Genomic DNA, 56,439 nt, shown 5'->3' with positions numbered 1-56,439 from the left:
CGTGGACTGGCGCGGTTGCGATGTCAGTCATTGCTCTCTCTTCTCTGGTTTAGTTCTTGGCGGATGAGAGCGCATCGGCCCCACCCACGATCTCGGAAATCTGCGAGGTGATCTCGGTCTGCCTGGCGTTGTTGGACAGCCGGGTGAAGGTCGTGATCAGCTTGTCGGCGTTGTCGGCGGCCGACTGCATCGCCTTCTGGCGTGCGGCGTGCTCTGCGGCGGCCGACTGGAGCATCGCGTTGAACACACGACTCTCGATGTACACCGGCAGCAGGGCGTCGAGAACGGTCTCGACGTCCGGCTCGAACTCGTACAGCGGCAGGACCTGACCGTCGTCGGGCTCTTCCACTCCCTCGACGACCTCGAGCGGGAGCAGTCGAACGACCTGGGGAACCTGGGTGACCATGCTCACGAAGCGGTTGTACACGACGTGGATCTCGTCGACGCCACCGTCTTCGGCGTCGCGCAGGAAGGTCTCCAGCAATGACTCGCTGATGTCCTGGGCGATTTCCAGCTGAGGCTGATCGGTTCCGCCGGTCCAGACCCGCTCGGAGGCGCGCCTGCGGAAGCCAAAGTAGGCCACTGCCTTGCGTCCGACGAGGAAGTAGACGACGTCCTTGCCCTGGCTGCGCAGCAGTTCGCTGAGCGACTCCGCTTCTCTCAGTACCTGAGAGCTGAACGCCCCGGCGAGGCCTCGGTCCGACGTGAAGATGACGACCGCGGCGCGTTCGACCTTCTCCGGTTCGGTCGTCAGGACGTGCGCGACGTTGGAATACGTCGCGACGGCCGAGACCGCCCGGGTGATCGACTGCGAGTACGGAGTCGAGGCCGAAACCCTCGCCCTCGCCTTCTGAATGCGCGAGGCCGAAATCAACTCCATGGCCCGAGTGATCTTCTTCATCGTCTGGGCAGACTTGATCTTCTGCCGGTAGACCCGAAGTTGCGCTCCCATGTGGCTCCTGTGCTTCCTTCTCAGTGAATCGTGGTTGTCGAGGCCCGCTGGTCAGCGGCGGTGCTTGACAATCTTTTCCTGGTTCACGTCGTCGGCGGTGATCGCTTCGAACTGTTCCTTGCCGACGGAGGCAAGCGGCTTGCCCTCACCGGTGTGAAATTCGCGTTTGAAGACGTCGACCTCACGCTCGAGGATTTCGACGGTCTCGTCGCTCAGCACGTTCGTGTCGCGCAGCGTCTTGAGGACCTCGGTGTTGCGGCCGAGGTGATCGAGAAGGCCACGCTCGAAGCGCAGCACGTCCTCGACGGGGACCTCGTCGAACTTGCCGTTGGTGCCGGCCCAGATCGAGACGACCTGGTCCTCGACCGGGTACGGCGAGTACTGCGGCTGCTTGAGCAGCTCGGTCAGGCGGGCGCCTCTGGCGAGCTGGCGACGGCTGGCGGCATCCAGGTCGGAGGCGAACATCGCGAAGGCCTCGAGCGAGCGGTACTGCGCCAGTTCGAGCTTCAGCGTTCCGGAGACCTTCTTGATGGATTTCACCTGGGCGTCACCACCGACACGCGAGACCGAGATTCCCACGTCGACCGCGGGACGCTGGTTGGCGTTGAAGAGGTCGGACTGCAGGAAGATCTGGCCGTCGGTGATCGAGATCACGTTGGTCGGGATGTACGCAGAGACGTCGTTCGCCTTGGTCTCGATGATCGGAAGGCCGGTCATCGATCCCGCGCCGAGGGCGTCGGACAGCTTGGCGCAACGCTCGAGCAGACGGGAGTGCAGGTAGAACACGTCTCCGGGGTACGCTTCGCGTCCCGGCGGGCGACGCAGCAGCAGGGAGACGGCGCGGTAGGCCTCCGCCTGCTTGGACAGGTCGTCGAAGATGATCAGGACGTGCTTGCCCGCGTACATCCAGTGCTGGCCGATGGCCGAACCGGTGTACGGGGCGAGGTACTTGAAGCCGGCCGGGTCGGAGGCCGGGGAGGCGACGATGGTGGTGTACTCCATCACGCCGGCGTCCTCGAGCGCGCCCTTGACGGCGGCGATCGTGGAGCCCTTCTGGCCGATGGCGACGTAGATGCAGCGAACCTGCTTGTTCACGTCTCCGGAGGCCCAGTTGGCCTTCTGGTTGATGATGGTGTCGATCGCGATCGCGGTCTTGCCGGTCTGGCGGTCACCGATGATGAGCTGGCGCTGGCCGCGACCGATCGGGATCATCGCGTCGATGGCCTTGATACCGGTCTGCATGGGCTCGTGCACGGACTTGCGATCCATGACGCCGGGCGCCTGCAGTTCGAGGGCACGACGCCCTTCGCTCTCGATCGGGCCGAGGCCGTCGATCGGGGCGCCGAGCGGGTCGACGACGCGACCCAGGTAGCCGTCGCCGACGGGGACGGAGAGCACCTCTCCGGTGCGGTGCACCTCCATGCCCTCGACGATGCCGGCGAACTCGCCGAGCACGACAACACCGATCTCGTCTTCGTCGAGGTTCTGGGCGAGGCCCAGGGTGCCGTCGGCGAATTTGATGAGCTCGTTGGCCATCACGCTGGGCAGGCCCTCGACGTGTGCGATACCGTCGCCGGCCGTCGTGACGTAGCCCACCTCAGCGGTCGCGGTCTTGCTCGGCTCGTAGGACTTGACGAAGTCCTGGAGAGCATCGCGGATCTCATCGGGGCTGATCGTTAGTTCTGCCATCATCTTCCCTTTCCCGTACGGGTGTACAGGTTCTGTCTCGAACGAAGCGTTGCCGCTCGTGGTTTTTCTGTTCCGGCTGACCTGTGGTCAGCCGGCAAGCTGGAGTCGCAAATCCTTGAGGCGGGTGGCGATGGTGCCGTCGATGACGTCGTCACCGATCTGCACGCGGACACCGCCGACGATCGCGCGGTCCGCGACCTGGTTGATCGTGAGCGTGCGTCCATATCGGGCCGTGAGGCTGGCGCGCAAGCGCTCCAGCTGTGCGGCACTCAGCAACTCGGCCGTCGAGACGGTCGCAATCGCCGTGCCGGCCTCGTCTGCGACGATTGTCGCAGCGAAACGGAGGAGCGCACCGATGCGACGGCCGCGGGGCTGCTGCACGAGGTGACGCACGATCACGAGGGTCTGTTCCGAGACCTTGCCGGTGAGCAGCGAATCGACCAGCCCGACCTTGGCGCTGAGCGCGCCGAGCTTCGAGGCCAGTGCCAGTTCGAGTTCACCGTTGGATGCGACGGCCGTTCCGAATTCGAACAGTTCCGCTTCCACTGCACCCGCTACCGGGGCAGAGGCCGCAACGGCCCGCAGCCCCAGTTCTTCGATGCCGGCGAGCAGGTCGGAATGACTCGACCAGCGCGCGGCCGCGACCGACTGGAGCAGGTCCAGTGCCGTGGGGGTCAGTTTCGCCGAGAAGATCGCGGCGACCAGTGCCGCCTTCGCCGCGGCATCCGCTGCGGGGTCGACCAGGGCAGACAGGAGCTGCGCCGAATCACCGATGACACGGCCGGAGTCGAGCAGGCCATCGCCCGTTGCGAGATCGGTCGTGCGGCCGTGGGCGGCAAGTACCGCCCTCGATGAGGCCAAAGCTTCCCTGGTGGCGCTTCCCATTACTTAGCTGCTTTCTCCGAGGCCTCAAGGTCGGCCAGGAACCGGTCGACGATGGCACTCGCCTTCGCGTCGTCCGTCAGGCTTTCGCCGATGACTCCGGACGCGAGGTCGATGGCGAGGGTGCCGACTTCGGCGCGAAGCGACAGGACTGCCGCCTGGCGTTCCGCTTCGATCTGGGCCTTGGCGCTCGCGGTGATGCGGGCCGCCTCAGCGCCGGCCTGCTCCTTGAGCTCCGCGATGATCTTCTGGCCGTCCGCGCGGGCGACCTCGCGGATCTTGCCGGCTTCCGCACGGGCGTCGGCGAGCTGGGCCGTGTACTGCTCGAGTGCGGCTTCCGCCTTGCGCTGGGCGTCGTCCGCCTTGGCGATGTTGCCCTCGATAGCCTCAGCACGGTCGTCGAGCATCTTCTGCATCCTCGGAAGGATGAGCTTCCAGAAGAAGAACAGAATCACGACAAAGCACACCGCGGACCAAATGATGTCCGGCCATGCGGGAAGGAGCGGGTTGTGCGCCTGTTCCGCGGCGGCTGCAATTACTGCGTGAAGCATCATGCCTCCATATCTAGGTGAAAAAGAGGACGATTAGGACGTGAAGATGAAGTACGTTGCGATACCGATGAAGGCGAGCGCCTCGGTGAAGGCGATGCCGATGTACATCAGGACCTGGAGCTGGCCGGCCAGTTCGGGCTGACGAGCAACACCCTCGATGGTCTTGCCGACGACGATACCCACGCCGATTGCCGGGCCGATTGCGGCGAGGCCGTAACCGACAGTGGCGATGTTTCCTGAGATTGCCGCGAGAACGGTAGTTGCGTCCACGTTTGTTTCCTTCCGTTGTGACGAATACGGCGAGTGCCGGGTTCGAGGTTAGTGTTCTTCAGCCACCGCGAGCTGGATGTAAACAGCGGTGAGCAGGGCGAAAATGTAGGCCTGGAGCACGGCGATCAACACCTCGAAGAGGGTGAACGCGAGTCCGAAGACCAGGGTGCCTGCACCGAAGAGCTTGAAGGCTCCGTCGGCCGTGAAGAAGAAGAACTGGGTCGCCGTGAAGAACAGCACCAGCAGCAGGTGGCCGACGATCATGTTCATCAGCAGTCGCAGGGTCAATGTGACCGGGCGGACGAGGAAGGTCGAGATGAACTCGATCGGCGTCACGATGATGTAGAGCGCCTTCGGCACGCCGGGCGGGAAGAGGGAGTTGCGGACGAAGTTGCCCGGGTTCTTCTTGAGGCCGGCGTAGATGAAGGTGCAGTAGGAGATGACCGCGAGGAGCAGCGGCACGCCGATCACCGAGGTGCCCGCGATGTTGAGGAACGGGATCGGTCCGGTGAGGTTCATGAAAAGCACGAGGAAGAAGATCGTCGTGAGGAGGGGCAGGAAACGCTTGCCCTCCTTCTTGCCGAGGATGCTTTCCGCGATGTTGACCCTGGCGAAGTCGAGGCCCATCTCCACGAGGCTCTGCAGCCGGGTCGGTACGACCTTCATGCGGCGCGTTCCGATCCAGAAGAGCAGGATCAGGGCGGCCATCGCAATGAAGCGGATGAGCATGATCCGGTTGATCTCGAACGGCGTCCCTACGAAGAAGACGGCCTCGGGGAAGAACTCATTGATGGATGGACCTTGGAAGGTACCGTCGCCGGTAGCCATCGGGAGCATCAGGTTTACGGCGGTTTCTAGCAGCGCTTTCTCCTGGTTCGGGGCGGGGAGCTCTGCTCTCGCGAAGACGAAAAGTGGGTCGGAACGTCGAGCACGACAAAAGCAGCGCTGCGGGGCGAACCGGTCATTACCTTACCAAGAAACCCACCTCGGGCCGAATCCTGCGGGTGAATATTCATCGCTTTTCCGGGTCTCAGGAGCGGGGCAGATCGCTCACATACGGAACACGGCTCTTGCGGATGACCACAACGTCGACGATCAGGGAGCCGATCACGCCGGCGATGATGCTCAGGAACAGCACGACCGGCTGCACCCAGGGCTGCCCCTTGAGCAGCACGACGAGCACGAGGAACACCACGAACTTCAGCAGCCAGCCGCCCAGCACGATCCCGAAGAAGGCGCCGACGGCCGCGGCCGTTCCGGCGAAGCGGTTGGCGATCAGGATGCTGCCTGCCGTGATCCCCATGAACACGAGCGCCATCCCGGTGCCGATCAGGGCGCTCAGCACCCCGATGCCGCCCGCTGTGAGCCCGCCGGCGATCATCCCGACCACGGCGATGCCCCCGGCGAGATAGCCGCCGTAGACGAGGATGCTGCGGAACACCCGGTTCGACGTCGGCTGCAGTGATCCGGCTGGCTGGGTGGCGCTCATACGTGCTCCTCGGCTTGCGTCGATGCCTCGTCGAGGCGATCGAGCTTCACGATGTCGTGGGGAAGGGTGGCTGGTTGGGCGAGCTGGGTGGCCGCTTCGGCCCTCTTGGAGCGGCTCAGCGGTGCGAGGGTCACGATCGTGCAGACGAGCAGGGCGAAGACCAGGAAGAGCGTCGCCCACCAGGTCTGCACGCCGAAGTAGACGGGCAACACGAAGTAGAGCAGGCAGCCGATGGCCACGGCAGCCGTCCACCCGTAGAAGATCAGCACGGCGTGGAGGTGCGAGTGTCCCATGTCGAGCAGCCGGTGGTGCAGGTGCTTCCGGTCGGCGCTGAACGGGGACTTGCCGGCCCGCACCCGCCGGAACACGGCGAGTGCGAAGTCGAGCAGCGGGATGATCAGGATCGCGAAGGGCAGCAGGATCGGGATGAAGGCGGGAAAGAGCTGGGACCGGTTCACCGCGGTCGGGTCGACCTGGCCGGTGATCGCGATCGCCGAGGTCGCCATCAGGAGGCCGACGAGCATGGAGCCGGAGTCGCCCATGAAGATCTTGGCGGGGCGCCAGTTGAGCGGCAGGAACCCGATGCAGGCCCCCACGAGGATCGCGGCGATCACCGAGGCGAGGTTGAAGTAGTTGCTCGGGGAGGTGTCCCGCACAAGCAGGTAGCTGTAGATGAAGAAGACGCCGTTGGCGATGAGGGCGACCCCGGCGACCAGGCCGTCGAGGCCGTCGATGAAGTTGATCATGTTCATCACGAGCACGATCACGAAGACGGTGATCAGGATCGACATCCACGAGGATCCGACGGTGAGTCCGCCGATCGGGAGCGAGAGCACCTGGACGCCCTGCCAGGCGACGAGGCCGGCGGCGATGAACTGGCCGGCGAGCTTGGTCATCCAGTCGAGGTCCCAGAGGTCGTCTGCGACGCCGAGGAGCACGATCATCAGGGCGGCACCGAGGATGGCGAGGATCTGCTCCGGGTCGGAGAAGACCAGCCGGAGCGGCGCGAACTGGGCCGAGATGAGGTACGCGACCCCGAAGGCGGCGATCACGCCGAAGAAGATGGCGACCCCGCCGAGGCGGGGGGTGGGTCGGGTGTGCACGTCCCGCAGGCGGATCTTCGGATAGATCTTGTAGCGGTGGCTGACCTTGAGCACGACCCAGGAGAGGATCGCCGTGACAACGGCCGAGACGATGGCCAGCAGGATGAATACGGTCATGTCTAGCCCGCGACATCCGCTTCGGGAGTCGCGGCGACCGGGGCGACGGGGGCGACGAAGCCCTCCGGCGCGAGTGCGTCGCCGATGACGGCCGCGAGGGCCTCTCGGGATATCACGCCGTTGCGCACGATCACGAGCTTGCCGCCGTTGCTGTCGAAGCCGGTCGCGTCGATGATCGTCGAGGAGGTGTCGCCCGCCCGGTCGCCGATCGGTTCGTAGCCGGTGCCGGCAGCTCCCCCGTCGAGGTAGACCTCGACGCTCTCGCCGAGCATCTCTTCTGCGGTCGCCGCGTCGACCGCTGACGGCAGGCCGCTCGTGTTCGCGCTCGAGACGGCGAGGGGGCCGGTGTCGGCGAGCAGGTCGAGGGCGATCGGGTTGCTCGGCATCCGCAGGGCGACGGTGCCGCGGGTGTCGCCGAGGTCCCAGACCAGGGAGGGCTGGGCGTTGAGCACAACGGTGAGCCCGCCTGGCCAGAACTCCGCGACGAGCGCGCGCACGGGCTCTGGGATATCGACCGCGAGCGCGTCGAGGGTGCCGATGCCTGGGATGAGCACGGGAGGCGGGGACTGCCGGCCGCGGCCCTTCGCGTCGAGCAGGCGTTGGACCGCCTCCGGGCTGAACGCGTCGGCGGCGAGGCCGTAGACGGTGTCGGTGGGGATGACGACGAGCGCGCCGCGAGCGATCGCCGAGCGTGCCAGTCTCATGCCGGTTGCGTAGTCCGAGACAACCGTGCAGTCGTAGATGCGTGTCATTGCGCCCAATTCTAGTGCAGGGGTGTTTCCCGAGGCTGGGAGCGAGTCCCGCCCTGGCTGAGGTGTCGCAGATCGAGGTTCGCACGGCGCGGGAACCTCGATATGCGACCCCTCAGCGCAGGGGTCAGGGGGTGGGGCGGATGGCTGTGGTCGCCCGGTCGCGGGTGGTGTAGTCGCGGTGGGTCGCTGTCGCGCGCCAGCCGTCGCCGTCGAGCAGGGCACGGATGTCTCCGCCCTGCAGTTCGCCGTGCTCGATCACGAGCACTCCGCCCGGACGCAGTAGGCGCAGGGCCGTCTGCGAGACGTGCCGGACGACGTCGAGGCCGTCGACCCCGCCGAAGAGGGCGTGTGCCGGATCGAAGAGACGGACCTCGGGGTCGCGCGGCACGGCATCCATTGGTATATAGGGAGGGTTCGAGATCAGGACGGCGACCGTGCCGTCGAGTTCGGCGAGGATGCCGCTCTCCGCGAGGTCGCCGAAGACGAGCGTCGCGTTGGCTGCGTTGACCGCTTCGAAGTTGCGGGTCGTCCAGGCGAAGGCCTCCGGCGAGTTCTCGACGGCCCAGATCCGCGCGTTCGGCACCTCGACGGCGAGGGAGAGCGCGATCGCGCCGCTGCCGGTGCCGAGGTCGACGCCGATCGGCTCCGGGTCCGGCATGGAACGGAGGGCGTCGATCGCGAACTGGGCGACCTGCTCGGTCTCGGGGCGGGGCACGAAAACGCCGGGGCCGACGAGGAGTTCGATCGACCGGAACGGCGCGTGCCCGGTGATGTGCTGCAGGGGTTCGCGCAGTGCCCGGCGGGAGACGAGGACGTCGATCGCGGCGGCATCCGCATCCGTGACGACGGTGCGGAGGATCGCCGCCGCCTGGACCTCGCCGCGGCTCCGGCCGAGCACGTGCCCGATCAGGAGGTCGGCGTCGACGGCGGAGTCCTGGATGCCGGCTGCAGCGAGGATATCGATCGCGCGGGCACGGATGCTGTCGACGGTGCCGGCGAGGGTGCCTCCGGGGACCACAGGGCCGGGGACGGGGGCGCCGGGAACGGAACCCGGAAAAGTGCCGGGAATGGAATGGTCGTCGTCTTCAGTTGTCACACTTTGGAATGTAACGCAATGAAAGGCTCACGCCCAATGCCGGAGTCGTATGCTGGGCGAGGTTCCTGATCCCAATACACGGGGTGCCGGCCCGAATGACCCGATGACCCGACCGAAAGGCACTGCGATGACCGCACGCATCTACTCCGACATCACCAAGGCAGTTGGAGGGACGCCGCTGGTCAAGCTCAACCGCCTGACGGCCGGCCTCGACGCGACCGTTCTCGTCAAGCTCGAGTTCTATAACCCGTCCGCGAGCGTCAAGGACCGCATCGGCATCGCGATCGTCGACGCCGCCGAGGCGTCCGGTGAACTCCTGCCCGGCGGCACCATCGTCGAGGGCACGAGCGGCAACACCGGAATTGCGCTCGCGCTCGTCGGAGCCGCCCGCGGTTACAAGGTCATCCTGGCGATGCCGGAGACCATGAGCAAGGAACGCCGCGTCCTCCTTCGTGCATACGGTGCCGAGATTGTGCTGACCCCGGGGGCCGCCGGCATGCGCGGCGCCGTCGAGACGGCCGAAGAGATCGTCGCGAAGACCCCCGGTGCGATTCTCGCCCGCCAGTTCGACAACCCTGCCAACCCGGCGATCCACTTCGCCACGACCGGCGTCGAGATCTGGGACGACACCGAAGGCGCCGTCGACATCTTCGTCGCGGGCATCGGCACCGGTGGCACCATCACGGGCGCGGGCAAGCTGCTCAAGGAGCGCAAGCCCTCCGTGCACATCGTCGGCGTCGAGCCGATCGACTCCCCGATCCTCACCGGCGGCAAGCCGGGTCCGCACAAGATCCAGGGCATCGGCGCGAACTTCATCCCGTCCGTTCTCGACACCGACCTCTACGATGAGGTGACCGATGTCACCCTCGCCGATTCCCTCACCACCGCTCGCGCACTTGCGACCGACGAGGGAATCCTGTCCGGCATCTCGGGCGGCTCCGCCGTCTGGGCGGCCATCGAACAGGCGAAGAAGCCGGAGAACGCCGGCAAGACCATCGTCGCCATCCTCCCGAGCTTCGGAGAGCGTTACATCTCCACCGTGCTGTACGAGGACCTGCTCGACTAAGACCTGCTGCATCAACGAGAACGGGAACAACTGAAAACCGACATGGGAGTCATTTCACGCATCCGTGAGGACATGGCGATGGCGCGCGCCCACGACCCCGCAGCCCGCAGCAACGTCGAGGTCTTCCTCGCGTACAGCGGGTTGCACGCCGTGTGGTCGTACCGCATCGCCCACCGGATGTGGGTGGCCGGGTTGTACCTGCCCGCCCGGCTGGTCTCCCAGTTCACCCGGTTCCTCACCGGGATCGAGATCCACCCCGGCGCCCGGATCGGGCGCCGGTTGTTCATCGACCACGGCATGGGCGTCGTGATCGGGGAGACCGCCGATGTGGGCGACGATGTGATGCTGTATCACGGCGTCACCCTCGGCGGGAAGACCCGGCACGGCGTCGTCCGCGGTGAGAAGCGGCATCCCACCCTCGGCGACGGCGTCACGATCGGCGCGGGCGCGAAGGTGCTCGGCCCGATCACGATCGGCGCCTGGAGCACGATCGGCGCGAACGCCGTCGTCACGAGGGACGCCCCGCCGAAGTCGCTGCTGCTCGGCATCCCGGCGACGATCCAGCCGGTGCGCGCGCAGACCATCGAGGGCGCGCGCGGCCTGCCGGTCTCGGACGAGGACTAGCCGGCCCGCGGCATGCGCTGCCGCAGCCGCAGCCGCAGCCGCAGCCCAGAGTCACCAAAAAATGCCCAGAATCGCCGTTCGACCGGCGGTTCTGGGCATTCTTTGCGATGCTCGGGCGTGAAACGCGTTAGTCGTGGTCTCCGATTTCGGCGAGGCGGGTGGCCTCGTCGGCGAGGATGCACGACTCGATGACGGCGTCGAGCGCTCCGTTCATCACGCTGTCGAGGTTGTACGCCTTGTAGCCGGTGCGGTGGTCGGCGATGCGGTTCTCCGGGAAGTTGTACGTGCGGATGCGCTCCGACCGGTCCATCGTGCGGATCTGGCCCTTGCGGACCAGGGACGCGGCCGCGTCGATCTCTTCCTGCTGCCGGGCGAGGACGCGGGCGCGCAACACGCGCATTCCCGCTTCCTTGTTCTGCAGCTGGCTCTTCTCGTTCTGCATCGCGACCACGATTCCGGTCGGAAGGTGGGTGATGCGCACCGCGGAGTCGGTCGTGTTGACGGACTGGCCGCCGGGGCCGCTCGAGCGGTAGACGTCGATCTTGAGGTCGTTGTGGTTGATCTCGACCTCTTCCGGCTCATCGACCTCGGGGAAGACGAGCACGCCCGCCGCTGAGGTGTGGATGCGTCCCTGCGACTCGGTCGCGGGCACGCGCTGGACGCGGTGCACGCCGCCCTCGTACTTGAGGTGCGCCCAGACGCCCTCGGCGGGGTCGTTCGTGTTGCTCTTGATCGCGAGCTGGATGTCCTTGATGCCGCCGAGGTCGCTTGTGGTCTGCTCGATGATCTCGGTTTTCCACTTTTTCGACTCGGCGTAGTGCAGGTACATCCGGAGCAGGTCGGCGGCGAACAGTGCGGATTCCGCACCGCCCTCCCCCATCTTGATCTCCATGATCACGTCGCGCGCGTCGAGCTCATCGCGTGGGATGAGCAAGCGGCGCAGCTTCGCGGAGGTGTCCTCGAGCTGAACCTCGAGCCCGGGGATCTCCTCGGCGAAGGATGAGTCCTCCTCCGCGAGCTCCCGGGCGGCGTCGAGGTTCTCGCCGATCTCTTTCCACTCGTTCCAGGCCGCGATGATGCGACTCAGCTCGGCGTAGCGCCGGTTGACCTTCTTCGAACGGGCCGGGTTGGAGTGCAGCTCCGGGTCGGCCAGTTCAGACTGCAGCTCGTCGAATTCGGCTTGCAGAGTCAGAACAGACTCGAACATTACTTGTCCTTGTCTGACCCGTTCAGGGACGGCATCGACTTCTGAACCTGCATGAGGAACTCCACGTTGGAGGACGTCTCCTTGAGACGGCCGAGGACGACCTCGAGTGCCTGCTGCTGGTCGAGTCCGGCAAGAGCACGACGCAGCTTCCAGGTGACCTTGACCTCGTCCGAGCTCATCAGCATTTCTTCGCGACGGGTGCCCGATGCGTTGACATCGACCGCGGGGAAGATCCGCTTGTCGGCGAGCTGGCGCGAGAGGCGCAGTTCCATGTTGCCGGTGCCCTTGAACTCCTCGAAGATGACCTCGTCCATCTTGGAGCCGGTCTCGACGAGCGCGGACGCGAGGATAGTGAGCGAGCCACCGTTCTCGATGTTGCGCGCGGCGCCGAAGAAGCGCTTGGGCGGGTACAGGGCGGATGCGTCGACTCCGCCGGAGAGGATCCGGCCGGACGGCGGCGCGGTCAGGTTGTACGCCCGGCCGAGTCGCGTGATGGAGTCGAGGAGCACGACGACGTCGTGTCCGAGTTCCACGAGACGCTTGGCGCGCTCGATGGCGAGCTCGGCGACCGTGGTGTGGTCCTCTGCGGGGCGGTCGAAGGTGGAGGCGATGACCTCACCCTTGACCGTGCGCTGCATGTCGGTGACCTCTTCCGGCCGCTCGTCGACCAGCACGACCATGAGGTGGACCTCGGGGTTGTTGGTGGCGATGGCGTTCGCGATCTGCTGCATGACGATGGTCTTGCCGGCCTTGGGGGGCGCGACGATGAGGCCGCGCTGGCCCTTCCCGATCGGGGCGACGAGGTCGATGATGCGCTGGGTGAGCTTGCCTGGCTCGGTCTCGAGGCGGAGGCGCTCCTGCGGGTAGAGCGGCGTGAGCTTCTGGAACTCGACGCGGTTGGCGGCTTCTTCGACGGACAGGCCGTTGATCGAGTCGACCTTGACGATCGCGTTGTACTTCTGGCGGCCGTTCTGGTCGCCCTCGTGCGGCTGGCGGATGGAGCCGACGACGGCGTCACCCTTTCGCAGGTTGTACTTCTTGACCTGGCCGAGGGAGACGTACACGTCGCTCGCACCGGGCAGGTAGCCGGAGGTGCGTACGAACGCGTAGTTGTCGAGGACGTCGAGGATGCCGGCGACGGGGATCAGCACATCGTCGTCGTTCAGTTCCGGCTCGAAGTCGTCGCCGGCGGTGACGCCGCGACGCTTGCGGTCACGGAACCGGTTGCGGTTGCTGCGGCTGTTCAGGTCGTCGTCCTGGCCACGGTCCTGCTGGTTGCGGTCCTGCTGGCCGCGCTCCTGCTGCTGGGCCTGACGGTCCTGGTTGCGCTCCTGGTTGCGTTCCTGCTGGGACTGTCGGTCCTGCTGGTTGCGGTCCTGCTGGGACTGTCGGTCCTGCTGGTTGCGGTCCTGCTGGGACTGGTTGTTCCGGTCCTGCTGGTTCCGGTCCTGCTGGTTCCGGTCCTGCTGTGCCTGACGGTCCTGGTTGTCCTGGCCGCGCTCGGCGTTCTGGTTCTGCTGGTTCTGGTTCTGCTGGTTCTGGTTGCGGTTCGACTGGCGGCCGTTCTGCTGGCGAGAGTTGTCGTCCTGCTCGCCGCTCGTCTGGTTCTGGTTGCCGCCCCGGTTACGGTTGCGGTTGCGGCCCTGGCGCGGCTGTTCGGCCTGTTCGGTCGAGTCGTCGGAGTCCGTGTCGGCGTCCGTGTCCGAGTCCGAGTCGGCGGCGACCGTCGCCGCCGTGCGGTTGCCCGCGAAGTGGTCGACGGGCGCTTCGTCGGTCGCGACGTCTTCGTCGGTCGCGACGGGGATGCCCGCCGTGCCCTGTGCGAGTTCGTCGTTCAAGGCGTCGATGCGGCTTCGCGCGTCGATGCTGTTGCGTGCCGAACCGTTGCGTCCGTTGCCGCGGGCGCTGCTGCGGCGCGAGCGGCCGGTAGTGACGGGGGCCTCGGCGACCTCGGCGGTCTCCGTGGCGGTCTCGGTGCCGGTTGCCGCGGCATCCGTCGTGGTGTCGGCGACGGGCGCCTCGACGACGGGAACCTCGACGACGGGAACCTCGACGGGAGTCTCAACGGGAGTCTCAACGACAGCAGCGTCGGCCGTGGGGGCCTCGGTCGCTGCGGCTTCCGCGGCGGCCTTGACCGACACGGAGGTTGCGCGCTTGCGGGCCTGACGGACCGGCTTCTCGGCGGCCACGGGGGCCTCCGTGGTTCCGGTGCCTCCGGCGTAGGTGGTGGGGGCCGTGGTGCGACGCGTCGTCGCGGCGGCGTCCGGGAGGATGAGGCCGATGCCGAGGTCGCCGTCAGCGTTGACGTGCGCGGCGGCGGGGGCCGCGGTCGCGGTGGTGGCGCGGCGCGGCGCGCGCTTGCGCGGCGGGGCTTCGACGAGGGTCGCGGTCACGGCCGCTGCTGCGGCAGGGGCGGCGTCGATTGCGACGGGCTCGGAAACGACGGGCTCGGAGACGACCGGCTCGGTCGCGGCGAACGCGGGGATTTCGAGCTCGGGGCTCACGGTGTCGCCACCGGCCTGGACGGCGGTGATGGCGGCGACGAGTTCGCCCTTGCGGAGCTTGGAGGAGCCGGGGATGCCCAGTTCGAGCGCGAGAGCCTGGAGCTCGGCGACACGGAGGGTTCCAAGGCGGGATGAATCCGCAGCATTTGTGCGGAGGTTGACGTCAGTCACGAAAATTTGTCCTTTCCCCCGGCACGAACGTTTACGAAAACCGGGGAAGCTGTGGCAACGTCGGAGGCGCTGCGGGTGGTTCAATCCCACAGAAAGTGGATTGAAGTGAACACACACAGCCACGCACAGATGTCGCGATAGCAGTGAGTTACGGGAAATGCACCATCGAAAGGAACCGGTCGTTAGGCGGTTCCTTCGGGTACGCATTCGACTCTAGCAGAGCATTCCGAGAACGGATGCCGCGCTCTCCCAGCCGCGGCACCCCCGTTCGCGGTCCTTAAGTCAGGCGGTCGTTGCCGTGTCCGTGCGGGTGACGGTCGCGCCCTGGAAGTCAACGGCGAGCATGAGCGCCTGCCAGGGGGTCGCCGAGTTCGCGGCGACGAGGTCCGCGGCGACGAGGCGCTGGCCCGGGTCACTCGCGAGGACGAGGATCGACGGGCCGGCTCCTGAGACGACGGCCGCGAAGCCGTGCTCCCTGAGCAGGGTGATCAGCCGGTTGGTCTCGGGCATCGCGGCGGCACGGTAGCTCTGGTGCAGCTTGTCCTCCGTCGCTGCGAGCAGCAGTTCCGGGCTCTGGATGAGCGCGGCGATGAGCAGCGCCGAACGGGACAGGTTGAAGACGGCGTCCTCGTGCGGCACGGTCTCGGGCTGCAGGCTGCGGGCGAGCGCCGTGGACATGGCCTGCTCCGGCACGAACACGAGCGGCTTGACGCCGCGGTGCACCATCAGCTTCTTGTGGCGGGGGCCCTCCGGAGTGGTCCACGCGATCGTGAGGCCGCCGAAAAGGGCGGGCGCGACGTTGTCCGGGTGCCCTTCCATCTCCGTGGCGAGGGTGAGCAGTGCTTCGGAGTCGATGTCGACGATGCCCTCGAGCAGGCCCTTGGCGGCCATGATCCCGGAGACGATCGCTGCCCCGGAGGATCCCATGCCGCGGCCGTGCGGGATCTTGTTGTGAGCGACGAGCGCGAGGCCCGGCATCCGCTGCCCATAGGCGGCAAAGGTGTGCGCGATGGCCTGCACGACGAGGTTGGTTTCGTCGGTCGGCACCACGCCGGCGCCGACGCCCTGCACGTCGACGAACACGCCGGGTTCATCGCGCGCGGTCACGTCGAGGCGGTCGTAATACGCGAGGGCGAGGCCGAGGGTGTCGAAGCCGGGGCCGAGGTTCGCGGTCGTCGCGGGAACCTGAACGGTCACCGAGCGACCGGAGAGAAGGGTGGGTTCCGACACGGCTTCGGCCAGGGTCACTTCTTGACCAGACCGAGGACGCTCGCGATTTCGGCGGTGTCCACGGGCACGACCGTCGGCGTGATCTCGGCGCCGTCCGCGGTGCGGAGGGCCCACTGCGGGTCCTTCAGGCCGTGGCCGGTGACCGTGAGCACGACCGTCGCGCCGGCCGGGATGAGGCCGGCCTCTGCGCGCTCGAGCAGGCCGGCGACGCTGATCGCGGAGGCGGGTTCGACGAAGATGCCCACCTCTGCGGACAGGATGCGGTAGGCCTCGAGGATCTTGGCGTCGCTGATCGCGCCGAAGTAACCGTTCGTGAGCTTCTGCGCCGCGAGGGCGAGGTCCCAGGATGCCGGGTTGCCGATGCGGATGGCGCTCGCGATGGTCTCGGGGTGGTCGACGCGGTGGCCGAGCACGATCGGGGCGCTGCCTGCGGCCTGGAAGCCGAACATGCGCGGCAGCTTCGTGATCGCACCGCGCTCGAGTTCCTCGGTGTAGCCGCGGGTGTACGCGGTGTAGTTTCCGGCGTTGCCGACGGGGACGATGTGGATGTCCGGCGCGTCTTCGAGCACCTCGACGACCTCGAAGGCCGCCGTCTTCTGGCCCTCGATGCGGTCGGGGTTGACCGAGTTGACGAGGTGCACCGGGTAGTTCGCCGAGAGGTCGCGGGCGATGTCGAGGCAGTCGTCGAAGTTGCCCTGCACCTGCAGGAGCTGCGCGTTGTGCGCGATGGCCTGGCTGAGCTTGCCGAGCGCGATCTTGCCCTCCGGCACCAGCACGACCGCGAGGATACCGGCGTGGGTCGCGTATGCGGCGGCGGAGGCCGAGGTGTTGCCGGTCGAGGCGCAGATGACGGCCTTGGCGCCGTCTTCGACGGCCTTCGAGATCGCCATGGTCATGCCGCGGTCCTTGAAGGAGCCGGTCGGGTTCATGCCCTCGTACTTGATCCAGACCTTCGCACCGGTGCGCTTCGACAGCGCGGGGGCGGGAATCAGCGGCGTGCCGCCCTCGCCGAGCGTGATGATCGGCGTGGCGTCGGTGATGTTCAGGCGGTCGGCGTATTCACGCAGCACACCCCGCCACTGACGGGACTGGGTCTTCACGGCCTGCGTGGACTCTCGTTCGCTGGACATCAGGCTCCTTCAACTCTCAAAACGGATGCGACGGTGGTGACAAATCTGTTGGCGGCGAGGTCCGTCACGGTGGCGGCGAGGGCCGCCTCCGTTGCCTCGTGGGTTCCGATCACAAGGGTAGCCGTGGACGGGACGGCCGCGTGACTGGAGGTGAGCGGCCGCGCGGGGGTCATCGACTGCTCGACGAGGGCCAGCGAGACGCCGTGGTCGCTGAATACCCCGGCGAGGGTCGCGAGCACGCCCGGCTCGTCGGTGACCTCGAGGGTGACCGCGTAGCGGGTCGTGATGCTGCCGATGTCGAAGACGGGCAGGTCTGCGTGGATCGAGGCCGCGACTCCCGGGCCGCCGGCGATGTGGCGGCGGGCGAGCGAGACCAGGTCGCCGAGCACGGCCGACGCCGTCTCGACTCCCCCGGCGCCTGCGCCGTAGAACATCAGGCTGCCGGCGGATTCCGCCTCGACGAAGACGGCGTTGTTCGCGCCGTGCACGGCCGCGAGCGGGTGGCTGCGCGGCACCATCGCGGGGTAGACCCTGGCGGAGACGCCCGCCTGGCCGGTCGCGGCATCCGTGATGCGTTCGCAGATCGCGAGGAGCTTGACGACGTAGCCGGCCTTGCGGGCGGACTCGATCTGTGCGGGCGTGACCTCGGTGATGCCTTCGCGGTAGACGGATGAGAGCGGCACGTGGGTGTGGAAGGCGAGGCTCGCGAGAATGGCCGCCTTCTGCGCCGCGTCGTAGCCGCCGATGTCCGCGGTCGGGTCTGCTTCGGCGTAGCCGAGGTCTGTCGCGGTGGCGAGGGCTTCCTCAAGGGTGTCGCCCGCGGTGTCCATCTGGTCGAGGATGAAGTTCGTGGTGCCGTTGACGATGCCGAGGATGCGGTTGATCTGGTCGCCGCCGAGGCTGTCGCGCAGCGGACGGAGGATCGGGATCGCGCCGGCGACGGCGGCCTCATAGTTGAGCTGGGCGCCGACCTGGTCTGCGACGGCGAAGAGTTCGGGCCCGTGGGTCGCGAGGAGCGCCTTGTTCGCGGTGACGATATCCGCCCCGGAGTTCATCGCCATCAGGATGTAGCTGCGTGCCGGTTCGATGCCGCCGAGCAGTTCGATGACGACGTCCGCGCCGAGGATGAGGGATTCGGCGTCGGTCGTGAAGAGCTCGTGCGGCAGGTCGACGGTGCGTTCGGCGTCGACGTCGCGCACGAGGATGCCGACGAGTTCGAGGCCGGCGCCGACCCGGTTGGCGAATTCCTCGCTCTGCTCGAGCAACAGCCGGGCGACCTGGGCGCCGACGTTGCCGCCGCCCAGCAGGGCGACGCGCAGGTTGCGGTATTCGATCATCGGATGGCTTCCTTCGGTTGATCGGTGCCGGCGGGGGTAGCGACGACTGCGGTGATCCCGGCGTCGCGGGAGAGCAGGTCGGCGATGGTCTCGCCGCGGACGAGCAGCCGGGCGGCGCCGTCGAGTACGGCGACGACGGGCGGGCGGCCGAGGTAGTTGTAGTTGCTCGCGAGGGAGAAGCAGTACGCACCGGTCGCGGCGACCGCGACGAGGTCGCCGGGGGCGACGTCTCCGGGCAGGTAGTCCGCGTCGACGACGATGTCGCCGCTCTCGCAGTGCTTGCCTGCTACGCGCACGAGCACGGGGTCCGCGGTGCTCGAGCGGCCCGCGAGCCGCACAGAGTAGTCAGCTCCGTAGAGTGCGGGCCGGGCGTTGTCGCTCATGCCGCCGTCGACACTCACGTAGAGCCGGGTCGCGCCCGACACGTCGACGGCCTTGGTGGTGCCGACCTCGTACAGGGTCGTGCCCGCCGGGCCGATGATGGAGCGGCCGGGCTCGAAGGCGACAATGGGCACCGGGATGCCGCGCGCGGCGCACTCGGCCGCGACGATGTCGGCGAGGCGGACGGCCAGCTCGTGGATCGGGGTGGGGGTGTCCGCGTCCGTGTACGCGATACCGAAGCCGCCCCCGAGGTTGAGTTCGGGGACCGGGCCGCCGCCGAGCAGCGCTGCGTGCACGGCGAGCAGCCGGGAGGCGGATTCGGCGAAGCCGTCCGCCCCGAAGATCTGCGAACCGATGTGGCAGTGCAGGCCAATGAAACGCAGGGCAGGCTCCGCCCGGATCAGGGCGACGAGGCGCGGGGCGTCCTCGAGAGTGATGCCGAACTTCTGGTCCTCGTGCGCGGTGGCCAGGAACTCGTGGGTGTGCGCGTGCACGCCGCTGTTCACCCGGAGCCGCACGTTCTGCACGATGCCGTGCCGGGCAGCTGCCGCGGCGACGCGGGAGATCTCGATGGTCGAGTCGATCACGATCGTGCCGACGCCGACGGCGCAGGCCTCGTCGATCTCGGCGAGGGACTTGTTGTTGCCGTGGAAGCCGAGTCGGGCGCCGGGCGCGCCGGCCGCGAGGGCGACGGCGAGTTCCCCGCCGCTGCAGACGTCGATGTTGAGGCCCTCGGCGAGCATCCAGCGGGCGACCTCGCTCGACAGGAAGGCCTTGCCGGCGTAGTACACCTTGACCGTGGTGCCGATGCGGGAGAATTCCGCCTCGAAAGCGGACCGGAGGGCGAAAGCGCGGGCGCGGGCATCCGCTTCGTCGATGACGTAGAGCGGGGTGCCGAACCGGGCGGCCAGGTCAGGCGCGGAGACGCCGCCGATGACGAGGTCGCCGGCCGGCGCACGGTGCATGGTCGCGGGCCAGAGGCCGGCCGAGAGCGCGTTGGCGTCTCCGGGCAGGACGAGCCAGTCGGGGGCGAGCGGGTTGGTGGCCACGGGTGAAAACCTCACGGGAAAGTCGAGTGGGTGTCTCACTGAGTGGCGAGCGAACCCGGATTGGTCCCTGAAGCCAGTGAAGATTTCGCCGGCATGACAGCGAACCTGCACCGATTCTAGCGAGCAAGGGGTGCGCGCGCCGAATCAGCCGGCGGAGCAGGTGCCAAGGGTGGTCAGCGACTGCGCGGTGAGCATCAGGGTGCTCGACTCCAGCGTAATGCGCGCCCGCCCCGGCGTGACGTCGACGCCGGCGAGGTTGACGCCCTCTGGGAGGTACTCGGCAACGCACACCCGGATCGGCTGCTGGCCGAGCACGAGCGGGAGGATCGCCGTGGCGTCGATGCTGCCAGCCCCTGTGGTGATCTGTGCGCCGCTCGGGGTGAAAAGCAGCGAATCGGCCGCAGCGGTTGGGGTCGCGGTGGCCTGGTAGCCGATGTTCAGGCCGAAGACGCTCACGTTGCCCTCGTACTGCACGGTGCCGTCGCCCAGCACGAGGTTGGCGGCGGGCGTCCCCTGCGGCAGGGCCGCTGCGAGGAGGGTGTTGAGCGCAGCCTGGTCGAGGTCGACCGTTCCGCGCACGTCGCCGACCTTCTTGGCCTGGTCGACGGGCACGTCGGTTGCGACGAGGTGCACGGATGCCGGCACACCGTTCACGGTGAGGGCGGGGGCCACCAGGGTGACCCGGTCGAAGCTTCCCATCAGGTACTGCGCGATCACGGACAAGCCGCCGATCGAGACGGACACGTCTCCCGTGACCGAATCGGGCAGGTGCGCCGCAATCTCGGACTTCGCCCGGTTCTCGGCGTAGTTGCGCACGCCGGCATCGGCGATGAAAAACGCGGCGACGAGGCCGAGCACCACGATCGTCGCGAGGATGAACCCGCTCAGGCCGCGGCGCCTGCGCGTTGCGGCTCCCCTGCCCGTTCTGGTGTCCCGATCCAGTGCCCCGTCCCGGTCCACGGTCACATCCGTTCGGGAGCAGCCACGCCGAGGAGGCCGAGGCCGTTGCGGATGACCTGGCCGGTGGCGTCGTTGAGCCAGAGTCGCGTGCGATGCAGCTCCGTGACGGGTTCGTCGCCGAGCGGGATCACCCGGCAGTTGTCGTACCAGCGGTGGTAGTAGCCGGCGACCTCTTCGATGTACCGGGCGATGCGGTGCGGCTCGCGCAGCTCGGCGGCGAGGGCGACCATGCGCGGGTACTCCTGCAGCACGCCGAGCAGGGCGGACTCGCTGTCGTGCACGAGCAGCTCCGGGTTGAAGTCGGTGCGCTCGACTCCGGCAGCAGCAGCGTTGCGGGCGACGGAGCAGGTGCGGGCGTGCGCGTACTGCACGTAGAAGACGGGGTTCTCGTTGCTGTGCTTGCCGAGCAGGTCGAGGTCGATGTCGAGCTGGGTGTCACTCGAGGAGCGCACGAGGGCATAGCGGCCGGCGTCGACACCGACGGCGTCGACGAGGTCGTCGAGGGTCACGATCGTGCCGGCACGCTTGCTCATCCGAACGGGCTCGCCGTCCTTGAGCAGGTTGACCATCTGGCCGATCAGGATCTGCAGGTTGACCCCGGGGACGTCGCCGAAGGCCTCGACCATGGCCATCATCCGGCCGACATAGCCGTGGTGGTCTGCGCCGAGCATGATCAGGTTCTGGTCGAAGCCGCGCTCGCGCTTGTCGAGGTAGTAGCCGAGGTCGCCGGAGATATAGGCCGGTTCACCGTTCGAGCGGATGATGACGCGGTCACGGTCATCGCCGAAGGTCGTCGTGCGGAGCCAGATGGCGCCATCCGCTTCGAAGATGTGGCCGAGGCCGCGCAGGCGCTCGATGGCCCGGTTGACCGCGCCGGACTCGTGGAGCGAGTCTTCGTGGAAATAGACGTCGAAATCGACGCCGAAGCCGTGCAGCTTTTCCTTGATCTCGGTGAACATCAGGTCGACGCCGATCGAGCGGAAGACTTCCTGCTGTTCCTCGCGCGGCAGGTCTGCGATCGGGGTCGCTCCGTCGTATTTCGCCAATACCTGGTCGGCGATGTCGCCGATGTACGCTCCGCCGTAGCCGTCCTCGGGGGTGTGCTCGCCGAGGTAGGCGGCCAGGACACTGCGGGCGAACCGGTCGATCTGCGAACCGTGGTCGTTGAAGTAGTACTCGCGCGTGACATCCGCGCCTTCGGCCTGAAGCACCCGGGCGAGGCTGTCGCCCACCGCGGCCCAGCGCACGCCGCCCATGTGAATGGGGCCGGTCGGGTTGGCGGAGACGAATTCGAGGTTGATCTTGATGCCGTCGTAGAGGTGGCCGGTGCCGTAGGCCGGGCCGGCGTCGACGATGGTCTTCGCGAGCGCGCCGGCGGATGCCGCCTCGAGGCGGATGTTGATGAAGCCGGGGCCGGCGATTTCGACGGAGGCGACGTCGGGAAGCGCCTCGAGTCCGGTCGCGAGCTCTGTGGCGACCTCGCGCGGCTTGTAGCCGAGCGGCTTGGCGATCTTCATCGCGATACTCGAGGCCCAGTCGCCGTGGTCGCGGTTGCGCGGGCGTTCGAGGGTGACGTCGCCAGCGGTGGCGAGGACGATGTCGAGCCCGGCGGTGTCGATGCCTTCTGCGCGTCGGCGCTCACCCAACTGCTGGATCAGGGCGAACAGGGATTCGGAAAGCTCGGCGGGGGTCACGGAAACCAAGCTTACCGGCCCGGTTTGAAGCACCTCGCTTGCTAAGGTCGGACCGTGACTCTCTTTGATTCGCCCGCCTCCCCGTCCGCCCGGCGCTTGCGCGCCGGAGTCTTCCTCTGCGTTGGCGCGCTGAGTCTTATCGGCCTGTCCGGCTGCACGGCGGATGCCGCACCCGGGGCCTCCGGTTCGGCGAGCGCCGCCGCGACGGGGGGTTCTTCCTCGTCAGCGACCGCTTCGGCTACCGCGACGTCAACGCCGACGCCCACGCCGACCCCGGCAGGAACCGCTGTCGCGATGTCGTGCACCGACCTGCTGACGCTGGACGACGTGTACGCGTTCAACCCGAACTTCGGCAGCGACCCCTCGTACAAGCCGACCTCCGCGTCTGCGAAGACGGCGGCGTCATTCCAGGGGCTCACGTGCGGCCTGCTCAACCAGTCGAGCGACGGCACAATCGAAATCTCGCTCACCCAGCCCAACGCGGTACTCATGACGCAGCAGCAGGACAAGGCGGTCGCCTCCTCGAAGATCGTCCCGACCTACGGCACTCCCCCGACCGCCCAGGGCTTTTTCACGGTGTCCAACGGAATCGGTGAGGCTCAGGTCTTCACCGACACGTACTGGCTCACGATCAGCTCGTCGAACTTCCTGGAGCCCGGCGACGCCGAGTCCCTCGTCTCCGCCGCCCTCGGCCACCTGAAATAACTCGCCCCACCCCTGACGAACAGGGCGAACTCCCGCCCACCGGCGCAACACCCGCGCTCGATTCCGCCCACTGATGATTGCCGTGCCGAGCGCGGGAGTTTCGCCTCAACGCGGGTGGTGGACCACGAGCGCAGCGGCGAAACACCCGCGGTGGAGGCCTGCCGCGCTCTCGAAAGAGTGCCGGTGCGAACACCGGCCTCCCGGATGCTGATAACCTAGTGTTTTCCCGGGCCCCCATAGCTCAGGGGATAGAGCACTGCCCTCCGGAGGCAGGGGCGGCAGTTCGAATCTGCCTGGGGGCACACCAATAAAATCCTGATCAGAAGCCAGTTCTTCTCAGGAGATTTCAGCCCGTTCGAGCTCGGTCTTGCTCAATCGCTCTCGCCACTAGGCTCAAGCCATGATTCGCCTGCGTAAGACGCGTTGGAAGATCGCCTACATCCTTATCGGGGTGATCTCCCTGGCGGCGATCGAAATTGCGATCCAGCCGTTGATGTTCCCGAATCCGATGCCTGCCGTGGTCGCAAACTCGCTGACTCTCCTTCTCTATTTCGGAGGTGTGCGATCCTTCCGCGAATTGGGCGAACCCATCGCGCCACCCCGCGCCCGGTGGAGAATGACTTCCAGACCCCGAGCCGGATACATCATCGGATCCCTCCTTGTTCTGAGCTCCGCGAATGGCGTTCTCGTTGCGACCACTGCGCCACCGAAGTTGATATTCAACGTCTCGATCAGCGTAATGGTCGATGCGTCACTGGCGTTCTTGTACTTCAGGTCATCTGCCCGGCTCCAAAAAGCGCCTCCGCGCACAGTGCAGGAAGTGCCGCGCTGGAAGCCACTCAAGAGCTAGTCGACCTATCTCTCTGGCACGGATTTCTCCTAAGGTCGGAGCATGTCCTTCCCTCGCTCAGACCGGTTGACCTTTCGAAACATGACGGACGCTGACCTCGACGACATGGCTGCCATGCTGGCTGACGCGGACGTGATGCAGTACTACCCGCGACCCAAGAGCCGCGAGGAGGCCCAGGGGTGGATCGACTGGAACAAACGCAACTACGTCGAGCATGGCTACGGTCTGTGGATCATCGCGACGAAGACGGGTGAGTTCGTCGGCGACTGTGGCCTCACCTGGCAGGCCGTCAACGGTCGACCCGAACTTGAGGTCGGCTACCACGTGCGGGCAAGTTTTCAGGGACGAGGCTACGCGACCGAGGCCGCTTCGGCTTGTATCGACTTCGCCCGAAACGTCTTAGGGGCAGCCCACCTGGTCGCGATCATCCACCCCGACAACCAGGCCTCGAGACGCGTCGCGGAAAAGATCGGCCTCAAATTCGAAGAGGATGACCGTGGCGGAGCGATAGACGTCCGCTCTGTCTATGGGTCACTTCTCTGAACTGTCCGTACTAGGCAGACGCTCGGCTCATCGAGTTTCGCACCGGCTCCGCATCTCGTTGGCGGCGCTCTTCACCTGTCGTCAGTTCGTGCGGTCTGCGAAGCCGGCGGGAAGGTCGTTCGGCGCCGTGGAGACGACCGTGTCGTCGTTTTCACCGACGAACTCGAAGAGGGTGATCCTGGCGAACTCCGGAACGACGTAAATCGGGTAGGTCGGGCCAGCATCGCGGAACGCCCGCATTTCGTCGAGGTGATCGTTCTGATACAGCACCGTCTTCGAGCCGGCCTCTTCGATCCACCGCGGGAAGAAGATCGTGCCGTGCAGGCGGCGCTTGGCCGGCAGCACGTTCACAACCACGCTCGTGCCGGTCGGCTCGGTCCACGAAACCTTGTAGACGGAGTCGTCCAGCTGGACAAGATCGACGGTCTGATCGGTCACCCAACGACCGCCAACCATGCCTGTGTGGATGCGATAGTCCATCGTCGTCGCATTCTTGACGTACATCTCGTACTGCCAGTTGTTCGCGTAGGTGTAGATGAAGCGGTATCCCACGATTCCGGAGAGGTCCTGCGGCGGGGTGGGCTGCGCGACGGTGGTGACGGTGTCTTGACTCATGTTCGGTGTTGATGTCATGAATTTAGTTTTGCACACAAAACTAGATTTGTCAGCAAAACACCGCTGAGTATCATCGAGGTATGGCTACAACCCCAACGCAGGCGCACGCGCTCGCCCAGGCGCTCGGTCCGCTCCGGCGAGCGCTGCTCAGGGCAGCTCAGGAAGCGGGCGATCTGCCCAACCTGCCGGAGGCGCAGATTGAGTTGCTCCGCCTCCTCGTCGAGACCGGCCCGATCAGCTCGGCACGGCTCGCCGCCCGGCTCGGGCTCGCCCGACCCACGGTCAGCAACCTGCTCAAAACCATGACGACCGCCGATCTCATCGATCGGACAGCAGCAGCCGAAGACCTCCGATCGACCTTGGTGAGCGCGTCGAATACCGCTCGAGGGCTCCTGGCACGCTATGACGACGTCAGTTCACGCGTCATCGCTGAAGCGCTCGCACAGCTCGATGCGACCGCGCGGGAGCAACTCCGCCAGGCGACGCCTTCCCTGCGAGCGCTGACCGAGATCATTGGCCGTTCCCCAGGCACCCACGCGACGGGCAGATAGCCGGCGCAGATTCTCACGCCGATCCGCACTAAGAAACGCTGGCCAGCGTCTGATGACGTGTCCACTAGATCGCGACCGCCTGCGCGGACGTGTCATTGTGGGATGGCACAATGAGAGTACGCGGATGCCGTCGGTCACGTGTCCACACGGCCGCGCACAACCGGACCCGCGCTCAGCACAGATCGCACTCTGGCCGATTCTGGCTGGAGTGGGATACCTGGCAATGGGCGTTGATAGCGTTTGAATATGCAATTCACTCCCCAGACCATTGTCGAACTGGCGGATGAGCTGGGTCTCGGAGTTGACGACCTCGAGCCGTATGGTCGGGGAAAAGCCAAGCTGTCGCTCGACCTGCTCAACCGCCCCGCGAACGGCACGGGTCGACTCGTGCTCGTTACCGCGATCAACCCGACGCCTGCGGGTGAGGGCAAGACCACGGTGTGTATAAGCCTCGCGATGGGTCTGCGTCGATTGGGACGGAGCGCCGTGCTTGCTCTGCGGGAACCATCACTCGGGCCGGTTTTCGGCTCGAAGGGCGGAGGTACTGGAGGCGGCAGAGCCTCGCTCACCCCCGCGGACGACATCAATCTTCACTTCACCGGCGATATTCATGCGATCACCACGGCCCACAATCTGCTGTCGGCGCTCGTCGACAACGCAATATTCTTTCGAGAAGAGATCCCTGGCAGGGGCGTGATCGATCCCGGTCAGGTCACTTGGGGACGCGCGCTCGACATGAACGACCGCGCTCTCCGGCGAAGTATCGTTGGCATTGGCCCCAAGACCGACGACCTCTCGCGCCAGGAACACTTCGACATCACGGCGGCAAGCGAGATCATGGCGATTGTGGCCCTCGCGTCAGGTCTAGAAGATCTCGAGGACCGCCTGTCTCGTATCGTGGTGGGGCGAACGCATGCGGGGCAAGCGGTCACAGCAGGAGACCTCCGGGCTTCCGGAGCAATGACGGTGGTGCTTCGCGACGCGTTGCGACCGAATCTGGTGCAAACCGAGGAGGGCGGCCCCGCGATCGTGCATTGCGGACCCTTCGGCAATATTGCACATGGCTGCAATAGCGTGGTCGCGACACGCCTCGCGATGAAGCTCGGTGACTACGCGATCACCGAGGCAGGGTTCGGGTTCGATCTCGGTGGCGAGAAATTTCTCGATATCAAGTGCCGTCTCGCGGGGATCTGGCCACGCGCCGTCGTCATCGTGGCCACACTGCGGGCTCTCAAGATGCACGGGGGCGCGCCGGTCGCGATCTGCGGTGAGCCAGATACCACGACGCTCATCAAAGGACTGGAACACCTCGAGCATCATCTCGCTACGGCGAGCGCCTTCGGCCTCACGCCGATCGTCGCGATCAATCTCTTCCCGAACGATACCGAGTCGGAACTGTTATTGGTCGAAGAAGCCGTCGCTGAGCGCGGCGTTCGATTCGCCCGCACCGACGGTTTCGCGCGCGGTGGCGAAGGATCGCTGGATCTCGCCCGGGTGGTGAGCGAAGTGGTCGATCTCACCGACGTGGCACCTCCGCAGCCGCGATTCATCTACAACGAATCGGATTCCCCGCACGACAAGATCCGCAAGATCGCCACGGTGGTCTACGGCGCAAGCGATGTGGCGTTCACCCCAGCTGCTGAGCTAGACATAGCCCGAATCGCGGAGCTGGGCTACTCGAATCTCCCCATCTGCATGGCCAAAACTCACCTCTCCCTCACTGACGACCCCAGAATTGCCGGTCGCCCCCGTAACTTCATCATCACGGTCCGAGAGGTTCGTCTTTCGGCAGGTGCAGGATTCCTTATTCCGATGACGGGAGCCGTGATGACCATGCCAGGGCTTCCCAGAGTGCCCGCCTCGCGCAACATCCGATTGCTCCCGGATGGAAGCATTGCAGGACTCATGCAGAACGACTAAGGACCTCCGTTCGCCCGCGCCGTTGAGCAGATCGTGGAGAACCATCCTCTGCACGAATCTGCAGTCCCCCTCGCCGTTGCTCCCGGCGAACGAAGCCGACACTTCCGGCTGATACGTTCAGCCCCGCGCTATGGTGCACGAATGGGGAATCGACTTTCGTTGCTGGTGGGACCGCTCATCGTGTTGTTGTATGCGACGGTGATGGTGCTGACGATCACGGTATGGGATCCGGCAGCCGCCGTCCCGTCGTTGACCTATCCGGAAATCACTGCGGGACTCAACGGGGCCGGCATAAGCGTGCCTGCAGAAGTGCTCGCGTTGATTGTGTGGGCCTATCTTGGTGTCGGGCTCGCGCTGGTGCTGAGCATCCTTGGATTCACCGGGCACGCCGGACGAGGTGCCGTCGCCGTGGGGCATCTCGCGTTGATCGTCGCCGGCGCACCGGCCTACTTCTGGGGTTCATTCTCGCTCGGGATGGACGTAGCCGACACGTTCGGTGTCAGTGGTGGTGACCACACACGGTTGGGAGGCGTCCTGTACGCCATCAGCGGGGTCGCGTTGCTGGCACTTGTCGCCGTCACTTTCCGAATGGTGACGAATCGCCGACCTGTGCGGCTGCGTCGCGAAAAGCGCAGGGCCGAAATGTGAAGGACAGGTCGGTCGTGCCGGGTCTCGTCGCAGCGGCTCGAGCGCAGGGCCGCCGAGAAGCTCCGAGGGTGGCCACAGCGCTCCTCGAAGGGTAGGTCTTCGACGGCCGCCGCACCGCGGTCGAATCGTCAGCTGGCGTGCGTTGTCGCAATGATCGTGACCACAACCACTGCAACGGTGAACACGGCAAGAATCAACCACCCCTGCCACGTACGCGGACCCCAGCCGCCACCCAGTTTCTTCGGACCAAACCACGGTTCATGTTCTGCCACTGCGTCCCCCAAGAAGTTGAAATTTCGTGACGCCCATCTGCCGAGGGCAATCGAACAGTCCCTGCGCTCTCACTCTTCATGAGCGACACGATGACGCCACTCTAGTGAGCGGCCAGACCTGACGGCTATCCCCCGTTGTCCCGATCTGCCTGCCCCGAAAGACGCTCAACCGAGCCTTTTTTGATATCGAAAAGCCTGATCGACGCCCACCCTCGTTTTCACCCAGCCGTGCGCTCAGGGCGAACCGCCCGTTCGGCGCAGGTCTGATGCACTTAGCTGGTGAACGTGACGCACACACTCATTCTTGGTGGGACAGCCTGGCTCGGTCGCGAGATCGCCCAGCAACTGGTTGAGTCGGGCGAGGAAGTGACTTGCCTCGCTCGCGGCGAGTCGGGATCGGTGCCTGCGGGCGCGACCCTCGTTCGCTCCGACCGGCGAGCGTCAGGCGCTTACGATGCAGTGTCGAAACACAAATGGGATCGTGTCATTGAACTCAGTTACGACGCCGGCCTCGTCACCGGAGCCCTTGCGGCTCTCGCCGACACCACGCCGCATTGGACGTTGGTGTCGTCCGTCTCCGTGTACGCAAGCAACAGTGAAGCGGATGCCGATGAAGACGCCGCTCTTGTCGAACCAACCGACCCGACTGAGTACGCCCACGCCAAGGTCGCAGCCGAACGGGTCACCTCCCAGGCCGTCGGCGACCGACTTCTCACTGCCAGACCCGGTCTCATCGTGGGGCCGGGCGACACCAGTGACAGGTTCAGCTACTGGGTGGCTCGCCTGGCCCTGGCTTCGCATGAGCCTGTTCTCGTGCCCGATGTCCACGGCCGGGCCGCCCAGCTCATCGACGTCAGGGACCTCGCTGCCTGGATCATCACTGCCGGTCACCGCAGCCTCACGGGCACCTACAACGCTGTCGGCACCCAACGAGAACTCGCAGATGTTCTTGCTGCTGCACAGCAGGTCGCAGGCCACGATGGCGAACTCATCTCGGCGGACGACGACTGGCTGGTCGCACACGGAGTCAACTATTGGGCTGGTCCCCGTTCCCTGCCCCTTTGGCTTCCCCGCAGCGCGGATGCGTTCTTCCAACGCAGCCGCCAACGGTTCCTCGAATCCGGGGCGATGGAACGAAGCATCCACGAGACCGTGCACGATGCACTCGCAGACGAACGAATTCGCGGCCTGGGCAGAGAGCGACGAGCGGGACTCAGCCGAGAAGACGAACTCCGTCTTATCGGCGAACGCAGCGAAAGATGAACAAATAGGTCGGGTCCGAAGGCGGTCCGGGCACTGTCGCTATACTCGCGGCATGCGGATCCGCCCCATAGACCTCGTCGACGTGCTGGTCTATCTCGTGGTGCTGGGAATGTTCATCGAGCTGTTTCCCGACGTCATCTCCGAAAGCTTCCTGTTGGCACTCCTGACGGCGATCCTGCTCAAGGTCGTCCTTGAACTTGTGCTCAGGGTCAAGAAGAACATCGTCGCGCGAATCCGCTCGGCCGAAACTCGATGGGTTCGAATCGTCAACGCGATCACCCTGTTGCTGCTGCTACCGGGGAGCAAGTTCCTGGTGCTCGAACTCGTCGACCTGGTCTTCGGTGACGCCGTCCGTCTCGGCGGCTTCTTTCAGGTCACGGTATTGATCATCGTTCTTATGCTCGCGCGGGGCGGCATACGACGAGCGTTCAGAAGGGCCAACGAAACCGCAGGCTCCGGGATCGATCCGTCTCGGTAGCATGAAACGCATGTCTATCAAGCTTGAGAATGTCGGCATCGCCGTTCGTGACCTCGAAGCAACGGTTTCCTTCTTCACGGCCCTCGGTCTCACAGTCATCGGCCGGGACGAAGTCCAGGGTGAGTGGACCGACACGGCGGTCGGGCTTGATGGCAACCACGCCAGGATCGCGATGCTCCAGACGCCGGACGGTCATGGACGTCTCGAGCTCTTCGAGTACATCCACCCGGAAGCGATCGAGTCCGAGCCCACTCGCCCCAACGAGATCGGGATGCATCGCATCGCGTTTTCCGTCGACAACCTCGACGACGCCCTTGCGATAGCCGCGACGCACGGCTGCTTTCCGCTTCGCGGCGTCGCGACCTATGAGGACATCTACAAACTCACCTACGTCCGCGGTCCCAGCGGCATCATCGTGATGCTCGCTGAGGAGCTGAAGAACAACTAAAGAGGGCCTGACCGACTCACATGGTCACGGTATCGGTGATCACATTCGGTGACGCCGGTTCGTGCCGCAGGTAGGCGCGGCGGAACCAACCGCTTCCCGCAGTCAGCGCCCGGAGTTCGATCGCATAGCGGAGCAACTCCGCATCGGGAATCTCAACGGTCACCTCACTCCGTTCTCCGCCGAGTGACGTGACCCCGGTCAGGTGTCCCCGGCGGGTGGACAGGTCTGTCATCACCGAGCCCACGTGGATGTCGGGCACGTTGATTGTCACGTCGGAGACGGGTTCCAGCAGCTGGATCCGGCTCGCGGCCGCGGCCTCGCGCAACGCCAGGGCACCGGCGGCCTGGAAGGCGGCATCCGAGGAGTCCACGCTGTGCGCCTTGCCGCCGACCAACGTCACCCGGATGTCGACGACCGGGAATCCAGCGGAGACGCCCCTTTGCATCTGCGCCCGGACGCCCTTTTCGACCGACCCGATGTACTGACCGGGGACCACCCCTCCGACGACCCGGTTGACGAACTCGAACCCTGCTCCGCGTTCGAGTGGTTCGACCTCGATGTCGCAGATGGCGTACTGGCCGTGCCCACCGGACTGCTTGACATGCCGCCCGCGCGCGGCGACCGCCCGGGCAAACGTCTCCCGTAGCGGCGTGATGACACCGACGGTCTCCACCTTCACGCCCTGGCCGCGCAGTCTGTCGAGCACGACCTCGGCGTGCGCCTCCCCCATGCACCACAGGATCAGTTGGTGGGTTTCGGCGTTCCGTTCCACTCGCAGTGTCGGGTCGACGGCGGCGACCTTTGCCAGGCTCCTGGCGAGCGCGTCTTCGTCGCCGTGGGTCGCCGCCTGCACGGCGACGGGCATCAGCGGCTCCGGCATCTCCCAGGGCGCGACCAGCATCGGCCGCTCCGGGGCGGAAACCGTATCGCCGGTCTCCGCGCTCGACATCCTGGTGAGCGCGCAGATGTCGCCGGCGACACAGTATTGCGCCGGGTTGAGGGCCGACCCCATCGGGAACTGCAGGTGCGTCACGCGCTCGTCACCGGCATGCTCAGTTCGGCCCCGATCGGCCAGCCCCGATCCGCCGATGTGCACGGTCGAGTCCTCCCGGATGGTGCCGGAGAAGACCCGAACCAGGCAGACGCGGCCGAGGAAGGAATCTATGGTGGTGCGCACTATTTCGCCGACCAGCGGCCCGTCCGGATCGCACGCCAGGGGCCCGGTCTGCCCACTGTCCAGGTCTGTCACCGCCGGCACGCCGCGTTCCACCGGCGACGGGAAGGCTCCGGTCACCAGGTCGAGCACCTCCGTCACTCCGACGCCGGTCTCCGCGGATGCCGCCAGCACCGGAAAGAAGGACCCGCGGACGACCGCGATCTCCAGGTCCGTGATCAGTGTGTCGACGGGGATCTCCTCGCCGTCGAGATAGCGATCCATCAGCGTCTCGTCCTCGCTTTCGGCGATGATGCCCTCGATCAGGACAGCCCGTGCCGCCTCGGAGTCGGCCCGTTCGGCCTCGTTCGTCTGCCGGCGGACGGGACGAAGGGTGCCCGCCGCATAGTCCGACACCGTTCCGGAGAGCAGTCCCCGCAACCCGGTAATGCCCCCGGCCGTGCGGATCGGCGCGTAGAGCGGCAGGACAGAGGAGCCGAAGGCACCCTGGAGCTCGGCCAGGACCGTCTCATAACGGGCCCGCGGATGGTCGATCCGACTGATCACGACGCCGCGGGGCATCCCGATGCTCTCGCATTCCGCCCAGAGTGCGGTGGTGGCTGCATCGACACCGTCAACGGCGGAGACGACGAACAGCGCGGCATCCGCCGCCCGGAGGCCGGCGCGCAATTCGCCGACAAAGTCGGCGTAGCCGGGGGTATCGAGCAGGTTCACCTTCACGTCGTCGACGACGATCGGCAGAACCGACAGTGTGACGGAGCGTTGCTGGTGGACCTCGGACGGATCGGAATCGCTCACCGTGGTGCCGTCGAGGATCGATCCCATCCGGTTGATGGCCCCGGTGGCGGCGAGGAACGCTTCAGCGAGCATGGTCTTGCCGGCCCCCGATCGGCCGACCAGGGCAACGTTGCGGATCTTCTCTGGACGCTGCGCCGGCGTTGTCGTGCCGGTGGACGAGCCGTGTGTGCCTTTTCCGGACATGAAGCTCCTGACGTCGTTGTCGTGACTTTCCCCCACCGTTGTAGTCGATTTGACACCCGCTCACGACCACACGGCAAGGGCCGGACCGGTCGCGTTTCCGCGAGAGGTCACATGCGCGTCTCTGCGGTACCGGAGTTGTAGGTGATCTCGTCGAGGTTGTATTCGAGGTAGGCGAACTCACCCTGTAGGGCGGCGGCGTGCCAGCGACCTTCCCCGTGAGTGGCGAGTCTGCGGGCACCGAACAGGCGATAGTCGCCCACCGGCGTCGACCACGGTTGCGGCGTGAAGGTCGAGCCGTCACGCGACGTGCTCATCCGGTCATCTGAGCGGAAGTCGACGAGGTCACCGCCGCGAAAGGTCAGGTCGGCGCTCACGGTCTGCAGACCGTTCGTGAACACGCCCCGGACATGGGTGTCATCGATCTGCTGCCAGGCTACCGGCGCGTCGACGAGTGCCGACGGGGCCAAAATGCACAGGTCGTTGAACAGGGTCACGGTCTCCGCCCTATCCATCTCGGGCCCCGCGGCGTTCACCATTCGGAGTACGGAGCACAGCTTGACGCGCATCGTGGCGGATCGGCCGACGAAGACGTGCAGCACGTCGACCGGCACGCCGAACATCGTGGCGTCCATCCAGAACAGTCGACTGGGCGTGGGACCATAGGTGTTTACCTGCTCGCCGGTGTAGGTCATCCACCGCGACGTGGCGCTGGCGCGGATCCGGCCGTGGATGATGGCGCGCAGCGACGAGACCCGGGGCTGGCCGACGGCGCCGGAACGCCGGACGTGCTCGGCGACCGGTGCGGGGAGGTGAGCCAGATCGGCTTCCGACACGATCGAATCCATGCCGGGTGCGGATTCATGAAGCGCGGTAGCGACACGACGCCGGTACTCGGCACGGTAACTTCGTGGACCGTTCGACGCGAGCTCATAGCCCAAGGCAACGAGAAGCACCAGGTTGGCCAGAGTCCCGGCCTTGGCGTCGCTCCACGAGGTCAGGATGACGGCCTGGGAGATCAGCAGGCCGACGAATCCGGCTACCCACCACATCCGTGCGCGGGCCGCGAACAGTACCCCGGTCACGACGAGCGCGATCGCAGCGGCGAGCCACACCACGCCGAGTGCCGGCGCGATCGGCTCGGTCAGCGTCGCCACCTCGGCCCAGGCGAGACCCTTTGCTGCGCCGAGGAGGTGGAGCAATCCGTGTGCGATCAGGATGACCACGACGAACCACCGCACGAGAGTCTTGGTCATGCGCGGGCTGCCGATCCGAAGCGGGCGAGGACCAGATCGACGGCTGACCGCGCGTAGCCGGCTTCGATCGGTTCACCCGTGATCAGGAGGCTGAAATACAAGGGCCCGGCGAGCGCGTTGATCACGAAGTCGGTGTCGGTGTCGGCGCAGAGCTCGCCGGAGGCGATTCCGCGTCTGACGACCGCGCGCCACTCGAGTTGGTTGGGCCCGATGATCAACTCGCAATAGCTGGTGGCGAGCTCGGGATCGACGGCCATCTCTGCGACCAGGCCGGGCAGCACTCGCCCCAGTGGAGTCCGGGTCAGGATATCGATCAGCTGTTCGGTCAGGAACAGCAGGGCGTCGGCCGCGCTGCTGCTCTCGTTGCTCGGTGCCGGACGCATTTGAGTCACCATCGCCTCGACGACGAGCTGGGACTTCTGCGCCCATCGCCGGTAGATGGCCGGCTTGCTCACGCCGGCCCGCCGGGCGACGTCCGCGATGGACAAGCGGACGTAGCCGACCTCGGCGAGCAATTCGATCGTGGCGGCCAGAATCGACCGATCCATGCCCGGATCGCGTGGGCGACCCAGATCACTGCCGCGACCGCCGGGTCGGCGCGGTGCCATCGGTGACTCCGACATCAGAACCGCCTTCCTTATAACGTTCCTATTAGTAACGTAACTGGAGTCGTCGAGTTACGCAACGAGGCGTTACGGAACCGCCTCACCCCTCCGTAACCTCATCCCGCTAGGCGGTCGGCCCCCTCCGGGTTCTTGACACGGTGGCGATTGGCCTGCAAGGTGCTAGCTGAGGCGGCTCAACGCCGCGACGAAAGGAGTTGTCGTGACTGGTCGCATCCATATCGACTTGTTCACCACGCTCGACGGAGTCTCCCAGGCTCCCGGAGGGCCCGAGGAAGACAACGACGGCGGCTTCAGGTTCGGTGGCTGGCAGGCACCGCTCATCGACGAAGCGGACGGCGCCCAGATCATCGCGGGAATCCGGGACATGGACGCCCTGCTTCTGGGGCGGCGCACCTTTGACATCTTCGCCGGGTATTGGCCACACCAGCTCGACGGGCCTGAGTCCGAAATCGCGCGCAAATTCGACGCGATCCCCAAATACGTCGCGTCCCGGGGCGCGCCGAACCTGACCTGGCGTGACTCGCACCTGCTTGGTCGCGACCTCGCCGCGGAGCTGGCCCGGTTGCGCGATCGGCACGAGGAGATCCACGTGATCGGCAGCATCAATTTCGCCCGCACTCTTGTCGCCGACGGCCTGTTCGACCAGCTGAACCTCTGGGTGTACCCGATCGTGCTCGGTGCCGGCAAGCGCCTCTTCCCAGCAGACGGGCCGCCGACATCCCTCGAGCTGCTCGGCGCCGGGACCCCGTCCCCGGCAGGCACGATCCTCCTGCGCTACGGCCCGAAGGGCTCCACCCCGGAGACGGGCGACATGACCTGACGGAACGGGAATACTCGGCGATCAATGATTGCGAGCGGCGAGAACTCGTCTCCTATTCGGCACCCTGGCGGTCCTCGATCGTCCGGAGTATCCAGGCGCCGGCGACCAGGAGCACGCCCAGTGGGAGCAGCAGGTCACTCAACGGACCACCCAGGTAGACGACGAAGTCTCTGAGGAAGGTCGAATCTCCCTGGATGGTTTGGGTCCAGGTCGAGATGTTCAGCTCAGCCACGAGGCCGATCGCCGCGAACGCGAGTCCGAGCAGGAGGGCAGCGCGTGACGTGAGCCGCAGCGGCCACGTCGGGGTGTCTTCCGTGGCCTCATCTGGTTTGACGATGGAGATCACCGATTCGTCGGCCAAGGCGCGAACGACAACGGATGTGACCATCAACGCCATCCCCAACGGCAGGACGAGCCCCGGAAGCAGCACTCCGACGAACTGCATCAAACCGGTCGACAGAAAGTCCGGGCTGAAGGGGCCGAATAGCGACGTGTACAGCAACCGGACCGTAACGAGACCGAGGACGGTCATGACCAGGCCGATCCAGAATCCTCGGGCGGGCGTCAGTGTGCGTGCCATCGTCGATCCCCTTACAGACCGCGCTGGCCCTTTTCGACGTCGGATTGGAACTTCGTGAACGCCCGCGCGAGTTCTGGATTCGACCCGTTCAGCTCGCGAGCCGCGGCCCTCGCCCGCGGTCGGGCAGAGAGCAGATAGAACGCGGCGAGGATCACGACCGCCAGGCCCAGTCCCCCACCCGCTATGAGCACGATCATCAAGCCACCTGCAGTCATGAAGAATCCTTCCCCGATTCCGAAACCACTGTCTGCCAAGCATCACACGAACAGCCGGTCAATGTCGCTTTATGTTGCCGGAGTGACGACTGTGTTCTGGCTCACGAGGGAAGCAAGTTCGGCGCGGTTCACTGCCCCCATCTTGCGAAGCACGTTCGCGACATGGAACTTGACGGTATTTTCGCTGATCGAGAGCGCATCCGCGATCGCCCGGTTGCGCGCGCCGGTGGCGACGAGGTCGAGGACGGCCCGTTCCCGGGCCGTGAGTCCCCAGCCGGCGATCGGCGCGATCGCTGACGAGGGCGGGTCAAGGGGAAGGGAGACGGAAATGTCCGAACCCCAGCCGGGTGTCGCATCCACGTGGAAGTCGCCGTCGAGGGCCGTCACCCGGGCGACCAGGTGACGCACGCTCGGCGTCTCAACGGATAGGTCGCCGGGGCCGTCGTCGCGAATGTTGATCAGCAGGTTGTGGCCATCGCAGTCCCACTGCACCCGCACCCGGGCGACCCCGGGCTGATCGACCAGGGCGAGCACTGCACCGCGCACGATCGCGCGTCCGGCGTGGGCGACTTCGCCCGGCAACGCGCGGCCGTTCACGGGCGGTTCGATGAACTGCACGTCGAGGTCCCCGAACCGCGCCAGGGGCCTCAGGTCGTTTCGGAGCCGCTCGAATGCCGTGGCGACGGGTTCTTCGGACAGGATGCGGTCGCGGTCACTGACCGCCCTCAGCTGCACCATGGCGGCCACGGTCAGGTCGATCGCCGTCTGCCGCGCGGCCGCGTCACCGGTCTGTCGTGAACGCAGAACCGCGAGAAGCAGTTCCAGCGTCGTGGAGTGGGCGTCGGTCAGCTCCGCAATGAGCGTGGCCCGGTCTCGCGAGGCCATCCGCGAATCGCGCAGGTAGTCCGGCGTGGCCACGACGACCTGGCTGCGGATGCCTGACGCGACCAGTTCCCAGAGTGCGGCGACGAGGTCCCGCGTTTCGCGAACTCCCGTCGGCGCCGCCGCTGTCAACTCGGGATCGGTCAGGACCAGAAGGGCTCCGGTCGAGGCGATCCAGGCCGACATCGCCCGCTCCGACCGGGCCAGCAGCGCCGGTTCGTTCCAGATCGATCCGCCGCGCAGGGCGACTGCATCGCGGAGAATGTCGAGTTCCGCGATCGTGACGTGGTCGATGACCTCTGCCTGGCCGGCCTTCTTCTGGGGGCGCCCCGTGCAATCCTCGGTGAAAATCACCAGGGCGCCGTGCGAGATACGCGACTGCAGCAGGTCGGAGAATGCTCCCGCAATGCCGAGCAGTGGGTGTGCGAGCACCTTGCGGAGTTCGAGGAGCAACTCGACCGAGGGGGAAATACTCACTTCTGACATACCCACACCCTACTCAGGGTGCGAGGACCTACCCGAACGGGTAGTCACATCCGCTCGTTCGGATGGCCTCGTCGTCGGCGGGCGGCGCGCAGGCTGGGGCAATGGCTTATTCCACGACATCCGCTCGCACGGCAGACTCCCTCAGAAGCATTGCGGGCGAAGTCCAGGGCGTCGTGGAGCGACTGGTGCGCGATTCGAGGGACGATCTGGACCGCGCGGCCGACCGGGTTCGCGCCGCAGATCGCGTCTTCGTCCTCGGGGCGGGCCGGTCCGGACTCGCGCTACAGATGACGGCGATGCGCCTGATGCACCTGGGCCTGGACGTCAAGGTGGTGGGCGACGCGACTACCCCGGCGATCACCGGCGAGGACGTCCTCCTGGTCGCAAGCGGGTCGGGCACAACGGCCGGCATCGTCCGCGCCGCGTCCACGGCGGCAGGTGTCGGAGCGGGCGTCGTCGCCATCACAACGGACCGGACTTCTCCTCTCGGGGAACTCGCCGACGTGGTCATCGTGGTTCCGGCCGCGACGAAGCAGGACCACGCCGGGATGATCTCGGCGCAGTACTCCGGCGGGCTCTTCGAGCAATCGCTTGTCCTCGTCGGCGATGCCCTCTTCGACGCACTCTGGAAGAACTCGGGCGCCACTGCGGAAGAGCTGTGGCCCCGGCACGCAAACCTCGAATAGGCCCCCTCATGCTTCCCTGCCCGCGACCGCGGCCAACAGGGTGAATCAAGCACAACCGAAGTAAGGAATCAGCAATGAAACTGCAGGTCGCCATGGACGTCATCACGCTGGACGCCGCCCTCACTCTTGCCGCACAGGTCGCACCGCACGTCGACATCATCGAACTCGGCACTCCGCTCATCAAGAGCGAAGGATTGCGTGCCGTCACCGCGATCAAGAAGGCACACCCGGACAAGCTCGTCTTCGCCGACCTCAAGACGATGGATGCCGGCGAGCTCGAGGCCGACATCGCGTTCACTGCCGGAGCCGACTTCGTGACCGTTCTGGGAACGGCCGGGGACAGCACGATCATCGGAGCCGTCAAGGCCGCCACAGCGCACGGCAAGGGAATCGTCGTCGACCTGATCGGCGTCGCCGACAAGGTGACCCGGGCCCGTGAGGTCACCGCGATGGGTGCCGTGTTCGTCGAGATGCACGCGGGACTGGACGAGCAGGCCGAGCCTGGCTTCACGTTCCAGACCCTCCTCGACGACGGCGAGGCCTCGAAGGTTCCCTTCTCCGTCGCCGGTGGCGTCAACCTCACGTCGATCAAGGGTGTGCAGCGAGCGGGTGCGACCGTTGCGGTCGCCGGCGGTGCCATCTACGGCGCGGCCGACCCTGCTGCAGCAGCAGCGGAACTGCGCGCCGCCATTATCTAGGACGCGCCAGCTGAATCCCGCGCGGGCCACCGAGGGTTCATGCAGCCTGCGGTGGCAGCATGGGGCGAAAGACGCGGTCACCCCCGTATCCATGACAGAAGGAAGCCCGATGACGATCATCAAGATCAATGCGATTACCGTGCCGGCCGACAACGGCGATGAGCTGGCTCGTCGGTTCGCCGCCCGCGCCGGGGCCGTCGACGACGCTCCCGGTTTCGAGGGCTTCGAACTGCTGCAGCCGACCGACGATCGCAGCACCTGGCTGGTCATCACGCGCTGGGCCGATGAGGCGTCCTTCCAGGCGTGGTCCACGTCTCCCGCATTCGCGCACGGCCACCGCAGTGAGGCTCCGCAGGACGGCAAGCCCGCTGCGCGCCCGGTCGGCGTCAGCAGCGAGCTGTGGTCCTACGCCATTGCCGGTGGTTCAGCCAGCTAGGAGCATCTTTCGACGGCGAGCCTCGTTGCTCGTATCCGTTATTCCTGCGGCCAGGATGCGCGCAGCGCGAGGATCGCCTCGTCGAGTTGGACGCCGTTGGCGGCTGCCACGCGCGTCAACTCCCTCGCGGCCTTCATGACGGACGCGGGCGGGCTGGAAACGGAGCCGCTGACCCGCGTGCCCGCGCCCGCGCGCGAGACCACGAGACCGTCCTCTTCGAGGAGCTTGTAGGCCTTGGCGACCGTTCCCGATGCGACACCGAGGTCCCGGGCGAGCTGCCGAACGGAAGGCAGCCGCTCCCCGCCTGCGAGGGTGCCTGCAAGAATGCGGCTGCGCAATTGCCGGTGAATCTGCTCTGAGGGCAGCCCGGGACCCTCAACGCTCAGGAACGACACTGCTCGGACCGCTCGACGTCTGCACCCGTATTCGCGGGAACGGGGCGGGGCGTTGCGACGCTCGAGGAGACTCGGATGCGCCGTGTGAATACGGGGAGCATGATCAGGGCGAGGCCGAGCCCCTCGACGACGAAGCCGGCCGCCCAGAGCGGCATCGCGATCGCCTCGAGGGGCGACCCGACTTTCACATCGCCGACACCGGGGAAGGTCGTCCCGATATACATCCGCCCCGCGGAACCGATCGATATCCACGCGAGCCCGAGGGTGACGAGTAGTGCGCCGGAACTCAGGCTCAGCACAGTCCGGGTCTGCAGCCGTCGAAGCTGGATATCCACGGTGCGTGCGGCCCGCATCGCCACCGTCGGGCGGGCAATCGACCACAGGGCCAGGAGGGTGAGAACCATCAGCACTCCGAGTGCGCAGAGCAGCGGCACCCCATAGAACCAGCCCAGGAAATCGCCTCGGGCGCTCGCCGACCCGAGGTCGATGATCAGGATGGAGTAACGGCCCTCTTCATCGGGACTGGAGACCAGCCCGGCGAGGACCACCGTCAGAACGAGGGCAACCGCGGACAGCAGCCAGGCTACGAACCACCAGGGTGAGCCGAAGGATCCGAGATTGCGTGGTTGAAGGTCCATCTCGGCGGCAAGCACCCGGCCCGTTCCCCTGGAGCGCGAGGGAAGCAGGACGAGCACGAGGATCGCGGCTGCGGCGATGGACATGGGGAGAATCCGAGGTAGCCAATTCGCTGAATAGTCGGGTGCGCCCCCGAACCATCCGCTGAACCAGCTGACCCACAGAAGATCGACGATGAGGAGCCCGGAGACGGTCCCCGCAGAAAGCCTGGCCCGGCGGACGTGCGTCACTGCCGCAGACTCCCACCCTGATTGCTCAGCTGACTCCAGCGCGTGGGAACTCTGGTCGCGGACATCCGCCCGGACGCCGTGCAGCAGGATGCCGAGCGGCACGATGGTCGCTGTCGCCAACTGAAGGAAGCCGTAGAAGAACCACATGCGAAAAACCATCTGACGCCCGCCCCTGTCGTCGCCCACCAGACAAACTTGTATCAAAACTGACGATACATTCAAGGACCTGGCCGGTCAAGAGCTCGACCACGACCGAACGAGACCGGCCGCAACCCTTCGGGTGCAGAATTGCGGCATGGGAAATCCCGTCGTGCACTTCGAACTCATCGGCCCCGATCCGGCACGGCTGCGCGAATTCTATTCGGCGCTGTTCGGGTGGGACGCACCCGCGGGCGCCCCGGTCGCACCCGCGATTTCCGCATCCGCCGACTATTCCTTCATCACCCCGGAACCCGGCTGGGGACCGGCGGCCGGCGGAATCGGCGGGGGCGCGGGATTCGCCCCGCACTCGATCTTCTACGTCGGCGTCGAGAACGTGAGCGATGCGCTCCGGACCGCCCAGGAGCTGGGTGGGACCGTCGTTCTTGGACCGCAGCGCAACGAGGCCGGCGGAATCACCGTCGGACATTTCCGGGACCCCGCCGGAAACCTGGTCGGCGTCGCCGGCCCGGTTTGAGACCTCGCGATCAGACGAGGGCCTCCGTCAGGAACCGCGACACGTCGGCGAGTTCTTCGGCAGAGATCGAGTGCGGAAGCCCGGCGTAGACCTTTTCGGTGAGGGCAGTGTGCCCGGGCAGCCAGGCGCTGGTCCGCGCGGTCGTCTCCGCGGAGATGACCCGGTCAGCGTCGCCGTGACCGAAGAACACCGGCGTGCGGGTGGCCGCAAGCGCCTCGTCGCCCGGGAGGGTCGCCTCGAGGGTGAATCCGGAGAGCACGACGCCGGCGGGGAACCGGCCAGGTGCCTGGCGGAGCAGCTGGGTGACCATGAGGCCGCCCTGTGAGAAGCCGAGGGGAACGACGGGTGTGCCCGGGTGCACATTGGCGTCCAGCCACGCGAGTACGGTATCCGCCGCCTCGATGACGGGCTCCGGACTCGGCCGCCCCGGCACCGTGATCGGGAACCAGGCGAAGCCGCCGGTCGGCAGGCCGACCGGCGCGCGCAGCGACACCCAGTCGAAGCCCTCGGGCAGGTAGGCGGCGAGGCTCGGCAGGTCGCCTTCGTGCGAACCGTACCCGTGCAGCAGGAGCAGGAGCGGGCGGGCCGACGGGACCGCGAGGTCGATGCCGTCGCGGCGGGCTTCGACAGTGATGAGGGCACTCATACGGAGGCCTCGCCCACGGTCAGGGTGACGCGGGTCTTCCAGGGGTCGTCGACGCGGATGCTGGTGCCGTCGTCTTCGAGCGGAATCGCACGGTGACGAAGGCGTTCCGCCACAGCATCGAGATCGGCGCGGCCAGGCACGGTGATCGCCACGTCGGCGAGGCCGAGAGTCGCGGCACGCGGACCCACGCCGCGGCTGTTCCAGACGTTCATCGCCATGTGGTGGTGGTAGCCGCCGGCGCTCACGAACAGCGCGCCGGGGAAGTCGAGGGTCGTCTCGAAGCCGAGGGCGTCCACGTAGAAGCGCCGGGCCATCTCGAGGTCGCCGACCTGGAGGTGAACATGGCCGACCTTGGCCGGACCGACTTCAGCCTCTCCCCCGTCGGCGGGCAGGTTCTTGTGCAGGAAGGCGCTCGGATCGAGTGCAAGCGTGTCCATCTGCACCTGGCCGTTCTTGTAGACCCACTCCGAGCGGTCCCTGTCGACGTAGAGCTCGATCCCATTGCCCTCAGGGTCGGTGAAGTAGAAGGCGTTGCTCACGATGTGGTCGGCGCTGCCGACGTAGCTCGACCGCTGGTCACGTGCGGCCTGAAGCACGGTCGCGGCGAGGCCGGCGCTCGTGTCGAACAGGATCGCGGTGTGGAAGAGTCCGGCCTGGCGGCGGGCGGGAACCGGCAGTCCTGGCGTGTGCTCGAGCACCACGAGCGGAGTGGTGCCGCGGCCGAGCACGACCGACGTGCCCTGCGCGCTGATCGGGTCGAGCGCGAGCGCCTCCCGGTAGTAGGAGGACATCAATGCCAGGTCGCCGACGCGCAGCGTTACGGCATCCATGCCCGTCGTCGCAGCGAGGAGGTCGCCTGCCTCGGCCCGGGATCCGGTCAGGTCAGTGGTGAGTGTCATGTTCGTCTCCTGCAGTCGCGTCGGTCTCACACGTCGCGCTCAACCCGCTTAGTTGAACCGACAACCGATACCCTAGCAGATTAGTTGAAGCGTCAAGTAAACTTTCTTGATCACTCAGAGAATTGCCGGGCTGACGCTCAGAAGCACAATTACATATGAAATTAAAGATGCGATACCCAAAGTTAGGTGAGTAAGTCTCGTATTCGTGTTCGATTCGGGGTAGAATCGGGGTATGGCAGGAGCTACGGATCCCCAGTCACACCCCCCACAATCAGACGATCTGGCCGCGGGGAATCAGCCCACACCGATGGGCCTCGCCTCCACCGAATCGTCGGCTGAATCGTCGGCTGAATCGCCGGTCAACTCCTCGGATGGGCAAGTCGAGTCGGTGCATCCCGTTGCGGTTGCCGAAGGCTTCGAGGGCGCTGAGGGGCTGGCCGGGTCGGTTCCGTCGGTGCATGCGGATGCTGTCGCACGGCTCGCCGCCGCCCGGGCAGTCTTGGCAGACGCTTTGGCGGCAATCCCGATCGGGTTGCTCAGCGATGCGGAAGCCGTCACGGCGCTGAAAGAAGTCGAGGCGATCGGGCGGACGGTGGATGCGGCCCGAGTCAACACCGCCACCGACGTCGACCGGCGGGCACGGGTATTCGGCCGCGAAGGGCTGGCCTGGAAGATGGGTTGCCGGGGGCCGTGGGACGTACTGACGCGGGTGACGCGGGTGTCTGCCCGGGAGGTCAAGCGGCGAACGAAGCTCGGGGATGCGGTGTTGCCCCGGCGGGCGGGCCTGGCGGTGTTGCCGCCGTTGTTCCCGGCCGTGGGTGCCGCCCTGACCGCGGGGGACATCGGTGTGGAGGTGGCCGAGCTGATCACCACGGGGCTCGGGTCGGTCAGTCACCGGGCGGTCCCGGCGGAGGTCGAGGTCGCCGAGCGTGCCCTGGTCGCCACGGCGGCCGGGTGGATCACCCCGGAAACGGAGATCCTCGCCGGCGCCGGAGTTCCGGCGGCCGCGGACCTGATCCGCGGCATGGTGCTGCAATGGCAGGCCATCCTGGACCCGGACGGGATGCTCCCGCAGGAGGATCTGTTCGAGGCGAAATCGAACATCGGCTTCGGCCAGTTGAAGAACGGGCTGTACCCGGTGAAGGGTGGGGTCACACCGGAGCTCTACGGGATGATGAACACCCTCTTCGACGCGTTCCTCAGCTTCCACGCCCGGCCCGCGTTCCCCACCGAGGAGGAGCAGGCGCGGATGGATTCCGGGCAGATGATCCCCGGAGCCGAGACCGCGGGCACCGATACCGGTACCGACGTAGGCACGGGCCCGGAGCTCGACGTGATCGAGGCCGAGCTGCGGGAGCGACGCGCGGATACCCGCACGGGCGGGGAAAAACGCGCCGACATCCTCCGGGCCTTGTTCGAGCACGCCGCCCGGGACGAAGACACCCCGTCGATGGGCGGGTCGGCCCCCACGGTGATGGTGCACGTGAACGCCGCCGACCTCGCCTCCGGGGTCGGCGTCGGGTGGATCGACGGGGTCGAGGCGCCGGTGTCTTTGAAGACGGTGCATCAGCGGATCTGCGACGGCGGCTTCCAAGGGGTCCTGTTCGGGGCGAACAACCAGGTGCTCAAGCTGGTTCCGGAGCGGCGGTACTTCAACCGGGCGCAGCGCCGGGCGATCACCGCCCGCGACGGCGGCTGCATCATCCCCGGCTGCACAGCACCCGCACACTGGGCCGAAGTGCACCACGTGAAGCCATGGGCGAAGGACGGACCCACCACGGTCGACAACGGTGTCTTACTGTGTTGGTTCCATCACCACACGATCGACACCTCCGGGTGGGAGATCCGCATGGTGAACGGCTCACCACAAGTGCGGGCACCCGGGCTGATCGACCCGCAACGGCTCTGGCGGCCACCAAACCGGCACCGCGCCCACCAGGTCCTCACCGGACCACCCAACCGCGACTGACCAGACCGAGCGCCGCAGGGCCCTGAGAAGGGGCCCTGCGTTATCTCCGTCGCGCTAGCTGCTCACGCGGCGTTGAGAGCATTCACGAGGGCCGGGATCGCTGGAGTCAACCGGTCCAGATCCGACTCTGTGGTGGCATTGGTGGAGAGCTGCAGCCAGTTGACTCCGTCGAACACGTCGAAGGTATAGCCGCCACCCTCATTTGGAATCCGGGTCGCACGCTCGACCCCGGAGATTGACACGACCTTGGCCCCGGTCTTCAGCGCGACATCCCCCTGAGCCCAGGACCCACCCGGAAGCAGGATGATGCTGAAGGATCCAATCTGGCCGGTCGGAGTCGGCGACTGAGACCAGCTGCACGCGAAAACGCCGGCGCTCTCAAGGGCCGAGTAACGCCCCTGGGCGGCTTCGCCGCCGGCAGTGTCTCCCGAAAGAACCGTGAGTCCGGGACTGGAAATGGCGTCCGTGACGTGTGCGGCATCCGACAGTGTGGCGCAATCCTCTCGCTGCCAGGCGCCACTCGGAGTCACAACGGTCACCGGCGTGCCCGCGGCCTGTGCACGACCCGAGAACGTGGCGAGAAGTGTCGCAACTGCGGTACGAGTATCGTCGTTGATCGTCCCGACCGCAGTGTGGACGACTGCGCTCAGCCAGTAGCCCCCAACGGTGGCACTGACGCGACAGGATCCGGATTGAGCAGGGTCGGGTACGTCTGCTCCGTAGCAGGAGACCTCATCCGCGTGAACGTTCTTCACTGACGCAGCGGCCAGAACGACGGCAGCGACGTAGGCGCCCGTGAGACTCTCATTCTCGGACCACAGGCAATCGATACCGCCCCGCGCGGGCACGGCGGCGAAGGCGGGATCCCCCGCGAGCAAGACGTTCCTGGCCGTCTCCGAACTCGCAACAGCCGCGCCGACGGCCGCGCCGACTTCGTCAACGGTGAAAACTGCGGCGCAGGTGCCGCCGAAGACACCGGCAGGCCGGGTCTGCCCGGCGGGCACTGTCGCGGAAGCGGTCGGCGTCGGAGTCGTGGTTGCGACTTCGGTGACCGGACCGGCGCCTGGCGCGCTTGACCCAGGGCCCGCACAGCCGGAAAGCAGAACCAGCCCTGTCAAAGCCATGGCACACGCAGCGGCACTTATTCGAGCACGCATATCAATCCCCCGATGATTGTGGCACCGTTGTGCCCCCGCTTCTCCGCGGTCCTATTCAGAACCCTAGTGGATGCAGGTCGCTACCGGACAGGCCGGTCAGAGGGCAAGAAAAAGGCGCTGTCCCACGGTGATCAGATGATCTCCGACGGCGGGCAGGAAGGAAGGAATCAGCACAGGCTAGCGGCCCGCGAAGAGCCGGGACAGGAAGCCACCGGACGCCTGTTCGTTCTCGTGCCCGGGGCAGCGCTGCGACTTCGGCACGCCGCGCATGACCTGGTCGACGTGCTGGCCGCAGCCGGCCCAGGTGGTCTTCCCGCAGGTCTTGCAGGTCTTGGCGTGGCACATCGGCAGCTCCTTCGTGAGTGAAAGCACTCACTATACCCCCATGGGTATCCAGAGTGCACGGTCCGCGATATCCCGCGGGTGTAGTGTCAGAATCAGTCCCCCAATTACCCATGGGGGTATATGCCGGGTCGGCCGAATCTCTGTCCCGGCCGACGAAAGGCACCCCCATGAAGATCGTTGTCATAGGCGGGGTAGCAGCCGGCGCATCCGTCGCCGCCCGCGCCCGCCGCTTGGACGAGTTCGCAGAAATCGTCGTGCTCGAACGCGGTCATCACGTCTCCTTCGCGAATTGTGGACTTCCGTACCACGTCGGCGAAGTGATAGCGGATCGTAGCCGCCTGCTCCTGCAGACACCGGAGAGCCTCCGCGAGTCCCTCGACATCGATGTACGGGTCGGTCATGAGGTGTTGGGGATCGACCGTGCCGCGAAAACGGTGACCGTCCGCGAGGTCGACGGCGGACGCAGCTACGAGGAACCTTATGACGAACTGGCGCTCTGCACCGGCGCCGAACCACTCCGTCCGCCCCTGCCGGGGATCGACCTCGCCGGCGTTCACGTATTGCGCCGGATCGGCGACATGGACGCCATCAAAGCCCAACTGGACGCCGCGATCGCCCTCGCCGCGACGGGCGCCCGGGGGCCCGTGCGCACCGTCGTGATCGGCGCGGGCTACATCGGCCTCGAGATGGCCGAGAACCTCAAGCACCGCGGCGCCCTCGTCGACGTCGTCGAGATGAGCGACCAGATCCTGCCGCCCCTCGACCATGAGATGTCCGTCCCCGTCGAACACCACCTCCGCAGTCGCGGCATCACCCTGCACCTGTCGACTGCGGCCGCAGCGTTCGCGGCCCGCCCCGACGGAGGACTCAACGTCGAACTCACTGACTCGACCGTCCTCGCGGCCGACCTGGTGATCCTCTCCGCCGGGGTGCGCCCGAACACCACGCTCGCGAAGGCAGCCGGGCTCGAGCTCGGCGCCCGCGGCGGCATCACGGTGGACACGCACATGCGCACCTCCGACCCGCACATCTGGGCGGCAGGCGACTCCGTCGAAACGCCGCACACCGTGCTCCCGGGACGATGGCTGGCCCCGCTCGCCGGACCGGCGAACCGCGAAGCCCGGGTCGCCGCCGAGAACATCTGCGGCCGCAACACCGAATACCGTTCGACTCAGGGCACCTCCATCGTGAAGATCTTCGACATGGTCGCCGGAGGCACGGGCGCGACCGAACGGCAGCTCCTCGCCGCCGAGGTCCCGTATCGGGCCGTGCATGTGCACCCCTCCGGCCACGCCGGCTACTACCCCGGCACCGCAATGATGCAGCTCAAGGTCCTCTTCGCCCCCGACACCGGGCGCATCCTCGGCGCGCAGGCCGCCGGCTTCGACGGCGTCGACAAGCGCCTCGACGTGCTCGCGACCGCCCTCCGCGGCGGCCAGACCGTCTACGACCTCGAGGAGCTCGAGCTCGCGTACGCTCCCCCGTTCGGTTCCGCGAAGGACCCGGTGAACATGGCCGGCTTCGTCGCGAGCAACGTGCTCCGCGGCGATCTCACCCTCTGGTACGCCCAGGATTACCCGGAAGCGACCGCCGGGGCGCGGCTCATCGACGTGCGCACCCCCGAGGAATTCTCGATCTGGCACCTGCCGGGCGCCGAGAACGTGCCTCTCGGCAGCATCCGCCTCGAATGCGAACTCTGGGACCGCACCGGGCCACTGCGCCTGTACTGCGCGGTCGGGTTCCGCAGCTACCTCGCCTACCGCGCGCTCGTGCAACGCGGCTTCACGGATGTCGCCACTCTCTCGGGCGGGTCAGACACCTTCCGGTCGTGGCACGAGGTCGAGCCCGAAAGCGACGAACCCCCGCTGCCTATGACTGCCTACGCCGAAGCCGCCGAGTTCACGGCCGCCGCTACGAAGGCCACCGCCCAGGCCGCGCTACTCGCCAACGGCACCGGCGTGCAGGTCGACCTGGACTGCTCCGGACTGGCCTGCCCCGGCCCGATCATGAAGTTGTCCGAGAAGATGAAGACGCTGGATGCCGGCGACGAGGTCGTCGTGCACGTGTCAGACCCCGGGTTCGCCAGTGACGCTCCGGTCTGGGCCAGGCGGAACGGACACGAGCTCGTCGCCATTTCGCCGGAGGGCCCTGGCTACGTCGCGACCATGAGGAAGGGCGGGGCCGTGCTCGCGACCCGGCCGTCGGCATCCGTCGGCATCGTGAGCCCGCCGGCACCCAACAAGACCTCGTTCGTGGTGTTCTCCGGCGACCTCGACAAGGTGCTCGCCGCCTTCATCATCGCCAACGGGGCAATCGCGATGGGCGAAGAGGTATCGATGTTCTTCACGTTCTGGGGGCTCAACTCCCTCCGCCGCACGGACCCACCCAAGCGGGAACGCAAGCTGATGGACAAGATGTTCGCCACCATGATGCCCTCGAGCGCAGGCAGCATGCCGCTTTCGCAGATGAATATGCTCGGCGCCGGCGCGGCACTGATCAAGAAGGTCATGCGGGACAACTCGGTCTCGTCGCTGCCCGATCTCATCACGTCCGCGCAGGCCGGCGGGGCGCGCCTGATCGCGTGCACCATGACGATGGACCTTCTCGGGATCGCTCCGACCGACCTGATGGACGACGTCGAACTCGGCGGCGTCGCGACCTTCCTCGGGGAGGCGGCCGAGTCCACCACCACCCTGTTCATCTGACGGATCACGACTGATCCAGGCCATGACGCAGGTCCGCCCGATCAGCCGAACTGGCTGACCGGGCGGACCTGCGTGCGCTTTCGTTACAGGATGAAGAGCATCTCCTGGTACGTCGGGAGCGGCCACAGGTCGTCCGCGACGATCTCTTCGAGGGCGTCTGCGGCGGCACGCACCGCGGACATCGCCGGAAGCAGCGCGTCACGGGCGTGCTCGGCCTCGCCGAGTGCGGTCTCTTCCGATTCGCCGGCCAGCGCATTGCGCAGCACAGCGAGCGAGGAGCGGAGGGCAGCGATCGGGGCGGACACCTCGCTCAGTGCGGCGTGATCCGGTTCAACCCCGACGGCCGTGAGGGCGCCGATGTTGATCGCGAGCTCGGTCTGATGACGCACGGCGGCGGGGAGGATGACCGTCGCCCCCATTTCGAGCGTGAGGCGCGCCTCGACGCCGATCGTGAGCGCGTACTGTTCGAGGCCGATTTCGTAGCGGCTGTGCATCTCGCGGTGGTTGAAGACCTTGTACTTCTCGAACAGGTCGAGCGCGGACTCGGTGATGAGTTCGGGCAAAGCGTCGAGGGTCGTGCGCAGGTTGGCAAGCCCGCGCTTCTCCGCCTCGATCGGCCAGGCGTCCGAGTAGCCGTCGCCGTTGAACACGACGGCACCGTGGTCGGTGATGATCTGGGTGAGCAGGCTTTGCACGGCCATGTCGAAGTCGACACCACCGGCGACGGCGGCCTCGAGCTCGGTCGCCGCGTAGTCGAGGGACTCGGCCATGATCGTGTTGATCGTGACCATGGGCCCTGCGACGGTCTGCATCGAGCCGGGGGCACGGAACTCAAACCGGTTTCCGGTGAACGCGAACGGGCTCGTGCGGTTGCGGTCGCCCGGGTCGGTCGGCAGCACGGGGAGCGTGTCGACGCCGATCACCATGGAGCCCTTGTCCTTGGACGAGGTTGCCGGGCCCTGGGCGATCTGCTCGAAGACATCGGCGAGCTGGTCGCCGAGGAAGATCGAGATGATCGCCGGCGGTGCCTCGTTGGCGCCGAGGCGGTGGTCGTTGGTTGCCGAGGCGACCGAGACACGGAGCAGTCCGGCGTACTTGTGCACCGCGCGGATGACGGCGGCGCAGAAGACCAGGAACTGGGCGTTGTCGTGCGGGTTGTCCCCCGGGACGAGCAGGCTGCCGAGCTCATTGTTGCCGAGCGAGAAGTTGACGTGCTTGCCCGAGCCGTTGACACCCTGGAAAGGCTTCTCGTGGAACAGGCAGGCCATGCCGTGCTTCTTGGCGACGGACTTGAAGGTCGTCATGAGCAGCTGCTGGTGATCGGCGGCGATGTTGCCACGCTCGAACATCGGCGCGATCTCGAACTGGCCGGGGGCGACCTCGTTGTGTCGGGTCTTCGCCGGGATCCCGAGCTTGAAGAGCTCCCTCTCGGTGTCCATCATGAAGCCGAGCACCCGCTCGGGGATGGCGCCGAAGTAGTGGTCGTCGAACTCCTGGCCCTTGGGCGGCTTGGCGCCGAACAGGGTGCGGCCGGAGTTGAGCAGGTCGGGGCGGGCGAGGAAGAAGTGCCGATCGACGAGGAAGTACTCCTGTTCGGGGCCGCAGAACGAGACGATGCGGGCCGGGTCGGTGTGTCCGAAGAGGCGCAGGATGCGTTCGGCGTGTTCGCCCATCGCCTGCTGCGAGCGCAGCAGCGGAGTCTTGTGGTCGAGTGCTTCCCCGGTCATCGAGACGAAGACCGTCGGGATGCAGAGGGTGTTGCCGTTCGGGTTCTCGAGCACGTACGCCGGGCTCGTCACGTCCCAGCCGGTGTACCCGCGGGCCTCGAAGGTGTTGCGCAGGCCGCCGTTGGGGAAGCTCGACGCATCGGGCTCGCCCTGCACGAGGGTCTTGCCCGCGAATTCGGCGAGGGCCGTCCCGTCGCCGACGGGCTCGAAGAAGCTGTCGTGCTTCTCCGCGGTCAGCCCGGTGAGCGGGTAGAAGACGTGGGCGTAGTGGGTCGCACCCTTTTCGAGCGCCCAGTCCTTCATTGCGGATGCGACGGCATCCGCCACGAGGGGATCGAGCCTGGCACCGTGCTCGATCGTGGCCATCACGGATTTGTAGACGGATTTCGGCAGCCGCTTCTGCATGACGACCTTGCTGAAGACGTTTTCGCCGAAGATCTCTCCCGGCGTCTCGGCCGCTGTGTAGCTCGGGGCCGGAGGAACATAAGCCCTTACGTCCCTGATCGCTTGACGGCGGGCGCTGTTTCCACTCATGAATACCCCTTTGCTACGGCGTGCTGCTCCGCGACTAGGTGCGGATTCGGATGCGCCTAAATCTAGGGAGGTCGCGTGGCGAGGATGTTTCCGGTGAATGACGGTTTCAGTCACTGAACCCCGCGCCGGCCTCTCTTTCAGATTAAGCCCGTCCGAAACACCGCATTGACTCCCCGCCGGCGTGAGGACGACTGTGGCGTTCGTAAAGGCCGGGCTCAGGCGACTGCGTTAAGATTCTCGGGTGTCCCCTGCAGCCTCCCTCCTCCGCATCGCTCTCGTCTCCCTACACACGTCGCCGGGTGACGAGCCAGGTTCCGGGGACGCCGGCGGCATGAACGTCGTGGTTCGCCAGCAGGCAGAGGCCATGGCCGCGGCCGGCCACACCGTCGATATCCTGACCCGCCGGTCCTCGCCCACGCTGCCGGACGCCGTCGTCCTCGCACCGCGCCTCACCCTCCGCTTCCTCCAGGCCGGGCCGGTGGCACCCATCAGCAAGGGGGCGCACGAGGCAGTCATCGACGAATTCCGGGTCCGCCTGGCCGCCCTCGGCGACTACGACGTCATCCACTCGCACCATTGGTTCTCCGGCATGGCCGCGCTCCCCCTCGCCCAGGGCCGCGGCATCCCGCACGTGCAGAGCTTCCACAGCATCGCCGCGGATCCCTCCACGCCGCTCTCAGCCGGCGAACGGCCGGAGTCGCCCGGGCGGATGCGCGGCGAAGCCTGGCTCGCCCGCGAATCCGACGCCCTCGTCGCGATCAGCAACGCCGAGGCCGACACGATCGTGACCCGGCTCGGCGGCTCGCCCGAGCGCATCTTCGTGGTCTTGCCCGGCGTCGACGCCGACCTCTTCCACCCCGCGCCCGGCATCCGCGCCACAGGCCCCGGCTACGCGATCGTCGCCGCCCGCCTGCAGCCGCTCAAGGGACTCGACCTCGCGGTCGAGGCGATCGCGGCGGTCCCCACAGTACTCCGGCCGGAACTCATCATCGCGGGCGATGCCTCCGGCGACTTCGACGGCTATATCGATGGGCTCCGCGAGCTCGCCGACCGGAACGGGGTCGCCGACAACGTACGATTCCTCGGCCCGCAGACCCGCACCGCTCTCGCAGCGCTGTTCCGCGACGCGAAGGTCGTGCTGATCCCCTCCCACTCCGAGACGTTCGGCCTGGTCGCCCTCGAGGCGGCGGCGAGCGGCGTCCCCGTCGTCGCCTCGGCGTCCGGCGGTCTCCGCGAGGCCGTGCTTGACGGTGACACCGGCATCGTGCTCGCCTCCCGCGACCCGCAGGCCTGGGGCGCGGCCATCACGACCCTGCTCGGGGACGCAGACCTCGCCCGCCGACTGTCCGTCGACGCCCGCGCCCGCGCCGAACGCCTCGACTGGCCGCGCAGCGCGCGGGCTCTGCTCGACGTGTACCGGGGCCTGCTCGAGCCGTGCTCCGCGGATGAAGCCGACGGAGCCGACGCCTACGACGACCGACACCGGCTGCGGATCGCGTGAGCATCCTCGACGGCCTCGACGGCCTCCCGGCCGTCCTGCTCGTGCACGCGCATCCGGACGACGAATCCCTGACCACCGGCGCCCTCGCGGCCGAACTCGTCGCGCGCGGCACCCGACTTTCGCTCCTGACCGCGTCCCGCGGTGAGCGCGGCGAGGTCGTCGCCGGGCCGCTGTCCGGGCTCGAAGGCACTGAAGCGCTCGCACGCGTCCGCGAGGACGAGCTGGACCGGGCTGCCGGGGTCCTCGGGATCGCCGACCGGTTCTGGCTCGGGCAGGCTCCCGCGCGCGCCGACGGCCGGCCGCCGCGCCGCTACCGTGACTCGGGCATGAGCTGGATCAGGGAGGGCCTCGCCGGCCCGGCCGCCGACGTAGACACCGATGCCCTTGCGATCGCTCCCCTCGAGGAGGTCACGGCCGACGTCGCGGCACTCATCGAACACCTGCGGCCGGCACTCGTGATCAGCTATGACCACGGCGGCGGCTACGGCCACCCCGACCACGTGCGTATGCATGACGCGACACGGGCGGCGTGCCTCGCCGGGCGGACACCCTTCGCCGAGATCGTGCTCGAACCGGCGGCGGACGCCGAATGGCTCGACCTCGCTTCCCATCACGCCGCGACAGTGGCCGCCTTGCGCTGTTACCGGAGCCAGCTCACGGTCACGGACGACGGCCTGCACCTCGTGCACTCCGGCGGCCAGCGTGAGGCGATCACGACGTCGATCGGCCTGCGCGCGCGCTGAGGTGTCGATTCGGGGCGTGCTCGCTCGTCATTGTGGTGTCAGTATCACAACGACGAAAGGGAAAACTGATGCGCTACTCACTGCTCGTGATCAGCAAGGAAGCCGAAGACGCCAACGTCAGCGACGAGATGATGGAATGGGGACGCGCGGCCTTCGACGCCTACGGGAAGTCGCTCGACGCCGCCGGGGTGCTCGTCTCGGCCGACATCCTGCAGCCCGTGTCCGCGTCGACGACCGTCACCGTGCGCGACAGCGCGCTCCGGGTGCAGGACGGCCCGTTCGCGGACACCAAGGAGCGCCTCAACGGCACCTTCGTGATCGACGTGCCCGACCTCGACGCGGCAATCGCGTGGGCCGAACAATGTCCAGCCGCCCAGTACGGGGCTGTCGAAATCCGCCCGTCGGCGATCATCTTCCGGGACGGGGCATGGCGCGGCCAGGACTGACGGTAGCGGCGGCCCCCAAGGCAGCTCTGGACGCAGCCAGGGAGCGGGCGGAAGCCGTCGCCCGGGAGTCCTACGGTCGACTGCTCGCTCTCCTCGCGGCGCCGGGCGCCGACATCCCGTCCGCGGAGGACGCCCTCGCGGATGCCTTCCTCGAGGCTCTGACCCGGTGGCCGGTTGCCGGCATTCCCGGCAACCCCGAGGGCTGGCTGCTCACCGTGGCGCGCAACCGGCTCCGGGACCGGTGGAAGTCCACCGCCGTGCGCCGGACCGTGGCTCTGTCCGGGTCGTTCGATCCGCCCGCACCGCTCCCGTTCGAAGACGCGGACCCCGATGAGCTCCCCGACAAGCGCCTCGAACTGCTCTTCGTCTGCGCGCATCCGGCGATCGATCCAGGCATCCGCACGCCCCTGATGCTGCAGACCGTGCTCGGCTTCGACGCGGCCAGGATCGCAGTGGCCTTCTCGCTGCCCGAGTCCACGATGGCGCCGCGCCTCGTGCGGGCGAAGCGGCGGATTCGGGACGCACGGATCCCCTTCACTGTGCCGGGACTTTCCGCGCTGCCCGAACGGCTCCCCCCGGTGCTCGAAGCGATCTACGGCGCCTATGCGATCGACTGGCAGGGCGTTGCCGGGCCGAGCGTGCGCGAGTCGCTTGCGGCGGAGTCGCTGTACCTGGCGACCGTGCTCGCCGCCCTGCTTCCGCGCGAACCGGAGGTACTCGGCCTCGCCGCACTGTTGTCGTTCTCGCTGTCCCGGGCACCGGCGCGCACTGCACCGGACGGATCGACGATCGCCCTCGACGACCAGGACCCGGCCAGCTGGGATGGCGAGCTGATCCGGCAGGGCGAAACGCTCCTCCGGCGTGCCCACGGCTTCGACAACATCGGACGATTCCAGGTCGAGGCGGCCATCCAGTCGGTGCACTGCGATCGCGCTCGCTCGGGCGAAACCGACCGGCCGGCGCTTCTGTCCCTCTATGGCGCGCTCGTTCGGATCGCACCCACCCTTGGCGCCCGGGTTGCCCGCGCGGCGGCGCTCGGCGCAGTCGAGGGCGCGGCCGCCGGCCTGGCCGCGCTCGACTCCGTCGCCGCGCTGCCGGGCGCCGATCGTTTCCAGCCGGCTTGGGCGACCAGGGCGCACCTGCTCGCCGAGGCCGGGCGGGTGGCGGATGCCCGGCTCGCCTACCACCGGGCGATCGCGCTGTGCACTGACCCCGGCATCCGTTCGCGACTACTGGAGCAGTGCGCGCTACTCGGCACGAACTGACGGACCGAGCTGACGGACCGAGCTGACGGACCGCCTCAGGCGGATTCCGGCTCCGGCTCCCCGACGGGCTGAAGGAATGGCTCGAGGGCCGAGAGCGTGTCCTCCATCGCCGTGCCGAGCCGGGCGACCTGCCCTGCGGTGATCGGCTCCTGCCGCGTGGCCGCCGCCTCGATCTCGGCGCATACGGCGGCGAGGGCGCTCGCGCCGACCGTGGCGCTGCTGCCGCGAAGGCGGTGAACCAGCTCCACCACCCGGTCGTGGTCCTCGGCGTCGATCTCGGCGCGGATCGCCTGCAGCCTGCTCTCACCCTGGCCGGCGAAGCTCCGAAGCAACCAGCCCTTGGTTTCCGCACCGACGTCGTCGAGAAAGCCGAGCACCTCGAAGTCGATCACGGCCCCATGGTCCAGCACGGCGTCATGATGGTGGGCAGCACCGAGCGCTGCTTCCGGGCGCTCGCCGGGAACGATTCCCGCGCGCGTCACCGTCGCGAGCGTCTCAGCGAGTTCGACCGGCCTGATCGGCTTGGTGAGGTAGAGGTCCATGCCCGCTTCGAGGCACGCCAGCCTGGCCTCGGTGGTCGCACTCGCGGTGAGCGCGATGATGACGGGCTGGCGGATGCCGTCGCCGAGTCCGCGGATCCGGCGGGCCGCCTCGAGCCCGTCCATCTCGGGCATGTGCACGTCCATCAGCACGACGTCGTAGGCGACGGCCCCGACAGCCCCGACGGCCCCGACGGCCTGAACAGTCTGCACGGCCCTCAGGGCCTCGAGCCCGTTGCTGACGGTGTCGACGCGGTGCCCTCCGCGCGCGAGCATCAACTGCGCCACCTTCTGGTTGACGAGGTTGTCCTCGGCGAGCAGGATGCGCAGTGCGGTTGGCGGGGCAACGGACGGGGCTCGATCGGGCAGCGCGGACGGGCCTGCGACGCGCGACGCGCGGTCATCGGTGCGTCGACGCTCCGGGCGACCGCTGCTGAGCCAGTCCACGCCGGCCGTCGCCCGCCGCTCCGGGCGGACTCCAAGCGGCCAGGCGATGGTGAATGCGAAGGTCGAGCCGACCCCGACGGTACTCGTCACCTCGATCCGGCCCCCCATGATCTCCACCAGCGCCTGACTGATCGCCAAACCCAGACCCGAACCGCCATACACCCGCGTCGTCGACGCATCCACCTGACTGAACGA

At 66.9% G+C, this 56,439-nt stretch carries 56 protein-coding genes and 1 tRNA gene (1 of these 57 only partly in view); 23 read left to right on the top strand and 34 right to left on the bottom strand.

What is annotated here, in order from left to right; translation table 11 throughout:
* From atpD to prmC, 11 genes are all read right to left on the bottom strand, one after another.
* A protein-coding gene (gene atpD, locus QN350_RS06080; protein ID WP_322139162.1) for a F0F1 ATP synthase subunit beta crosses the window boundary here: on the bottom strand, positions 1-31 show its start. 1,433 nt of this gene lie to the left of the window's left edge; only the first 31 of its 1,464 coding nucleotides appear in the window; its start codon is at positions 29-31; its stop codon lies beyond the left edge, outside the window.
* 18 nt (positions 32-49) lie between these two features.
* Positions 50-952: a F0F1 ATP synthase subunit gamma gene (locus tag QN350_RS06075; RefSeq protein ID WP_281534206.1), complete on the bottom strand. Its 903-nt coding sequence runs from the start codon at positions 950-952 to the stop codon at positions 50-52.
* A gap of 51 nt (positions 953-1,003) precedes the next feature.
* Positions 1,004-2,641, bottom strand: coding sequence for a F0F1 ATP synthase subunit alpha (gene atpA / locus QN350_RS06070; RefSeq protein WP_281536191.1), 1,638 nt, complete (start codon positions 2,639-2,641; stop codon positions 1,004-1,006).
* Between the two features lie 87 nt (positions 2,642-2,728).
* On the bottom strand, positions 2,729-3,526 hold the full coding sequence (locus QN350_RS06065) for a F0F1 ATP synthase subunit delta (protein ID WP_322139161.1): 798 nt from the start codon (positions 3,524-3,526) through the stop codon (positions 2,729-2,731).
* On the bottom strand, positions 3,526-4,074 hold the full coding sequence (locus QN350_RS06060; RefSeq protein WP_322140391.1) for a F0F1 ATP synthase subunit B: 549 nt from the start codon (positions 4,072-4,074) through the stop codon (positions 3,526-3,528). Before QN350_RS06060 ends, QN350_RS06065 begins: the two co-directional genes overlap by 1 nt.
* Positions 4,075-4,107: 33 nt before the next feature.
* Positions 4,108-4,344, bottom strand: a complete 237-nt coding sequence (atpE, locus tag QN350_RS06055) for an ATP synthase F0 subunit C (protein ID WP_134448159.1) — start codon at positions 4,342-4,344, stop codon at positions 4,108-4,110.
* Between the two features lie 48 nt (positions 4,345-4,392).
* On the bottom strand, positions 4,393-5,181 hold the full coding sequence (atpB, locus tag QN350_RS06050) for a F0F1 ATP synthase subunit A (RefSeq protein WP_416347720.1): 789 nt from the start codon (positions 5,179-5,181) through the stop codon (positions 4,393-4,395).
* A 193-nt stretch (positions 5,182-5,374) separates the two neighbouring features.
* Positions 5,375-5,833: a hypothetical protein gene (locus QN350_RS06045; RefSeq protein WP_322139159.1), complete on the bottom strand. Its 459-nt coding sequence runs from the start codon at positions 5,831-5,833 to the stop codon at positions 5,375-5,377.
* The gene (locus QN350_RS06040) at positions 5,830-7,053 is read right to left on the bottom strand and encodes an MraY family glycosyltransferase (RefSeq protein ID WP_322139158.1); all 1,224 of its coding nucleotides are present in this window, start codon (positions 7,051-7,053) and stop codon (positions 5,830-5,832) included. Before QN350_RS06040 ends, QN350_RS06045 begins: the two co-directional genes overlap by 4 nt.
* 2 nt (positions 7,054-7,055) lie before the next feature.
* Positions 7,056-7,805 (bottom strand): L-threonylcarbamoyladenylate synthase, encoded by a 750-nt coding sequence (locus QN350_RS06035; protein WP_281534203.1) that lies wholly within the window; start codon positions 7,803-7,805, stop codon positions 7,056-7,058.
* A 124-nt stretch (positions 7,806-7,929) separates the two neighbouring features.
* Entirely contained in the window at positions 7,930-8,823 is an 894-nt protein-coding gene (gene prmC, locus QN350_RS06030) for a peptide chain release factor N(5)-glutamine methyltransferase (RefSeq protein ID WP_416173061.1), read from the bottom strand.
* A gap of 205 nt (positions 8,824-9,028) precedes the next feature.
* On the opposite strand from prmC, the gene cysK reads away from it, so the two are divergent.
* On the top strand, positions 9,029-9,967 hold the full coding sequence (gene cysK, locus QN350_RS06025; RefSeq protein WP_281534202.1) for a cysteine synthase A: 939 nt from the start codon (positions 9,029-9,031) through the stop codon (positions 9,965-9,967).
* Between the two features lie 6 nt (positions 9,968-9,973).
* Complete coding sequence (gene epsC, locus QN350_RS06020) at positions 9,974-10,591, top strand: serine O-acetyltransferase EpsC (RefSeq protein ID WP_322140389.1); 618 nt, start codon at positions 9,974-9,976, stop codon at positions 10,589-10,591.
* 127 nt (positions 10,592-10,718) lie between these two features.
* Here epsC and prfA read toward each other — a convergent pair whose 3' ends face one another.
* The 8 genes from prfA to argS all read right to left on the bottom strand — a co-directional run bounded on the left by prfA (position 10,719) and on the right by argS (position 22,254).
* A complete protein-coding gene (prfA, locus tag QN350_RS06015) occupies positions 10,719-11,798 on the bottom strand; it encodes a peptide chain release factor 1 (RefSeq protein WP_134535883.1) in 1,080 nt (359 codons plus the stop codon).
* Positions 11,798-14,473 carry a transcription termination factor Rho gene (gene rho, locus QN350_RS06010; protein WP_322139157.1) on the bottom strand — a complete coding sequence of 892 codons (2,676 nt, stop codon included), beginning with the start codon at positions 14,471-14,473 and terminating at the stop codon, positions 11,798-11,800. The genes prfA and rho overlap by 1 nt, the downstream gene beginning before the upstream one ends.
* Positions 14,474-14,755: 282 nt before the next feature.
* Positions 14,756-15,721 carry a homoserine kinase gene (thrB, locus tag QN350_RS06005; protein WP_416173020.1) on the bottom strand — a complete coding sequence of 322 codons (966 nt, stop codon included), beginning with the start codon at positions 15,719-15,721 and terminating at the stop codon, positions 14,756-14,758.
* Positions 15,718-16,833: a threonine synthase gene (thrC, locus tag QN350_RS06000; protein WP_322139156.1), complete on the bottom strand. Its 1,116-nt coding sequence runs from the start codon at positions 16,831-16,833 to the stop codon at positions 15,718-15,720. Before thrC ends, thrB begins: the two co-directional genes overlap by 4 nt.
* Complete coding sequence (locus QN350_RS05995; RefSeq protein ID WP_322139155.1) at positions 16,833-18,170, bottom strand: homoserine dehydrogenase; 1,338 nt, start codon at positions 18,168-18,170, stop codon at positions 16,833-16,835. The genes thrC and QN350_RS05995 overlap by 1 nt, the downstream gene beginning before the upstream one ends.
* Positions 18,167-19,600 carry a diaminopimelate decarboxylase gene (gene lysA, locus QN350_RS05990; protein ID WP_322139154.1) on the bottom strand — a complete coding sequence of 478 codons (1,434 nt, stop codon included), beginning with the start codon at positions 19,598-19,600 and terminating at the stop codon, positions 18,167-18,169. Before lysA ends, QN350_RS05995 begins: the two co-directional genes overlap by 4 nt.
* A gap of 144 nt (positions 19,601-19,744) precedes the next feature.
* The gene (locus QN350_RS05985; protein ID WP_323515953.1) at positions 19,745-20,560 is read right to left on the bottom strand and encodes a DUF2993 domain-containing protein; all 816 of its coding nucleotides are present in this window, start codon (positions 20,558-20,560) and stop codon (positions 19,745-19,747) included.
* A gap of 2 nt (positions 20,561-20,562) precedes the next feature.
* Positions 20,563-22,254, bottom strand: coding sequence for an arginine--tRNA ligase (gene argS / locus QN350_RS05980; RefSeq protein WP_322139152.1), 1,692 nt, complete (start codon positions 22,252-22,254; stop codon positions 20,563-20,565).
* Positions 22,255-22,308: 54 nt separating this feature from the next.
* On the opposite strand from argS, the gene QN350_RS05975 reads away from it, so the two are divergent.
* The 4 genes from QN350_RS05975 to QN350_RS05960 all read left to right on the top strand — a co-directional run bounded on the left by QN350_RS05975 (position 22,309) and on the right by QN350_RS05960 (position 24,352).
* Complete coding sequence (locus tag QN350_RS05975; protein WP_281534199.1) at positions 22,309-22,959, top strand: hypothetical protein; 651 nt, start codon at positions 22,309-22,311, stop codon at positions 22,957-22,959.
* A gap of 230 nt (positions 22,960-23,189) precedes the next feature.
* Positions 23,190-23,261, top strand: a tRNA-Arg gene (locus QN350_RS05970).
* Between the two features lie 98 nt (positions 23,262-23,359).
* Positions 23,360-23,809: a hypothetical protein gene (locus QN350_RS05965; protein WP_322139151.1), complete on the top strand. Its 450-nt coding sequence runs from the start codon at positions 23,360-23,362 to the stop codon at positions 23,807-23,809.
* A gap of 42 nt (positions 23,810-23,851) precedes the next feature.
* On the top strand, positions 23,852-24,352 hold the full coding sequence (locus tag QN350_RS05960; protein WP_322139150.1) for a GNAT family N-acetyltransferase: 501 nt from the start codon (positions 23,852-23,854) through the stop codon (positions 24,350-24,352).
* A gap of 81 nt (positions 24,353-24,433) precedes the next feature.
* On the opposite strand, the gene QN350_RS05955 is transcribed toward QN350_RS05960, so the two are convergent.
* Positions 24,434-24,985 (bottom strand): phenolic acid decarboxylase, encoded by a 552-nt coding sequence (locus tag QN350_RS05955; protein WP_322139149.1) that lies wholly within the window; start codon positions 24,983-24,985, stop codon positions 24,434-24,436.
* A gap of 62 nt (positions 24,986-25,047) precedes the next feature.
* Between QN350_RS05955 and QN350_RS05950 the strand changes: the two genes are divergently transcribed.
* From QN350_RS05950 to QN350_RS05925, 6 genes are all read left to right on the top strand, one after another.
* Complete coding sequence (locus QN350_RS05950; protein WP_281534195.1) at positions 25,048-25,518, top strand: MarR family winged helix-turn-helix transcriptional regulator; 471 nt, start codon at positions 25,048-25,050, stop codon at positions 25,516-25,518.
* Between the two features lie 246 nt (positions 25,519-25,764).
* On the top strand, positions 25,765-27,438 hold the full coding sequence (locus tag QN350_RS05945) for a formate--tetrahydrofolate ligase (protein WP_322139148.1): 1,674 nt from the start codon (positions 25,765-25,767) through the stop codon (positions 27,436-27,438).
* A gap of 141 nt (positions 27,439-27,579) precedes the next feature.
* A complete protein-coding gene (locus tag QN350_RS05940) occupies positions 27,580-28,086 on the top strand; it encodes a hypothetical protein (protein WP_322139147.1) in 507 nt (168 codons plus the stop codon).
* A gap of 551 nt (positions 28,087-28,637) precedes the next feature.
* On the top strand, positions 28,638-29,621 hold the full coding sequence (locus QN350_RS05935) for an NAD-dependent epimerase/dehydratase family protein (RefSeq protein WP_323507838.1): 984 nt from the start codon (positions 28,638-28,640) through the stop codon (positions 29,619-29,621).
* Between the two features lie 52 nt (positions 29,622-29,673).
* A complete protein-coding gene (locus QN350_RS05930) occupies positions 29,674-30,099 on the top strand; it encodes a hypothetical protein (RefSeq protein ID WP_322139145.1) in 426 nt (141 codons plus the stop codon).
* Between the two features lie 10 nt (positions 30,100-30,109).
* Entirely contained in the window at positions 30,110-30,547 is a 438-nt protein-coding gene (locus QN350_RS05925; RefSeq protein ID WP_322139144.1) for a VOC family protein, read from the top strand.
* Positions 30,548-30,563: 16 nt separating this feature from the next.
* Here QN350_RS05925 and QN350_RS05920 read toward each other — a convergent pair whose 3' ends face one another.
* From QN350_RS05920 to QN350_RS05910, 3 genes are all read right to left on the bottom strand, one after another.
* The gene (locus QN350_RS05920) at positions 30,564-32,702 is read right to left on the bottom strand and encodes an elongation factor G-like protein EF-G2 (protein ID WP_322139143.1); all 2,139 of its coding nucleotides are present in this window, start codon (positions 32,700-32,702) and stop codon (positions 30,564-30,566) included.
* Positions 32,703-32,809: 107 nt separating this feature from the next.
* Positions 32,810-33,955: a DUF6544 family protein gene (locus QN350_RS05915; protein ID WP_322139142.1), complete on the bottom strand. Its 1,146-nt coding sequence runs from the start codon at positions 33,953-33,955 to the stop codon at positions 32,810-32,812.
* Positions 33,952-34,503: a TetR/AcrR family transcriptional regulator gene (locus tag QN350_RS05910; RefSeq protein WP_322139141.1), complete on the bottom strand. Its 552-nt coding sequence runs from the start codon at positions 34,501-34,503 to the stop codon at positions 33,952-33,954. The genes QN350_RS05915 and QN350_RS05910 overlap by 4 nt, the downstream gene beginning before the upstream one ends.
* Before the next feature lie 277 nt (positions 34,504-34,780).
* Here QN350_RS05910 and QN350_RS05905 point away from each other — a divergent pair, with 277 nt between their 5' ends.
* Complete coding sequence (locus QN350_RS05905; RefSeq protein WP_322139140.1) at positions 34,781-35,401, top strand: dihydrofolate reductase family protein; 621 nt, start codon at positions 34,781-34,783, stop codon at positions 35,399-35,401.
* 52 nt (positions 35,402-35,453) lie between these two features.
* Here QN350_RS05905 and QN350_RS05900 read toward each other — a convergent pair whose 3' ends face one another.
* The 3 genes from QN350_RS05900 to QN350_RS05890 form a co-directional block, all read right to left on the bottom strand.
* Complete coding sequence (locus tag QN350_RS05900) at positions 35,454-35,981, bottom strand: hypothetical protein (RefSeq protein ID WP_322139139.1); 528 nt, start codon at positions 35,979-35,981, stop codon at positions 35,454-35,456.
* An 11-nt stretch (positions 35,982-35,992) separates the two neighbouring features.
* Positions 35,993-36,196 carry a hypothetical protein gene (locus tag QN350_RS05895; protein ID WP_322139138.1) on the bottom strand — a complete coding sequence of 68 codons (204 nt, stop codon included), beginning with the start codon at positions 36,194-36,196 and terminating at the stop codon, positions 35,993-35,995.
* 69 nt (positions 36,197-36,265) lie between these two features.
* Positions 36,266-37,564, bottom strand: coding sequence for a helix-turn-helix transcriptional regulator (locus QN350_RS05890; protein ID WP_322139137.1), 1,299 nt, complete (start codon positions 37,562-37,564; stop codon positions 36,266-36,268).
* Positions 37,565-37,665: 101 nt separating this feature from the next.
* On the opposite strand from QN350_RS05890, the gene hxlB reads away from it, so the two are divergent.
* From hxlB to QN350_RS05875, 3 genes are all read left to right on the top strand, one after another.
* Positions 37,666-38,250: a 6-phospho-3-hexuloisomerase gene (gene hxlB, locus QN350_RS05885; RefSeq protein ID WP_281534184.1), complete on the top strand. Its 585-nt coding sequence runs from the start codon at positions 37,666-37,668 to the stop codon at positions 38,248-38,250.
* 74 nt (positions 38,251-38,324) lie between these two features.
* Positions 38,325-38,948, top strand: a complete 624-nt coding sequence (gene hxlA / locus QN350_RS05880; RefSeq protein ID WP_281534183.1) for a 3-hexulose-6-phosphate synthase — start codon at positions 38,325-38,327, stop codon at positions 38,946-38,948.
* Between the two features lie 109 nt (positions 38,949-39,057).
* On the top strand, positions 39,058-39,384 hold the full coding sequence (locus QN350_RS05875; protein ID WP_281534182.1) for an antibiotic biosynthesis monooxygenase family protein: 327 nt from the start codon (positions 39,058-39,060) through the stop codon (positions 39,382-39,384).
* Positions 39,385-39,422: 38 nt separating this feature from the next.
* Here the strand turns inward: QN350_RS05875 and QN350_RS05870 are convergent, their stop codons facing one another.
* Together QN350_RS05870 and QN350_RS05865 are read right to left on the bottom strand one after the other, a co-directional pair.
* A complete protein-coding gene (locus QN350_RS05870; protein ID WP_281534181.1) occupies positions 39,423-39,779 on the bottom strand; it encodes a GntR family transcriptional regulator in 357 nt (118 codons plus the stop codon).
* A complete protein-coding gene (locus QN350_RS05865) occupies positions 39,767-40,792 on the bottom strand; it encodes a hypothetical protein (RefSeq protein ID WP_322139136.1) in 1,026 nt (341 codons plus the stop codon). Before QN350_RS05865 ends, QN350_RS05870 begins: the two co-directional genes overlap by 13 nt.
* Before the next feature lie 148 nt (positions 40,793-40,940).
* On the opposite strand from QN350_RS05865, the gene QN350_RS05860 reads away from it, so the two are divergent.
* Positions 40,941-41,321: a VOC family protein gene (locus QN350_RS05860; RefSeq protein WP_322139135.1), complete on the top strand. Its 381-nt coding sequence runs from the start codon at positions 40,941-40,943 to the stop codon at positions 41,319-41,321.
* 10 nt (positions 41,322-41,331) lie between these two features.
* Here QN350_RS05860 and QN350_RS05855 read toward each other — a convergent pair whose 3' ends face one another.
* On the bottom strand, positions 41,332-41,967 hold the full coding sequence (locus QN350_RS05855; RefSeq protein WP_322139134.1) for an alpha/beta fold hydrolase: 636 nt from the start codon (positions 41,965-41,967) through the stop codon (positions 41,332-41,334).
* Entirely contained in the window at positions 41,964-42,866 is a 903-nt protein-coding gene (locus QN350_RS05850) for a VOC family protein (RefSeq protein ID WP_322139133.1), read from the bottom strand. The genes QN350_RS05855 and QN350_RS05850 overlap by 4 nt, the downstream gene beginning before the upstream one ends.
* A gap of 232 nt (positions 42,867-43,098) precedes the next feature.
* On the opposite strand from QN350_RS05850, the gene QN350_RS05845 reads away from it, so the two are divergent.
* Complete coding sequence (locus tag QN350_RS05845) at positions 43,099-44,835, top strand: HNH endonuclease signature motif containing protein (protein WP_322139132.1); 1,737 nt, start codon at positions 43,099-43,101, stop codon at positions 44,833-44,835.
* A gap of 62 nt (positions 44,836-44,897) precedes the next feature.
* Here QN350_RS05845 and QN350_RS05840 read toward each other — a convergent pair whose 3' ends face one another.
* Both QN350_RS05840 and QN350_RS05835 read right to left on the bottom strand, forming a co-directional pair.
* Positions 44,898-45,839 (bottom strand): hypothetical protein, encoded by a 942-nt coding sequence (locus QN350_RS05840; protein ID WP_322139131.1) that lies wholly within the window; start codon positions 45,837-45,839, stop codon positions 44,898-44,900.
* A 330-nt stretch (positions 45,840-46,169) separates the two neighbouring features.
* A complete protein-coding gene (locus tag QN350_RS05835; protein WP_134447189.1) occupies positions 46,170-46,337 on the bottom strand; it encodes a hypothetical protein in 168 nt (55 codons plus the stop codon).
* A 167-nt stretch (positions 46,338-46,504) separates the two neighbouring features.
* Between QN350_RS05835 and QN350_RS05830 the strand changes: the two genes are divergently transcribed.
* The gene (locus QN350_RS05830) at positions 46,505-49,042 is read left to right on the top strand and encodes an FAD-dependent oxidoreductase (RefSeq protein ID WP_322139130.1); all 2,538 of its coding nucleotides are present in this window, start codon (positions 46,505-46,507) and stop codon (positions 49,040-49,042) included.
* Between the two features lie 83 nt (positions 49,043-49,125).
* On the opposite strand, the gene QN350_RS05825 is transcribed toward QN350_RS05830, so the two are convergent.
* On the bottom strand, positions 49,126-51,303 hold the full coding sequence (locus QN350_RS05825; protein ID WP_322139129.1) for a glutamine synthetase III: 2,178 nt from the start codon (positions 51,301-51,303) through the stop codon (positions 49,126-49,128).
* A gap of 241 nt (positions 51,304-51,544) precedes the next feature.
* Here QN350_RS05825 and QN350_RS05820 point away from each other — a divergent pair, with 241 nt between their 5' ends.
* The 4 genes from QN350_RS05820 (at position 51,545) to QN350_RS05805 (ending at position 55,258) form a co-directional block, all read left to right on the top strand.
* Positions 51,545-52,804, top strand: a complete 1,260-nt coding sequence (locus tag QN350_RS05820; protein WP_322139128.1) for a glycosyltransferase — start codon at positions 51,545-51,547, stop codon at positions 52,802-52,804.
* Positions 52,801-53,547 (top strand): PIG-L deacetylase family protein, encoded by a 747-nt coding sequence (locus QN350_RS05815; protein ID WP_322139127.1) that lies wholly within the window; start codon positions 52,801-52,803, stop codon positions 53,545-53,547. Before QN350_RS05820 ends, QN350_RS05815 begins: the two co-directional genes overlap by 4 nt.
* A 68-nt stretch (positions 53,548-53,615) precedes the next feature.
* A complete protein-coding gene (locus QN350_RS05810) occupies positions 53,616-53,993 on the top strand; it encodes a YciI family protein (RefSeq protein ID WP_281534169.1) in 378 nt (125 codons plus the stop codon).
* Positions 53,975-55,258 (top strand): RNA polymerase sigma factor, encoded by a 1,284-nt coding sequence (locus QN350_RS05805; RefSeq protein ID WP_323515950.1) that lies wholly within the window; start codon positions 53,975-53,977, stop codon positions 55,256-55,258. The genes QN350_RS05810 and QN350_RS05805 overlap by 19 nt, the downstream gene beginning before the upstream one ends.
* Before the next feature lie 35 nt (positions 55,259-55,293).
* On the opposite strand, the gene QN350_RS05800 is transcribed toward QN350_RS05805, so the two are convergent.
* On the bottom strand, positions 55,294-56,439 hold a 1,146-nt coding region (locus QN350_RS05800), incomplete at its 5' end, for a hybrid sensor histidine kinase/response regulator (protein ID WP_323502913.1).

It is taken from the genome of Cryobacterium sp. 10I5 (assembly GCF_035019865.1).
GTDB classification, from domain to species: Bacteria; Actinomycetota; Actinomycetes; order Actinomycetales; family Microbacteriaceae; genus Cryobacterium; species Cryobacterium breve_A.
The sequence above is the reverse complement of the archived record's forward strand: the minus strand, read 5'-3'. Positions and strand labels throughout refer to the sequence as shown.

Excerpts from the sequence above, each read along its gene's own strand:
- QN350_RS05845 (WP_322139132.1), top strand. The coding sequence starts at position 43,099 with ATGGCAGGAGCTACGGATCCCCAGTCACACCCCCCACAATCAGACGAT.
- QN350_RS05865 (WP_322139136.1), bottom strand. The coding sequence starts at position 40,792 with ATGTGGTTCTTCTACGGCTTCCTTCAGTTGGCGACAGCGACCATCGTG.
- QN350_RS05810 (WP_281534169.1), top strand. The coding sequence starts at position 53,616 with ATGCGCTACTCACTGCTCGTGATCAGCAAGGAAGCCGAAGACGCCAAC.
- thrC (WP_322139156.1), bottom strand. The coding sequence starts at position 16,833 with ATGTCCAGCGAACGAGAGTCCACGCAGGCCGTGAAGACCCAGTCCCGT.
- QN350_RS05920 (WP_322139143.1), bottom strand. The coding sequence starts at position 32,702 with ATGTCCGGAAAAGGCACACACGGCTCGTCCACCGGCACGACAACGCCG.
- QN350_RS05855 (WP_322139134.1), bottom strand. The coding sequence starts at position 41,967 with ATGAGTGCCCTCATCACTGTCGAAGCCCGCCGCGACGGCATCGACCTC.
- QN350_RS05850 (WP_322139133.1), bottom strand. The coding sequence starts at position 42,866 with ATGACACTCACCACTGACCTGACCGGATCCCGGGCCGAGGCAGGCGAC.
- QN350_RS05895 (WP_322139138.1), bottom strand. The coding sequence starts at position 36,196 with ATGACTGCAGGTGGCTTGATGATCGTGCTCATAGCGGGTGGGGGACTG.
- QN350_RS05930 (WP_322139145.1), top strand. The coding sequence starts at position 29,674 with ATGCGGATCCGCCCCATAGACCTCGTCGACGTGCTGGTCTATCTCGTG.
- QN350_RS05955 (WP_322139149.1), bottom strand. The coding sequence starts at position 24,985 with ATGACATCAACACCGAACATGAGTCAAGACACCGTCACCACCGTCGCG.
- QN350_RS05925 (WP_322139144.1), top strand. The coding sequence starts at position 30,110 with ATGTCTATCAAGCTTGAGAATGTCGGCATCGCCGTTCGTGACCTCGAA.
- QN350_RS05995 (WP_322139155.1), bottom strand. The coding sequence starts at position 18,170 with ATGATCGAATACCGCAACCTGCGCGTCGCCCTGCTGGGCGGCGGCAAC.
- QN350_RS06035 (WP_281534203.1), bottom strand. The coding sequence starts at position 7,805 with ATGACACGCATCTACGACTGCACGGTTGTCTCGGACTACGCAACCGGC.
- QN350_RS05965 (WP_322139151.1), top strand. The coding sequence starts at position 23,360 with ATGATTCGCCTGCGTAAGACGCGTTGGAAGATCGCCTACATCCTTATC.
- QN350_RS05915 (WP_322139142.1), bottom strand. The coding sequence starts at position 33,955 with ATGACCAAGACTCTCGTGCGGTGGTTCGTCGTGGTCATCCTGATCGCA.
- hxlA (WP_281534183.1), top strand. The coding sequence starts at position 38,325 with ATGAAACTGCAGGTCGCCATGGACGTCATCACGCTGGACGCCGCCCTC.
- QN350_RS06040 (WP_322139158.1), bottom strand. The coding sequence starts at position 7,053 with ATGACCGTATTCATCCTGCTGGCCATCGTCTCGGCCGTTGTCACGGCG.
- QN350_RS05825 (WP_322139129.1), bottom strand. The coding sequence starts at position 51,303 with ATGAGTGGAAACAGCGCCCGCCGTCAAGCGATCAGGGACGTAAGGGCT.
- QN350_RS05945 (WP_322139148.1), top strand. The coding sequence starts at position 25,765 with ATGCAATTCACTCCCCAGACCATTGTCGAACTGGCGGATGAGCTGGGT.
- QN350_RS05910 (WP_322139141.1), bottom strand. The coding sequence starts at position 34,503 with ATGGATCGGTCGATTCTGGCCGCCACGATCGAATTGCTCGCCGAGGTC.
- atpB (WP_416347720.1), bottom strand. The coding sequence starts at position 5,181 with ATGCTCCCGATGGCTACCGGCGACGGTACCTTCCAAGGTCCATCCATC.
- QN350_RS05890 (WP_322139137.1), bottom strand. The coding sequence starts at position 37,564 with ATGTCAGAAGTGAGTATTTCCCCCTCGGTCGAGTTGCTCCTCGAACTC.
- QN350_RS05900 (WP_322139139.1), bottom strand. The coding sequence starts at position 35,981 with ATGGCACGCACACTGACGCCCGCCCGAGGATTCTGGATCGGCCTGGTC.
- QN350_RS05875 (WP_281534182.1), top strand. The coding sequence starts at position 39,058 with ATGACGATCATCAAGATCAATGCGATTACCGTGCCGGCCGACAACGGC.
- atpA (WP_281536191.1), bottom strand. The coding sequence starts at position 2,641 with ATGGCAGAACTAACGATCAGCCCCGATGAGATCCGCGATGCTCTCCAG.
- cysK (WP_281534202.1), top strand. The coding sequence starts at position 9,029 with ATGACCGCACGCATCTACTCCGACATCACCAAGGCAGTTGGAGGGACG.
- QN350_RS06060 (WP_322140391.1), bottom strand. The coding sequence starts at position 4,074 with ATGCTTCACGCAGTAATTGCAGCCGCCGCGGAACAGGCGCACAACCCG.
- hxlB (WP_281534184.1), top strand. The coding sequence starts at position 37,666 with ATGGCTTATTCCACGACATCCGCTCGCACGGCAGACTCCCTCAGAAGC.
- QN350_RS05960 (WP_322139150.1), top strand. The coding sequence starts at position 23,852 with ATGTCCTTCCCTCGCTCAGACCGGTTGACCTTTCGAAACATGACGGAC.
- QN350_RS05950 (WP_281534195.1), top strand. The coding sequence starts at position 25,048 with ATGGCTACAACCCCAACGCAGGCGCACGCGCTCGCCCAGGCGCTCGGT.
- QN350_RS05860 (WP_322139135.1), top strand. The coding sequence starts at position 40,941 with ATGGGAAATCCCGTCGTGCACTTCGAACTCATCGGCCCCGATCCGGCA.
- QN350_RS05940 (WP_322139147.1), top strand. The coding sequence starts at position 27,580 with ATGGGGAATCGACTTTCGTTGCTGGTGGGACCGCTCATCGTGTTGTTG.
- QN350_RS06045 (WP_322139159.1), bottom strand. The coding sequence starts at position 5,833 with ATGAGCGCCACCCAGCCAGCCGGATCACTGCAGCCGACGTCGAACCGG.
- QN350_RS05830 (WP_322139130.1), top strand. The coding sequence starts at position 46,505 with ATGAAGATCGTTGTCATAGGCGGGGTAGCAGCCGGCGCATCCGTCGCC.
- QN350_RS05835 (WP_134447189.1), bottom strand. The coding sequence starts at position 46,337 with ATGTGCCACGCCAAGACCTGCAAGACCTGCGGGAAGACCACCTGGGCC.
- prfA (WP_134535883.1), bottom strand. The coding sequence starts at position 11,798 with ATGTTCGAGTCTGTTCTGACTCTGCAAGCCGAATTCGACGAGCTGCAG.
- QN350_RS05805 (WP_323515950.1), top strand. The coding sequence starts at position 53,975 with ATGGCGCGGCCAGGACTGACGGTAGCGGCGGCCCCCAAGGCAGCTCTG.
- QN350_RS06075 (WP_281534206.1), bottom strand. The coding sequence starts at position 952 with ATGGGAGCGCAACTTCGGGTCTACCGGCAGAAGATCAAGTCTGCCCAG.
- QN350_RS06065 (WP_322139161.1), bottom strand. The coding sequence starts at position 3,526 with ATGGGAAGCGCCACCAGGGAAGCTTTGGCCTCATCGAGGGCGGTACTT.